This is a genomic window from Nocardioides sp. CF8 (genome assembly GCF_000389985.1).
In the GTDB taxonomy this organism is placed as follows: Bacteria; Actinomycetota; Actinomycetes; order Propionibacteriales; family Nocardioidaceae; genus Nocardioides; species Nocardioides allogilvus.
In genome coordinates, this window is sequence record NZ_CM001852.1 from 1,757,828 (window position 1) to 1,807,665 (window position 49,838).

Genomic DNA, 49,838 nt, shown 5'->3' on the forward strand with positions numbered 1-49,838 from the left:
CCAGCGGGAGTAGGCGTGGCCGTCGGTCGCTCCGTCCGGTTCTCGATCGTGCTGATCGTGGTCCTGGACTTCCTCCTGAGCATGGCGATCTGGGGCTCGACGACGACGGTGAGGTTGGCAGGATGACGAATCGTCCGGTGCTCGGTCGAGCCCATTATCCACTGCTCGGGGTCCTGACCCTCTGCCTTGCGATCGGAGGCGTCGGGTTGACCTTCGCTGTCTACAACAAGGCCTTCACGGACACCACGCCCATGACTGTGATCCTGGAGCGCGCCGAGGAGCAGCTCGACGAGCAGGCGGACGTCAAGGTGCGAGGCGTGCGCGTCGGCGAGGTACGTCGGCTGGTCCTGATCGACGACGGGAAGGTGGCCCTCGAAGTCGCCCTCGACTCCGCCCTCGCCGATCAAGTGCCGGCCGATGTGGCAGCGCGGGTGGTGCCCAAGACACTGTTCGGGGAGAAGTACATCGATCTCGTCGCCTCGTCGTCGGACAGTCCGCCCATCGCGCCCGGTGCCACGGTGCGCCAGGACCTCGCTCCTCGGTCCGTGCAACTCCAGGAGGTCTTCGACAAGCTCGAACCCCTGCTGCGCACCGTGCGGCCCGCTGATCTCAACGCCACGACCTCGAGCCTGGCGACCGCTCTCTCCGGGCGCGGCGAGAAGCTGGGACGCACGATCGATGCTCTCGCAACCTATGCCGAGCAACTGCGCACCGTGCTGCCCGTCCTGCAGGCCGACCTCGCGCTGCTCCCGAAGGTGACCGACTCCTACGCCACGGCAGCACCAGACCTGCTCGCGACGGCACGGAGTGCCAGCGTCACCGCGCGAACCCTGACCGAGTACGCCGAAACGCTCGAGGCGGCCCTGCGCGGCACCACCCGGGTGTCGAACCAGGTTGGCACGCTGTTGGCTCGCAACGAGGAGAGCATCGTTCGGTTGATGTCGACGCTTCGGCCAACGCTCGAGCTGCTGGCGGAGTTCGCGCCCGAGTACGACTGCGTCTTCAACGGCGCGAAGGTTGCCATCAAGCGCATCTACGACGTGTTCGGCGGGGACGACGGCCCCTTCGTGATCAAGGGACGCCTGCGCCTCGGGCAGAGCCGGGGCGTGTACCCACCCAAGTTCTCATCTGGCGGCAAGCTGCAAGAGCGGCTCACCGCGGGCATCCGGGGATACGGCCCGAACTGCCCCGTGATCAACAGGAACCCAGTGGGCGGCACCCCGAATGCGGACATTCCGACGCCGGCTCTGGCACTCATCGGCACCTACCGTGGGCTCCTCGGGCTGCCGATACCGCCTCTTGACACCGGTGATCAGCAGGAGGGGGAAGGCGGCACCACTCAAGGGATTCCCTCGTTGCCCAACCTCCCAGGCAGCTCACTCGTTGACCCACCACGGCCACGCGACGCCCGTCCCTCAGAGGACAGCGGGGGTCCGCTCTTCGATCTGCTGTGGCTCATGGGCGACACATCATGGGGGGAGGCGCCGTGAGTCGCTCAGTTCGCAGGCCGCCCGGGGCGCTGGTGGGCTTGATCGCCTTCCTGGCGCTCACCGTGGGGACGACGTCGGTGCTCTTCTCGACGATCGCGAGCAGCTCCAGCTCCGATCCCGTGACCTATCGCGCGCTGTTCACCGATGCGACTCGGCTCGTGCCAGGCGACGAGGTGAGGGTGGCCGGGGTCCGAGTCGGACGTGTGGAGAGTCTGACCCTCACCGAGGATCAGCTCGCCCTGGTGGAGTTCACGGTGCGTCGGTCACTGAAGCTGCCCGCCGCGACCTCGGCGAGGATCCGGTACCGAGACCTGGTGGGATCTCGCTACGTCAGCCTTTCCGAAGACTCGTCGGGCTCGGCATCGGGCGTGCTGCGGCCGGGGGCGACCATCCCGCTTGCGCGCACCACGCCGGCTCTGGACCTGACTGTTCTCCTCGATGGGTTCCAGCCGCTGTTCGAACTCCTGGATCCCAAGGCGGTCAACCAGCTGGCAGCGCAGGTGGTGCGGACCATGCAGGGTGAGGGCGGCACGCTTGCCTCGCTGCTGTCGAACACCGCCGGTCTGACCGATGCCCTGGCGAGCAAGGACGAGGTGATCGGCAGAGTCGTCGCCAACCTGAACGCGGTGATGAAGACGGTGGGCGAGCGTGACACCCAGCTCAAGGAGCTCATCGACCAGCTCGCCCGACTCTCCTCGGGCCTGGCCGCGGACAGCGAGGCCATCGGCAGCGCAGTGACGGGCATCAATGCACTCAGCACCTCAACGGCAGGGTTGCTGGAGCGGGCCAGACCGCCGTTGACCCGTGACGTGGCCTCACTCAGGGTGGCCGCCGAGGAGTTCGCCAAGACCAGGGGCCAGCTCCAAGAGCTCGTTGACCGGCTCCCGATCAAGCTCAACGCCTTCACCAGAGCAGGCAGCTACGGCTCCTATCTCAACTTCTTCGTGTGTCGGCTGGACGTGGCCCTGACGCTGCCCGGCCTGCCGACGGTGACAGCGCCCGGATTGCGGAACAACGAGGAGTTGTGTCAACAGTGAGAGATCGCAACCTCCCCCTCACCGGGGCGATCGGGCTGGTCGCCCTCGCAAGCATGGTCGCGGCCGGGCTGTCCGCCGGCCGCCTCGCGGACCTGTTCGGGTCGCGCGAGGTCTCGGTCGAGTTCGCCCAGGCGGCAGGCCTCAAGCCTGGGGACCCGGTGCGCGTATCGGGTGTCAAGGTCGGCTCCGTCGGGGACATCTCGCTGGACAAGCGTGTGGTGGTTGTGCGACTCCAGGTCGAGGACGACGTACGACTGGGTGACGAGACCCGTGCCGAACTCAAGATCGAGACCCTGCTCGGCACCGAGTACGTCTCCCTGACCAGTGCCGGCGACGGGGAGCTCTCCGGCGAGGAGCGGATCCCGGTCGAGCGCACCCGGACACCTTTCGACCTCCAAGGTGTGCTGGGCGGCCTCTCCGAGCGCGTCGGGGACATCGACACCGATCAGCTCGCGGACGCCTTTCGGGCACTCTCGGGGACGCTGGACCAGGCCTCGCCGGAGGTTGCCGCTGCGCTCGACGGACTGACCAGGCTCTCCCGAGCGGTCTCGCAGCGCGACGAGGAGTTGCGTGAGCTGCTGGCCCGAGCCAACGATGTCAGCGGGGTGCTCGCCGATCGATCCGAGATGCTGGTGCAGCTGGTGCGCGACGCCGGTACTTTCCTGGCGGTCCTCGAGCAGCGCAAGGCCGCGATCGAGAACCTGCTGGTGCAGAGCAGGCGGCTTGCCAGGGAGCTCGTGGCCACGGCGCGATCCACCCGCGCGGACCTGGCCCCGGCGCTGAGGGCGCTCCAGACAACGATCGGGACCCTGCGCCAGAACAAGGGCGATCTCGAGGAGAGCGTCCAGCTCTATGCCCCACTGCTGCGCTACTACACGACGGTCCTGGGTCAGGGGCGCTGGTTCGATGCAGCCCTGTACGGACTGACGCCGAAGGTGCTCCCCGGTGAGCAGCCCGGGCTGGAGGGTGGACGATGAGAATGAGTCGCACGTCGCTACGACGCGCCGTCATCGCGCTGGCGGCCGGAGCACTCGTGCTGCTGGCCGCCTCGTTCGGGATGCCTGCGGCCGCGAGCAACGAGTACCGAGCACAGTTCCAGCGTACGGTCGGGTTGTATGCCGGCAGCGACGTCACAGTGCTCGGCGTCCGCGTCGGAAAGGTCCTCGAGGTCGAGCCGCAGGGCGAGGTCGTCGAGGTCACCTTCAAAGTGCCATCGGATGTCCGGATCCCGGCCTCGGCGCAGGCCGTGCTCGTCGCGCCAACGCTGGTCAGCGACCGGCGTCTGGAGCTGACGCCCCCGTATTCAGGTGGCCCAGCCCTGGAGCCCGGCAGCCTGGTGCCCCTGCAGCGCACGGTCGTGCCGGTCGAGATCGACCAGGTGCTCGAGTCTGTACGTGAGCTCTCGGCGGCACTGGGGCCCAAGGGTGCCAACAGCGATGGCGCGCTCGACCAGCTCGTACGAGCCGGCGCAGACACGATGCGTGGCAACGGCGCAGACCTGAACACGGCTGTGACAGAGCTCAGTGGAGCGCTGGCGACCGCCGACAAGGGCAGTCAGGATCTGGCGGGGACGCTGACGAACCTGGCCACGCTCACCCGGGCACTGGCCGGAGCGGACAGGCCGGTGCGCCAATTGAGTCGAGTCCTGGCCGCCGTGGCCAGGAGCCTGGCTACGCAGCGGGGAGCGCTGGTGGGGACGGTCGAGGGGCTGGGAGTCGCGATGCGAGAGATCCGCAGGCTGGTGAAGGACAGTGGGCCGGCGCTGACGGGCAACGTCGCCGGGCTTCTCGACGTCACCCGGACCGTGCTGAAGCAGGAGCAGGCCCTGCGGGAGACGCTCAACCTCGCCCCGGTCGCCCTGGAGAACTTCATCGGGACCTTCGATCCGCAGACGTCGGCTCTCAGCGCGCGGGTGGCGGTCAACGGCACCTTGACCTCCGACCCGAGTCTGGTGCTGTGCCAGCTCATCGCGAGCAACGGTCTGGGCTCCTACTGTCCGGCTCTGCACCGGGCACTCGATCCGATCGAGCCGGCGCTGCAGGGTCTGCCGCAGCCCCTCGGCGAGGGGCAAGAGTTCAGTGAGTTCACCCCGGTGATCCCGCGAGGAGGTGGGCGATGAGCACCCCCGGTCGTCTCGGATCGGTGGCGCTGGTGCTGGTGGCCATGCTGCTGACAGGTTGCGGCTCCTCGGTGCCCAAGCTCCAGGACCTCGGCTTGCCGGGGTCGACCGTGGATGGCTACCCGGTCAAGGCGCGCTTCAGCGATGCTCTGGACCTCGTCCCACTGGCCATGGTCAAGCTCGACGGCGTCAGGGTGGGCGTGGTCCGCACCGTAGACCTCGCGGACGACCTGAGCGCCGAGGTGACGATGGACATCAAAGAGGGCGAAGTGTTGCCGGGTGACGTGCGGGCGCGGGTGGGTCAGACCAGTCTGCTCGGGGAGAAGTACGTCGAGCTGATCAGGCCCGTCAGCTCGACGGCTCCGCCGCTCAAGGCGGGTGCGGTGATTCCGCTCGAACGCACCGGAAGCGCCGTCGAGGTCGAAGGACTGCTGGGTGCTGCCTCGGCCCTGCTCAACGGTGGCGGCATCGGACACCTGCAGGAGGTCACGCGGGAGCTGAACGTCGCACTCGAAGGCCGCGGGGGCAAGATCCGGGCCATGCTCGACGACCTCGATGCCCTGCTGGCGGGGATCAACGCGCGTCGGAGGGACATCCTGCGAGCGATCGACAACACCGACCGGCTCGCCGCGACGCTGGCAGCGGAACGAGACAGCATCGAAGTCGCGCTCGATCGGCTGCCATCAGGAGTCGCGGCACTGGCCGACCAGCAGGCGCAGCTGACCCGGGCTCTGCAGGCCCTAGACTCGTTCGGACGGGTGGCGCAACGCGTGATCAGTCGCACGTCGGATGACGCCGTGGCCAATCTGAAACTGCTCGACCCGATCCTTCGCGAGATCTCCAAGGCGGCTCCCTCGTTCTTCAGCACCCTGGACACGCTGCTCACCTACCCCTTCGCCCGCAACATCTACGGCGGCATGGCCGGCGACTACGCTCAGCTCTCAGGTGAACTCGAGATCGACGTCGACAGCTTCCTCAAGGACTCGCTGTTGCCGGGGCCGGCGCTGGGCGACCCCAAGCCACAGATCCGATGTGGTGAGTACGGTTCCAACTGCATACCCGGTGGCCGACAGACCCCACGTCCCGACGGTGCAGCGGTCACGCCTCCACTTATCCGCCGGGGCCCTGAGGTCGGGGGCGCGGAACTGCTCGATGCGCTCGGGGGGATGGGACGATGATCACCCGTGGCACACGTCTGCGTCTTGTGGTGTTCCTGGCGGTGGCGGCGGTGGGAACCACGGTCGTGGGGGTTCAGTACGTCGGTCTGGATCGGACTCTGTGGAACCGTCCTTACACGGTCACGGTGGCCATGGACTCCACCGGGGGGATCTTCGAGAACGCCGAGGTCACCTACCGTGGCGTCGCCGTCGGGCGGGTAGCCGACCTGAGACTCGTCGACGACGGGGTAGCAGTCGACCTGGCCCTCGAGAAGGGAGAACGCGTCCCGGCCGACGTCGTCGCCGTCGTCGCCAACCGCTCGGCCATCGGCGAACAGTTCGTCGACCTGCAACCTCGCAATAACGCTGCCCCGTGGCTCAAGGACGGCTCGATCATCAAGGAAGAGGACACCCGGGTCCCGCCACGGATCGAGAATGTGCTGCTGGAGGTCGACGAGCTGGCCGCGTCGGTGGACCAGGAGTCATTGCGGGTCTTGGTCTCCGAACTGGGCACGGCCTTTGGCGGGCTCGGTCCCGAGCTGCGCTCGACGCTCGACCACACCGACAGCCTGGTGCGGAATCTTTCCGATGCCTCCCCCGAGACGCGCACTCTCCTGGCCGAGGGCCGGACGGTGCTGGCGACCCAGCGCGACACCTCGCAGGAGCTGGCGAAGTGGAGCAAGGACGTGAACCTGCTCTCCCGGTCTGTTGCCCGTGCGGACACCTCGGTGCGCACGCTGCTCGACGAGACGGCGCGAACGGCCCCCGCCCTCTCCCGCCTGGTGGCCGACAACGACCAGCAACTGCCCCTCTTGTTGAGGGACCTGGTCACCGTAGGCGACATCGTGCGGGCTCGACTTCCGGGGATACGCGTGTTCCTGGTGGCGTTCCCTCGACTGATCCAGGACACGTTCAACGTGGTCCAGGGCGACGGCTACGTCCACTTCAACCTGATCCTCGACTATTCGAGCGGGGTCTGCACGTCCAAGGGCTTCTCCGACACCAAGAAAGCCCCCCAGGCCAAGCCGGTCAAGCAGCTCGGGAACCCGGCCAGGCGTGCGAACATCAACGGCTACTGCGCCGAACCGCGAGGAAGCATCACGGCGGTCCGTGGCTCCCAGAACGTCCCCAAGCTGCCGGGGGACACCTACGATCCCGCCACCAAGAAGGTGCCCAACCCGCGGCGCGGCCGCCTCGGCCCGGACGACATCCCCCCCACGTCATACGAACGTGAGGCCGACCCTGCCTCCTCGCGGCGGTCCACCACGTCCCGACAGTCGCAGAGCCAAGCAGCGCCACGCCCGGCTGTCGTTGATCCGCGGACCGGAGTCGTCTCCGACGCGAACGGGCCGTTGCTCGTGCTGGGCGGGGACGGCGGACAGCAGGCGCGGTTTGGCGACGAGGCCTGGAAGTGGCTCCTGATGGCACCGATCCTGCAGGGGCGGACATGAAGCCGACCCGTTCCCGCCTCCTGGGACGATCAGTCCTCACCCGCGGGTTAGCCGCTGTCGTGGCGCTGACCCTACTGGCGGTTGTGATTGTCAGTAGCCTGCAGCTGCGTTCCTCGGCTTCGGAGGAGGCCGAGCGGGACGCGGTGCTCAGCGCTGCGCGCCGCGCCGCAGTGACGTTCGCGACCTATGATCACGCTTCGCTGGACGCCAGCTTCAACCGGCTCAAGTCCTTAGGCACCGAAGACTTCCAGAGGCAGTTCGACACAGCCAGCAAGCGGTTGAAGCCGCTGATCCTGAAGATGAAGGCCAGCGCCCGGGGTGAGGCTCTCGCCGCAGCGCTCGTGGAGTCCACTGATGACGAGGACACCAGGTCCGTGCTCGTCGCAGTGGACGCGACCATCACGAACAGGGACCTCCCGAAGGGCAAGGTCCAGCGCTTCCGGCTGAAGGTGACTCTCCAGCGGGTGGGCGAGAAGTGGTTGCTGGACAAGATCACTACGGTGGTGTGAAGGGCGTGGGGTACCAAGTGGAGCAGGACGACGACGTGACATCGGCGGAAGCAGCCCGGGACGACGCCCCGGACGCGGAAGAGGCATCGCCTCGGGACGAGGGGCGATCGCGCACGTGGGGGCTGGTGGCCGCTTCGATGGTTCTCGCCCTGCTGGTCGTCGGCGCCGGTGTCCTGGGGTGGCGCGCATGGGGCGCCGAGCGCGACGACAGGGCGAGGGCAGAAGCCCTGCGCGTCGCCGAGCGAGCCGTTCCGGACATCTTGGGATACGACCACGCGCGGCTCGATGCCGACATCGAGCGTGCCACGAGTCACCTGACCCCGGCCTTCGCGGCCGACTACAAGACTTTCGCGGATGAAACGATCCGGCCGACGGCCGAGAAGCTCCGCGCCGTGGTCACCGCCGACGTGGTGTCTGCGGGCATCGAGACGGCGGACCGCGATTCCGCGCAAGTCCTCCTGTTCGTCAACCAGACGACGCGCACGGCCAAGTTGCCCGCACCTCGGGTGGACTCGAGCCGGGTGCGGGTTCGACTCGAATACACGGACGGGTTGTGGCGAGTGGCGGCGGTAGAGCCGCTATGACGGTGGTCTAGGCTGCCCCCGTGTCTGGTGGGAGTCAGTTGCTGACGATTGATCAGTTGGCCCAGGTGTCCGGGATGACGGTCCGGACGCTCCGCTCGCATGCGTCCAGGGGGTTGTTGCCGCCGCCGATCATCAAGGGACGGGTGGGGTTCTACGGGGCGGCTCATTTGGCGCGGCTGGGGTTCATTCGGGAGATGCAGGCTGCTGGGTTCAGCTTGTCCAGTATCGAGCGGATCCTGGCCGGGGTGCCCGATGACGCGGGTGAGGCGATGTTGCGGGTGATCCGGGGTCTGTTAGCTCCGTGGCGGGCCGAGCCGGTGGCGGTCTATGACCCCGAGGAGCTCCTGGCGATGTTCGGTGGTGCGGCTGCGCCGGAGCAGTTGGAGGCGTTGGCAGACCTGGTCGGGGCGGAGGTGAATCCCGAGGGGCAGGTGGTTGTGTCGGCGCCGGGGTTGCTGGCGGCCGGTGTGGAGGGGGTGGCTGCTGGGTTGCCGCTGGAGGGGGTGACGCGGGCAGGCAAGCTGGTGGTGGAGTCGGCGCGGGAGGTTGCGGAGGGTTTCGTGGAACTGTTCCGCGACAGCGTGTGGCAGCAGTTCGTCGATGCGGGGATGCCTGAGGGGGAGTGGGACCGGATCGTGGGGGTGCACTCCCGGTTGCAGCCGTTGGCCGTGCAGGCGTTCCTCAGCGCCTTCCAGCGTGCGATGAGTCAGCAGGTCAGCGAGGCGCTGGGTCACGAGCTCGGGGCCGGGGCACAAGAGGTGCTGGACCGGCTGCTGCGGGCAGGACCGGGGGACCGGTCGGCGTGAATCATGTCAACGCCGGTCGGGATCTGACCCCTCCCTTTCGCCGGTCGAGCTCGTCTTGGAGCCGTCCGGTGTGATGGTCGTCCGCCTTCCCCGCGGGGGAAGGGGCAGCGCCGATGAGGGACTCCTCGTCAGTCCAGGACTCGGCCCGGGTGCTTCGCCCAGCCGGGGCACCGCGTCACGCAGCGGTGGGTGCCTTCAGCGCGGGTTCCGCGAGATCTGCCAAGTCCTGGCGATGGTCTTGAGACCCCACCCGTCGGCTTGATGCAGCCGACGGATCTCAGCCCAGTCCCCACAGGCAACAACTCCCTGCGCTCCCCTCGACTCAGTCGAGGGGAGCGCAGGGAGTCAAGATTGGCCGACGCTCTGGGGTCAGTCCTCAGGCGTCGCTGACGAAATCAGGCCTTCAGCCTGCGCACATAGCGCATCTCGAGCTTGCCGACAGCATTGGACAGCCCCGGCGCGAGGCGGACTGCTCGCCACGCGACGCGGGCACTCCGGGGGGCCACGACGAGGCCCCTGTTTCGATCCATGCCACGCAGGATGTCCTTGGCCAGCGCCTCAGGTGAGTACAGACCGCCCTGTGCCTTCGAGGCGAGTTCTCGGCCGTATTCGGCCAGAGCAGGCTTCGACAGGTCTGCCGGGCCAGCCTTGTCCAGGATCGGGGTGTCGGTGAAACCGGGGCACACGGCCGTCACTCTGACCCCGTGCGCGGCTGCTTCGGGTCGAAGGGCCAGCGAGAGCCCAACCACGGCATGCTTCGTCGCGGAGTACGGTGTCAAGAGAGGAGACGGCACTAGCCCGGCCAGCGAGGCGGTGTTCACGATGTGCCCCGATCCCTGACGGCTCATCACGGGGAAAGCGGCGTGAACTCCGTGGACCACGCCACGCAAGTTGATGTCGATGACGCGGTCCCAGTGCGCCAGGGATAGTTCGTGCATCTCGCCACCGACCGCGATGCCGGCGTTGTTCACCATGACATCGAGTCGACCCTCCTCACGTGCCACGCGCTGAACCAGCGCGCCGACGGCATCGGCGTCGCGCACGTCGAGGTCGGTGGCCCAAGCCCTGCCGGTTCCCTGCTCATTGAGAGCCTTGGCCTGGGTCTGGGCCCCCTCACCGTCGATATCGGCAATCACGACGGTGTCGCCGCGTGCCACCATTGCGCGGGATAGTGCGGCACCGATGCCGGACGCACCGCCTGTCACGATCGTGATGCGATTGATGATTCCTCCTAGGGCAGAGCGATCCGACCGAAGTCCGGCAGGAGTGGTTCCAACAGTCTCGGTCGCGAGTCAGGCCGTGGCGGGGAGCGGCGTTCGGCGGCCCACGTCGTAGGAGCCGAGGTCGAACTTTCGAGTGCGCCACCGGAGCTGGAAACTGAAACCAGGCCAGAGCGTGGTGTTCCGACCGCTCTCGTCGAGGTACCACGAACCACACCCACCCGTGGTCCACACGGTGCCGCGCATGCGCCGCTGGACGTCGTCGTTGAAACTGTCCTCGACGTCTCGCCGGACGTCCAGACTGGTCGCGCCCAGTGAGTCCATCGTGCGCAGTGCGTCGAGAACGTAGGCAACCTGGGACTCGATGTAGAAGACGACAGAGGTGTGCCCCGGCCCGGTGTTCGGGCCCACGAGCAGGAACAGGTTGGGAAATCCGCTCACTGACGCCCCCAGATATGCTTGGGGGCTGCCCTTCCAGCGCTCCGCGAGCGTTTCGCCGTGCCGGCCTCGAACGCGGTCCGAGATCGCGCTGTCGGTCACGTGGAAGCCCGTACCGAAGATGAGGGTGTCAATCGGGCGTTCCGTGCCGTCGGCGGTGGTGATGCTGTCCACGCCCACTCTGGCGATCTGGTCGGTTACGACGTCGACGTTGGGCTTCGCGAGCGAAGGATAGTAGCCGTTGGCGATGAGGATGCGCTTGCATCCGATGCGGTAGTCAGGGGTGAGCTTTGCGCGCAGCGCAGGGTCCTTGACGCTCCACTTCATGTGAGCGCGTGCCAGCTTCTCGACGCCCTTGAGGAGTTCGGGCTTGTGGACCAACCCGGGGAGCATTGCCTCCTGGCGCCAGTACACCCCCGCACGCACAGCCTTCTGCATGGCTGGCGCGGCCGCGTAGGCACGTTGCAGTAGCCCGGGGACGGGGCGGTCGGGCCGCGGCAGCACCCAAGGCGGTGTGCGCTGGAAGATGGTCAGGTGACGCGCACGGCTCTGAACATGGGGCACGAACTGGACTGCCGATGCTCCGGTTCCGATCACGGCGACTCGCTCGCCGGTCAGGTCGTGGCCGTGGTCCCAGTCAGCGCTGTGGAAGCGCTTGCCGGCAAAGTCCTCGAGCCCGGGGATGTCTGGGTACGAAGGCTCGCTGAGAGGCCCAGCCCCCGAGACCAGGATGCGAGTCTGAACCGTCCCCGCAGACGTCTCGACGATCCACTCCTGGTCGTCGTCCACCCAGTGGGCGGACTCGACGTCGGCCCCGAAGGCGATGTGCGGCAGGACTCCGAACCGGCGCGCCGTTTCCCGCAGGTACTCGTGGATCTCTGCTTGCGGAGAGAAGGCGCGACTCCAGTATGGGTTCGGCGCGAATGAGAAGGAGTAGAGGTTCGAGGGGACGTCGCAGGCGCATCCCGGGTAGGTGTTGTCGCGCCAGGTTCCGCCGACGTCGTCCGCGCGCTCGAGAACCACGAAATTGTGCTCTCCGGCCTGCTTGAGCCGAATCGCCATGGCCAATCCGGCGAAGCCGCTGCCGATGATGGCTACCCGCGTCCGGTCGGGGAGCAGTGTCGATGATGTCACGCTGACCTCCATGCAGTTTCGTGTCGAGAAATAACGTAGCAGTAAACGACGTCACGTAACAAGGGGTTGCGCTGGTTGGCACGGAGGTGTCGGTGATTCGTCCTGTCCGATCTCGTGTGCCGCATGACTGGACGGCAGCGAGACGAAACCCCGGATGGGTCCAGAATGAAGTCGTTCGGCGCCTGGCAGGTCGGGATCCCAGTCGAAGGTTCGGTCGTTCAGGAGTGCACCCAGAGCAACTCGTGTCTCCATGCGGGCCAGGGAGGCGCCCAGGGCAGAAGTGGATGCCCCGTCCGAACGCGGCCTGTCGCTCCGGGCGACGGTCAATGTCGACGATGTCGGGGTTGGGAAAGGCGTGGTCGTCACGGTTCGCCGAACCGAACAGCAGCAACACGGTCACCGGCGTTCATTCGTTGCCCGTACAGGTCCACCGGTCGGGTCAGGGTACGCGAAAGCCCTTGGACCGGCGAGTCGTAGCGGAGCAGTTCTTCGACCGCGGCCGGCACGAAGTCCGGGTTGTCGGCCAGCCTCTGTCGGCTCTCGGGGTGGTCGGTGAGGATGACAGCACTGTTGGAGAGCAGGTTGGTAGTGGTCTCGTGCCCAGCGACGAGCAGTAGGAGACAGAAGCCGAGAAGCTCCTGCTAGCTCAGGTGCTTTCCGTCCTCCTGGGCGGGGACAGGCGCCGTCATGAGGTCATCTCGGGGGTGCGCGCGCCGCTCGGCGAGGAAGTCGGAGAAGTACTCGTAGAGCGCCGCTGCGGCAGATAAGCCGGAGGGAAACCGGCCGCGGGTCGGGTGGGATTGGATGAGGGAGGTCGACCATGTCCGGAACCGATCGCGGCGTTCGCGCGGCACGCCGAGCATGTCGGCGATGACGATGGCCGGAAGCGGCCGCGCTAACCCGGCGACGAAGTCCCCCCCGGTCACCGGACATGCCCTCGAGTGTCCGGTGACCGGGTGCGTCAATCTGGTGTGCCCGCATCTCAGACCGTCGACCGAGGATCCAGTGTCGGCGGAAACCTGGCACTTCAGCAGCGACTGACCTGGAGGCGGAGCGTGAGCTACAACTTCTTGGCTGTCGAGCGCGATCAGACTTTCTTGATGCTGCCGTCGTTGACCGAGTGGCTCGAGGAGGACCACCTGGCCTGGTTCGTGCTCGATGCGGTCGAGCAGATGGACCTGTCCGCGTTCCACGCCGGCTACCGGGCCGATGGGTGGGGACGCGCAGCGCACGATCCGAAGATGATGGTCGCGCTGACGCTGTACGCCTACTGCACCGGGATCCGTTCTTCTCGTGCGATCGAGCGGGCCTGTCGGGTCGATGTGGCGTTCCGGGTGGTCGCGGCCAACCAGGCACCGGACCACACCACGATCGCCCGGTTCCGGGCCCGCCACGAGCAGGCACTCGCGTCGGTAATCACCGAGTCGCTGCGGCTGTGCGGCCAGGCCGAGATGGTCAAGGTCGGGCTGGTCGCGGTGGACGGCACCAAGATGGGCTGCCCGGCAGCATTGGCCGCCAACCGCAGCAAGGACCACCTCGATGAGCAGGTCGCCACGATGCTCGCCGAGGCTGCCCAGGTCGACGCAGCCGAGGACGCCCGATACGGGACCGGATCGAGAGGCAACGAGCCGCCCGCCCAGCTGCGCGGGGCGATGCCCGCCGGGAGCGGTTCACCGCCGCCAAGGCACAACTGGACGCCGCCGAGGCCGAGGCGCAGGCGGCCGGCCCATGAACAGCATCTGGCTGAACGGGCCGCGAGAGAGCAGGCCAGCGACAAGAAGCTGCGTGGCCGCAAGCCCAAGGCGCCCGTGCCGGCGGGCGAGGCGAAGGCGAACACCTCGGACCCGGAGAGTCAGATCATGAAGACCAAGGACGGCTACGTGCAGGGCTACAACGCCCAGGCGGTCGCGACTGAGGACCAGATCGTGGTGGCCGCCGAGGTCACCGACGTGCACAACGACCACGCCCGGCTGCATCCGATGATCGCGGCCACGAACCGGTCGCTGGCCGAGGCCGGCATCGCCGAGGCGGTCGACCGGTTGCTTGCTGATGCCGGGTACTGCAGTGAGAACAACCTCGCCGCCCTCACCGACCAGGACCCCGACTGCTTCATCGCGACCCGCAACCAACGTCGCAACCCTCAGCCGAGGAACGGTCGCCGTGGCCCACTGCCCGCGGCTGCGACCCTGGTGGACAAGATGGACCGGAAGGTCTCCATCAAGGCCGGCCGAGCGGTCTACCGGAAGCGGCAGCACATCATCGAGCCGGTGTTCGGTCAGATCAAGGACGCCCGAGGAGCCAGACGGTTCATGCGCCGCGGGAAGGCCGCCGCCGCAAGCGAGTGGAAGCTGCTGATGGGCACCCACAACCTGCTCAAGCTCTACCGACAGACCCTCACCGACCCCACCGCGCCCCCGTGGACACCACGAGCCGGCGCCCCAGCCATCTGCTGAGAGCCCCTACCGGGCGTGACCTCCGTCCGCCCCACTGTTCTCCTCGACACGAGGGGATCTACGCGTTCCGTCGCTGACACCGATCGCCTACTCCAGGCGAAGCACGAAGCGCTTTCCGCAACACGCTCCCTATGAGTCGTATTCAGGATGCCATCCATCGGTACGTCGCCTGTCGGGCCATTCTCGACCACGGCGTCTCGGTCTTCGCAGTAGGGGATCCCGCTGGCGCGCAGTTGAACGTGGCGATCCGCCGGGCACTCTTCGTGCTCGGTGAGGATCGCAGCGCGGTCTGGAATGACTTGCTCCAGCCAGCGAATGCCCTCCGCTGGCGGCGAACGACAGCAACCGCAGCCGAACTCCTACCAGCCCTGCGCAGCAACGTGCGCAAGCACGGCCAGCCGCCGTTCCTGGTGCGGATCACCTCCCAGGCACCCAGGTCTCGATCGACGTCGAGGACGACGGCCCGGGAGTGCCTTGGGACTCCATCGCCGACTTTTCCGGGAGTACTCGCGTGCACCGGGCATGTCTGCACAGGCACGGGACTGGGACTCTTCGTGGTGCGGGCGCTGGCCGAGGCTCAGGGTGGCAGCGTGACCTACACGTCCGGGTCACCGCACGGCTCGGTGTTCACCCGCCGGCGCCCCACCGTCCCGGCCTGAATGTCGCTGCACCGGCAGCCCGTGAGCTCCCGATACCGCACGGACTCTCCGCGATCACATCTCCGCGATCACATCTCCTCGGTCACATCTCGGCGGTCACGTGGCCGCTGATCATTCCTCCGGGTTCTGGTGCACGGGGAGGGTGGGCGTCTCCTCGGGATCGACCAGGCATGCCTGGCAGAAGCTGATCCCGAACGGCGTGAGGTGGATGCTGCGGCGTACGACCTTGGGGAAGCGGACCGAGTGCATCGCCTCGAGCACGTCGGGCTGCGCCTCGACGACCTGGTACTCCATCGGGTCCTCGAGCTGCTCCCGGGAGAACCAGATCAGCCCCAGCCGGAACAGGTTGTTGAGGTAGGCCGGCACCTCGTCGAGGTAGCGGCAGCCGGACCGGGCGCCGATCATCGACATGCCGGGCGCCACCAGCGACGAGCTGACCATCCCCACGGGACCGCCGGTGCGTACGTCGACCGAGGGCTGCGGCCCGCCGCGCAGCAGGAGCAGCAGGATCCGGGCCTCGTCCGGCGCCAGCTCCTCCAGGATCCGGGAGTACGCCGGGTGCGACTCGTCGTCGCTCCACACGTCGCGTGAGCGATGCAGCAGATCCTCACCCCGCTCGCGAAGGGACCGCTCCGGCTCGACCTCCTGCGGCGTGCTCTCGGACAACACGACGGAGGACAACGAGACGCTCGCGTCGAGGAGCGCCTTAGGGATGGGCACACCGGCCGAGACGGCTCGCGCCACATCACTGACCGTGCGGCTGGCCTCGGCCACGTCACGAGCCACCTCCTGAACGAGCTCGCCCGCGGTCTGCGGATCCGTGAGCGCGCGCAGGAAGAGCTTGCCGGAGCGGACCCCCGCACCGAGCGTCCAGGACGCCGAACGGATCCCCGTCGTGGCAGTGATCCGCGCCAGGCCGGGCAGCGCGTCTGTCGCCTCGTCCCAGATCGCCGGGGTGGCGCGACGACGGGGAACAGGTCCGTTCCCGATTCCGGACTCGTGCTTGTTCACACCGCTCCTCCCACGCCGAAGATCGCCAGGTGCAACAACCCGCCGCCGAATCCCATGACGGCTCCGTGGGCGTAGAGCATCCACTCGTCCTCCTTGATCGCGGCGCGCATCATCTCCACGAAGTCGCGCGGCGGCAGCTCCTTGGTACGCGTCGCGATCAGGGCGTTGATCTTGTCGGCCTGGCGCCGGCTGAACTCCGGGTCCTTGAACGGCTCGATGGTGCGGTCCACCGCTTCGAGGGCGACGGCGTCCCGGATGCTGTCGAAGCGACGGGAGCCGACCGCGACGCGCACGGCTCCGCGCACGGGGCCAGCAGCGCCGTCGATGGCCGGCCGCATCGCCTCGGCCAGCATCTGCCGGGTGCGGTCGCCGCACGGACCGTCGAGGAGGAAGTCGCCGATATTCTCCAGGGTGATCACGTCGTCGGCAATGATCCGGGCGTAGACCTCCGCCGCCTGGTCCTGGCGACGCAGGAACAACCCGTGCACCTTGATGCCCAGGATCCTGCGTGGCTCCGGAGGCTCGAAGATCAGCCACATGCCCAAGGCGTTGGTGGCCCAGCCGACGACCACCCCCAGCACCGGCAACAGCCACCACTGCCCGAACCAGTGGTCGACCACGGCCACCGGCACCCCGAGGGCGAAGCCGAACACGAAGCCGAACGCCACCATCAGGTTGAGCTCGCGCTGTCCGAAGTCGCGGAAGATGCGCACCACGAGCGCCGGGTTCTTCTGGAAGTGGTTGATCACCATGATCTTGGGGTCGAGCAGCTGGTCGATGTGCTCGCCGATCTCCCCGGTCACCGTGCGGACCACGCCCGGCAGCTGCGACTGCACCCGGGCGATGACCGCCCGCCTCGCCCGCGGCGGGAGGTCACGCCACAGCGAAGGGTGCTCGCGCCGCATGATGTCCTCGATCATCTGCGGCATCTCCGGCTCGAAGACAGAGACGATGTGCTCGGCGATCTGGTCGGGCTCGAGCTGCTGGTAGAACTCCTTCGGCGTGCCCAGCTTGGCGATGGCCTTGTCCACGGCGATGCTGCCCATCTTCGCGGCCCGCGCCGGCACGATGCCCTGCCAGCCGATGCCGCCCTGCAGGATCCCCGGCACCTCCTGGATCTTGCGCGGGAGGACGCGGGAGAACTGCCGCATCCCCGGCACTCTGATCCCGTGGAACCGCACCGGCGAGAACAGCATGATCAGCCCGGTCCAGTTGATCAGCCAGCCGACGACACCGGTGAAGATCGGGACCGAGACCAGGTGCAGCCAGTCGACGTGCTGGAAGAACCAGTCGATCTCCAGCGCCAGGTGCTGTCGGGTCATCGGACGCGGACAGGAAGTGATTGGAGACCCCTGAAGGAGAGCCCGGATCGCCAGGTGGGATCCCCGGCCGGGGACAGGTTCTGGAAGCGCGAGACCAGGCGGGGAAAGAGTTCCTGTCCCTCCATGCGCGCCAGCTGGGCACCCAGGCAGAAGTGGATTCCGGAACCGAATGACATGGGTGCCGGCTTGTGCCGCTTGAGGTCGAGGGCCTCTGGCTCGATGTAGCGGTCGGGATCCCGGTTGGCCGAACCCAGCAGCGTCAGAACGACCTGACCGGGCTCGAGGCTCACCCCCGCGATCACCGTCGGCTGGAGCACGGTGCGACCGTTGGTCTGCACCGGTGCGTCGTACCTGAGGAGTTCCTCGACGGCATTGGCGGCGAGGCCCGGGTGGTCGCGGAGCGTCTCTAGTTGTTGGGGATGCCTCAACAGGGCGGCGAGCCCGTTGCCGATGAGGTTGGTGGTCGTCTCGAAGCCCGCCGCGAACAGGAGTATCGCCGTGCCAATGCACTCATCCTCCTCGAGGATGTCCTGACCTCGAGCAGAGGCCAACCGGCTGAGCAGATCGTCCTTCGGATGGCGGCGCTTCTCATCGAGCAGTTGGCCGAAGTGGTTGGCCAGGAGGTCCTCTGCCTCGGCCGCTCTGGAAATCGCGGCGGCATCGGCGCTCGGTTCGAGTGGGGCCACCAGATCACGAATGAGTGGAGCGGCCGCAGCCCTGTCGCCTGCTGGGAGCCCGAGCAGATCACCGATCACGTTCACGGGGAGCGGGAGCGCCAGAGCCGTGATGATGTCTACGTCGTCGGCCGCGGCCATGTCATCGAGCAGCCTGTCGATCCAGGTGATGACTGAGGACCGCATTTCAGCGACATGCTGTGTGTTGAACGCGTCGGTCACCAGCCTCCTGAGCCTGGTGTGATCCGGCGGGTTCTGGAACAGCATCGTGCGTCGAAACCGGTGCATCGCCCGGCGTTGGAGCTCTTCGGGCACCTGCGAGAGACGGAACCCGAGCGATTCGTCGGCCTTGCCAAGGCAACGGTTCCGCAGAGCGGCGTCACAGTCGGCATACCGGCTCAGGACGAGCACCCCGGAGTCGGTCATCAGGACAGGTTGCTCATCGCGCAGGCGGCGATAGGCCTGGTAGGGACCCGCGGCGCCGTGGTCGCGCAATAGGATCTCCAACAGCAGCGCATCGGCCGAGGTGGCCGCGCTCACGGGTTCCCGCCGACTGATCCGGTGAAGTGGGTGTGTTCCACGGCCACGAACACTGCGCTGGCCTCGGCGACGATGGTGTGTCCGTGTCGCATCGTTGCCTCCATGTACAGCCGGCGTCCCTCGCGTCGGAGGAGATCGGCCCGCAAGGCATATCGCTGGCCGAGGAGCACTGGAGCGCGATAGCCGACCTGCAGGGTTCGGGTCACGGCCAGGGTCCCCACCACGTAGAGCAGGAAGCCGAAGAGGTCGTCCATGACCGTGGCCACGGCGCCTCCGTGCGCGATGCCTGGGGCGCCGACGTGGCGGGTGTCGAAGGTGTGCTCGGCGACCACGCCGTCGGCCTCGCGCCAGGCAACCAGGTGGTGACCGTGGGGGTTCTCCGGACCACAGCCGAGGCACAGCTCGTGGTGCGCTGGGAGCTCCGTGGCCTCGGCAGGCGCCCTGAATGAGGCAGCCCACGTGGCAAGCACGTTGCGGGACTCGTCCGTGAGCCCGTCAGGAGTCGGCGACACGGAGCGCGACGAACCAGGCGCCTCTTGCCGTTCGGTCATGTCGTGACCCTTGTCCTTGGGGAGTGAACTGAGCAGCTGCGTGTGACAGAACAGTCTCAGGTGTCCGAGAAGGAACACAACGTAGCAGCGTGTTCTCCAGCGAGACGATGATCAGAAGCAGGCTCCTGCCGCGAAGCGGACACCAGGGCGCCCGTCGCTAGGCTGCGTCGTGTGACGATCGAACCTCTGCGCGTTTCCTTCCGGCGTCATCTCCGAGAGGAAGCGCTCAAGGCGGCCTATGACCTGGTGGTCGAGGGTGGCTGGGACCAGTTCCGGATGGCGGAGGTGGCCGCGCGGATCGGAGTTTCGCGGCCGATGCTCTACAAGGAGTTCGGTGACAAGCAAGGTCTGGGCGACGCCTTGGTCGTTCGCGAGGCGGAGCGTTTCATGAGGGGGATCCAGGCTGTCCTCGACGCCCATTCCGGACAGGCTGGCGCGGCAATCACCGAAGCGGTCCGATACGCCTTGGATGAGGCGGCCTCGAGCCCGCTGTTGAAGGCGGTCCTTACGGCCTCACGAAACGACCGCGATGTTCCTGTCGGCACGGGCGTGCTCCCGCTGCTGTCCACCTCGACATCCCTGCACGACTTTGTCTCTGAGCAAATCGAGGCATGGTTGCTGGAGCACTTCCCCGAGCTGGATCGAGCTGACGTCGTGGATGCGGTGGATGCGACGGTCAGACTGACCGTCAGCCACCTGGTGCTCCCGGCCGCCGACAGTGTCGAGACCGGTAGGCGAATCTCCATGGTGGCGTTGAGGTACCTCGCGCTCGACCCGTGACGAATTACTTTCTAGTGTCACATTGTTGACAACAACAGCCATGGTGTAAACGATGGGTCAACCCTCCCGACCCCTTCGGAGTAACCCATGACATCGAGTGGCCCGCCGATCACCTTCGACCCGATCGCTATCTCGGACGTGCCACGCCGGCTCGGGGACCTCAAGGCAAGCGGCGGCCCGTTGGTAGTGCGCAGCCCCGCCTCGGGGGAGGTCATAGGGCAGGTGACGGCGTCCACGGCCGCCGACGTCGTGGGTGTGGTTCGTGGCCTGCGCCAGTCGCAAACCACGTGGGAGTCAGATGGTCTCGAGGCCCGCATCGGCCACGTGCTGAGGCTTCGAGACTGGCTCCTGGCGAATGCGCACACGCTCACTAAGCTGGTGCAGGACGAGACCGGCAAGCCCTGGCAGGAAGCCTCCATCGAGGTTCCTCTGTCTTGTGACTTCATCAACTACTACTGCCGCAACGCGAAGTCCTTCCTGGCGGGCAGCCACCCCAGGCCGCACAGTCTGCTCACGGCGTCCAAGCGACTGTCGATCGTGCATCGGCCCTACCCGGTCGTGGGTGTCATCAGCGCCTGGAACTTTCCGTTCGTGCTGCCGCTCATGGACTGCCTCCCAGCGCTGCTCGCCGGCGCCTCGGTGGTGGTCAAGCCCTCCGAGGTGACCCCCCTCGCCCTTGGCGAGGTCGTGCGCGCCTGGACCCAGGAGATCAAGGCGCCTCCGGTCTTTGCCTGCGCCCAGGGCGCAGGCGAAGTAGGCGCTGCGGTCGTCGACCACGTCGACTACGTGCAGTTCACGGGCTCGACTCGCTCCGGCCGGGCCGTCGCGATCAGGGCCGCCGAGCGACTCATTCCCTGCAGCCTCGAACTCGGCGGGAAGGACGCTGCGATCGTGCTCGCCGACGCTGATCTCGACCGGGCGGTGAACGGTGTGATGTGGGGTGCCTTTGCGAACGCGGGCCAGGTGTGTCTCTCGATCGAGCGTGTCTATGTCGAGGCGCCGATCTACGAGGCGTTCGTGGACAAGCTGGCCGAGCGGGTGCGCTCGTTGCGGGTCGGACCCGACGACCAGCGCTACCAGGCAGACGTCGGCGCCCTCGCCACCCAGGCGCAGATGGAGATCGTGCGCCGTCAGGTCGACGAGGCAGTGGCCCAAGGGGCTCGTGCGGTCACCGGCGGGCACCCGGTCGGCGCGGGCACGTTCTTCGAGCCGACCGTCCTGGTCGACGTGGACCAGTCGATGGCCTGCATGCGGGAGGAGACCTTCGGCCCGACCCTGCCCGTCATGAAGGTGCGCGACGTCGACGAGGCCGTCACGCTGGCCAACGACTCGCCGTACGGACTCTCCGCGACCGTGTGGACCACGAGCCGCAAGCGTGCCGAAGAGGTTGCCCACCGGCTCGAGGTGGGCGCCGTCAATGTCAACGATGCCTTCTCGAACTTCCTGTGTTTCCCGCTGCCCCACGCGGGATGGAAGTCCTCGGGGATCGGTTCCCGGATGGGTGGAGCGCAGGGCATCTTGAAGTACTGCCGGCCCCAGGTGATGACGACACCGCGTCTGAGCCTGCGCCGCGAGCTCACCTGGTACCCCTACTCGGCCCGAGTCGGACGCCCGCTCCTGGCCGCCATGCGCCTACTCGCCTCACGGGGCCCACGGGCGCCACGTCCTTGACCAGCGCATTCACTCCGGGAAAAGAGGAACCCCCATGACAGCTCACTCACTCCGCGACCGCGTCGTGATCATTACCGGCGGCGCCCGAGGCATCGGCTTCGCCACCGCACGGCGGCTCATCGGGCTTGGCGCCAAGGTCGCCATCGGTGACATCGACGAGACACGCCTGCTCGCAGCGGCCGACGAGCTCGGGATCGAGGTCGCTGGCCGGCTGGATGTGACGGACGCGGAGTCGTTCCGCGCGTTCTACGCGATGGTGACCGACCGGCTGGGGGCACCGTATGCGCTGATCAACAACGCCGGCATCATGCCGATCGGGCCGACGCTCGAGGAGCCAGAGGATGTGGCGCGGCGCATGGTCGACATCAACCTCCACGGCGTCATCACCGGGACGAAGATCGCCCTGGACTCGATGCTTCCTCGCAGAAGCGGACACATCATCAACATCGCGTCCATGGCGGGCGAGGCGTTCGTCCCAGGAGCTGCCACCTACTGCGCGACCAAAGCGGCAGTGATCGGCTTCACCGAAGCGGTTCGCCTCGAGCATCGCACCAGCGGAGTCCGCGTCTCCTTGGTGCTCCCCACGTTCACCAACACCGAACTGGTCACCGGAACCACCGGCCCGCGAGGGTTCCGCAACGCCGAGCCCGAGGAGATCGCCGACGCGATCGCCGAGCTGCTGCACAAGCCACGCGCTCGTGCCTACGTCACGAAGGTGATGGGCCGCGTGCTCGCGGCGCAACGAGTCGTTCCGCGGCCGGTGTCCGAAGGCCTCTCCCGCTTCCTCGGCGGAGAAGAGATGTTCCTCACCGGAGTCGACTCCGCACAGCGCCGTGCCTACGAAGAACGGGCCCGGAAGTCCTGAACACCCCTCACCGACGCCCCAAAGAAAGGTCGCCATGACCTCGCTACTCACCGCCCCTCGCCAGAAGCTTCGCAGTCGCTACTCGTCGGTGTTGTTGCTCCCGGCGCCCCGGGTGGTCGATGAGGCGCTGCTCGGCCTCAGCCGCCGTTGGCCGATCCGGCCCTTGGCCATGCCCCCTGTCGGGAGCAATCTGAAGCCGGTCCTCGGGGATGCCGGGCTGCCGTTCCTGGGCCACACGCTCGACTACATCCGGTTCGGCGCCGACCTGGGTCGTGACCGCTACGAACGACTGGGTCCGGTCTCCTGGATGGGGGCGTTCGGCATGAAGATGGTCGTCATCGCGGGCCCCTCGGCGACGCAGGCCGCCCTGGCCAACACCGCCAAGGCGTTCTCCCAGGATGGCTGGACCTTTCTGATCGACAAGTTCTTCCATCGCGGCCTGATGCTGATGAGTTTCGATGAGCACCTCATGCACCGTCGCATCATGCAGGAGGCCTTCACGCGGGACCGCCTTGCCGGCTATGTGGGCCAGGTGGTGCCAAGAGCAAGGGACGGAATCAACTCCTGGGCAACAGACAGACCGGTGCGGCTCTATCCGTTGTTGAAGGAGCTCACCCTCGACATCGCCACCGAAGTGTTCATGGGGGGCCGTGGCGGTGAGGACACCCACGCCATCAACCGGGCCTTCGTGTCGACAGTGCGCGCGGCCAGTTCCATCGTTCGGGTCCCGATCCCCGGCACCCGCTTCCGGGCGGGCGTTCAGGGCCGCAAGGTGCTCGAGGACTACTTCGTCAAGCATCTGCCGGGGACGCGTGCCAGCGGCGGGAACGACCTCTTCGCCGGCCTGTGCCATGCCACGACGGCAGAGGGGGACAGCTTCTCCGACGAGGACGTCGTCAACCACATGATCTTCTTGATGATGGCCGCCCACGACACCTCGACCATCACCACGGCCGCCGTGGCCTACTACCTGGCCAAGCACCCTGAGTGGCAAGAGCGCGCGCGCACCGAGTCCCTTGCATTGGGGGACGCCCCCGTGGACATCGGGGCCCTGGAGGGCCTGACCGCCCTTGACCTGATCGTCAAGGAAGCCCTGCGGCTCGCTGCGCCGGTCCCCCTGGTGATGCGCAAGGCTGTCAAGGACACCGAGATCGAAGGGCACTACATCCCCCAGGGGTCGCTCGTCGCAGTCGCGCCCGCCTTGAACCACTTCGACCCGGCGTGCTGGTCAGATCCCGACATTTTCGATCCAGACCGGTTCGGGCCCGGGCGCGAGGAGGACAAGTCTCATCGAAATGCGTGGCTCCCCTTCGGCGGCGGCGTCCACAAGTGCATCGGTCTGCACTTCGGGACCCTGGAGGTGAAGGCGATTCTCCACCAGATGCTGCTCACCTACCGTTGGACGGTGCCCGATGACTACGAAGTCAGATGGGACAACACCTCGCTCCCGGTACCCGTGGACGGCCTGCCCATCCAGTTCCACCCGCTCTCGAGGTGACCGGACGCCGGAGTGGGTGAAGACCGGGCGTTCAGCCCAAGTCGTCGAGTGCGGTCTCGGAGGTGATGCTGAGTCCCTCGCGTGCGAGCGTGCAACACAGGACTTGCCAGATGGCGTCGGCCAGAAACTTGCCCAGCTGAGTGCTTGACACCGCCGCGTCCGGGTTGCTCACCCAGCGGTTGACGCTGCCGTCGACAAGACCGATCAGGCCGAAGGCCAGGGGCTCGGCAACGGAGGGGTCGGCCCCGGAATCACGAAGTGTGTCATTCATGAATTCCGCGAGCTGGGCCGCGATGGCGGTCTTGGTGCCGGTGACGACTCGAGAACCGGTCGTGCGTCGGCTGGCCGATCCACTGCCGAGGAACTGGTGCAGGCGAGGGAACTCCATGACCCAGCCCAAGTAGGTCTGCACCGCCCCGTTGACCCACTCCTGCAGTGTGCCCCGAGGGGTCAACGCGGGAGACAGCTCAGTCATCAGTCGCTCGACGATCCGTGCCCGGATCTGTTCGTCGAGGTCCTCGCGATCGCGGAAGATGCGGTAGACCACCGATCGAGGAAGCCCGGCGCGGGCGGCGATGTGCTGCACCCCGACCTGCGCACCCTCATCGCTGACGGCCTCGATCGCGGCATCGAGAATGAGCTCCCGACGCTCGGCCTTGTGCCCATCCCAGCGGGTCGCGCGACCATCCGGCTCGACCACCACGGACACCTCACGTTGACCTGCCACCCCACGACTCTACCGGCCAGAACTCTTGACTGGACAGGTTGTCCCACTTACCTTAGTGCGACAACGTGTCCAATCAATCGTGGACGACCAGTCGGAGGCGTGCAATGAGTGGCAAGGTGTTCGTTGTCGGTGTGGGCATGACCAAGTTCGAGAAGCCGGGCGCCCGCGAGTGGGATTACCCCGACATGGCGCGCGAAGCCGGCACCAAGGCGCTCCAGGACGCGGGAATCGACTACGGCCAGGTGCAACAGGCCTACGTCGGCTATGTGTACGGCGAGTCCACCTCGGGCCAGCGTGCGGTCTACGAGCTCGGCATGAGCGGCATTCCCATCGTCAACGTGAACAACAACTGCTCAACCGGCTCGACGGCTCTCTACCTCGGCGCGCAGGCCATCCGGGGGCGAACAGCGGACTGTGTTCTGGCGCTCGGGTTCGAAAAGATGCTGCCCGGTTCGCTGGGCTCGGTCTACGACGACCGTGAGCAACCGATGATGAGACATCTGCTCGCCCTGGCCGAACTCCACGAGTTCGCCATGCCCCCGGCGCCGTACATGTTCGGCGCGGCCGGTGCCGAGCACATGGAGCGCTACGGAACCACCGCTGAGCAGTTCGCGAAGATCGGTGTGAAGAACCACCGCCACTCGGTGAACAACCCCTACGCCCAGTTCCAGAGCGAGTACTCCCTGGAGGAGGTGATGTCCGCGCGGGCGATCTATGGGCCGCTCACCAAGCTGCAGTGCTCCCCGACCTCCGACGGCGCCGGCGCGGCGATCCTGGCCAGTGAGAGCTTCGTGGACAGGCACGGACTAGCGCATCAGGCCGTGGAACTGGTCGGTCAGACCATGGTCACCGATCTGACCAGCACCTTCGAGGACAAGAGCGCGATCACTCTGGTCGGCTCCGACATGACCCGCACTGCGGCCGCCATCGTCTATGAGCAGGCCGGGATCGGTCCCGACGACGTCGACGTGATCGAGCTGCACGACTGCTTCTCCACCAACGAGCTCCTCACCTACGAAGCGCTTGGGCTGTGTGCCGAGGGTGAAGGCGGCAAGCTCATCGACAACGACGAGACCACCTACGGCGGTCGCTGGGTGGTCAACCCCTCCGGAGGTCTCATTTCCAAGGGCCACCCGCTGGGCGCCACCGGTCTGGCGCAGTGTGCCGAGCTCACCTGGCAGCTGCGGGGCACCGCCGACGAGCGTCAGGTCCACGGAGCGCGGGTCGCGCTCCAGCACAACATCGGTCTCGGCGGAGCGGTGGTCGTCTCGGCCTACCGGCCTGCTGAACGCTGATCCACATCCGCCATTCGAAACCCTTCCAACACAACCCATAGGAGCACCCCTCATGGCATCGGTATCCGTCTCCGCAGAACTCCCCGTCGAGCCCGAAAAGACCTGGGCAGCGCTGTCCGACCTGGCCCGGTGGGAGGACTGGCTGACCATCCACCAGGCATGGAAGAGCGAACTGCCCACCCAGATCGAGGTCGGCACCCAGTTCACCGAGGTCGTCTCCGTGATGGACATGGCCAACAAGATCGAATGGACCGTCACCGCGGTCGACGCACCCAACCACCTGACGATCGCAGGCCAGGGCATGGCCGGGGTCGCCGTCGAGTTCACCCTTTCGGTCCAACCCGAAGGCACCGGCTCGAAGGGCACCTTCGATGCCTCCTTCACCGGCGCGATGATCGTCGGCCCCATCGGCAAGGCCGTGGCCAAGAGGGCCCAGGCCGACCTCGAAGCGTCCTTGGTGAAGTTCGCCGAACTCGTCGGCTGAGAGCCGGCGGCAAGGACACCGGCATGGACACAGGCAACGTCGAGTTCGAGACCTCGGGCCTGGGCGTCTGGACCGACGAGCAGAGGTTCGAGGTCACCGCTGAACGGATCGCCGACTTCGCAGCGGCCACCAACGACCCGATCACTCGACACCGCGCGGGCGAGATCGCCCCGCCCGTCTTCGCCGTCGTGCCAGTGTTCATGTCACTCGCGCCAGCGGCACTCTCGGTGGCCCCCGTGGAACTGCTCATGAAGCTCGTCCACGGTGAGCAGGACTTCCACTTCCACCGCCCGATCCGCCCCGGCGACACCCTGGTGGCCCGGGCCAGGCCCACGGGCTTCGCAAGCTTGCCCGGCGGCTCGACGGTCACGGTGTACGCCGAGACCCGGACCGACCAGGGAGAACTCGTGAACGAGCAATGGATGACCGCCTTCTTCCGCGGCGTCGATGCCGGCGCCACGGAGGGCGACCACGCGCCCACGCACAAGCTCGACCCCGCCCTGCGCGCAACGCCACCGGCCACCGAGATCCTCCAGCACATCGACAAGGACCAGACCTTCCGGTACTCACCCGCCTCCGGGGATCCCATGCCGATCCACCTCGATGACGAGATCGCACAGATGGCAGGCCTGCCGGGCATCATCAACCACGGCCTGTGCACCATGGCCTTCACCTCCTGGGCGGTGCTCACCGAGCACGCAGACGGTGAGGTGGAGCGATTGCGGCGACTGGCCGTGCGGTTCTCCAAACCGGTGCTTCCCGACCAGGACATTCGCACCCGCATCTGGACGGTGGGCCCGCAGCCCAGCGAATCAGCCGCCCCGGCGACGTACGCCTTCGAGACCGCGGTGGACGACGACGTCGTCATCCGCGACGGTCTCGCCGTCATCGACCACGGCTGATGCCCACCGGCATCGCTCCCCCACACTGTGCGACGGATCAAGGAGACGAACGTGGGAACCCTGGAAGGACGCGTCGCCGTCATCACCGGCGCCGGACGTGGGATCGGACGCGAGCACGCCCTGCTTTTCGCCCGCGAAGGGGCCAGCCTGGTCGTCAACGACCTGGGTTCGGCCAACGACGGCAGCGGATCCGACGCCACGCCCGCCCAACAGGTCGTTGCCGAGATCTCCGCGGCGGGAGGGAACGCGGTGGCGAACCACGACGACGTCGCCTCCTGGGACGGTGCTGCCGCCCTGGTCGACCAAGCCGTTGACGAATTCGGCCGGCTCGACGTGCTGGTGAACAACGCGGGCATCCTGCGCGACGCCTTTCTCGCCAGCATGGACGAGACCCAGTGGGACGCGGTGATCGCCGTCCACCTCAAGGGACATGCGGCTCCGCTGCGCCACGCCGCGGCGTACTGGAAGGCACGAACAAGGGCAGGGGAGCCCGTCAACGGCTCGGTGATCAACACCTCGTCGGCCTCGGGCACGTTCATGCCCAACGCCGGACAGGCCAACTACGGCGCCGCGAAGGCCGGCATCGCAGCCCTCACCCTCGTGGCCGCCGAAGAGCTCGAACGTTTCGGGGTGCGCGTCAACGCGATCGCCCCGATCGCCCGAACCCGCCTGACCCTGGCCACCCCCGGCATGGGTGCCCTCTTCGCCGCGGAAGTTCCCGAGGGCGACTTCGACGCCTTCGACCCCGCCAACATCTCCCCACTCGTGGCCCACCTCGCCTCAGCAGACTGCCCGATCACCGGAAAAGTCTTCTCGGTGCAGGGAGGCGGCATCTCCGAGCTGGCCGGCTGGCACGACATTCGAACCATCGAGAGCGACGGACCCTGGACCATCGCCGACCTCAGCAACCGACTCGCGTGAGAAGAGGACCCACCATGACCCGACCTTCCTACGAACTCGGCCTCGGGCTGAGCGAGGAGCACACTGCACTGGCCGACTCCGTCCGTGCCTTCGTGGAGCGGACCATCACCTCGCAGGCGATCCGCACGCACCTCGAGGCCGGCTCCGCGGCCACGGACCCCGACTTCTGGTCGGCACTGGTCGACCAGGACCTGCTCGGGCTGCACATTCCCGAGGAGATGGGAGGCTCCGGCGGGGGACTGCTGACGCTGGCTGTCGCACTCGAAGCCTTGGGGCGGTCGGTTGCCCCCGGCCCCTTCGTGTCGACCGTGCTCGCGTCCGCCCTGCTGGCCGCTGATGACTCCAAGATCGGCATCGAGCTGTTGCCGCGCCTGATCGACGGATCGCACACCGCCGCAGTCGCCCTGGGGGACCCGTTGGTCGCCGAGCCGGACGGCACCGGAACCCTCACCGTCACCGGCGTCACGCATGGCGTCCTCGGCGCGCTGCATGCCGACGAGATCCTGGTGCCCATCGAAATGGGCGGCGGCATGCGGTGGGCTGTCATCGAGGCCGCCGACCTGGTCGTCACCAGTCAGGACAGCGTCGACATCCTGCGTGGGTCCGCCCGGATCGAGGCCGCGGGAGTGACCGTGCCGGCCGACCGGGTCCTGGAGCACCTCGACGGGACGCGGGTCCGTTCGATCGCCACGGTCGTCCTGGGGGCGGAGGCGCTCGGGGTGATGTCGTGGTGCGTCTCCACCGCGGCGGAGTACGCCAAACTCCGTGTCCAGTTCGGCCGGCCGATAGGCCAGTTCCAAGGTATCAAGCACAAGTGTGCCCACATGGGCATCGCTCTGGAGCAGTCCCGTGCCGTCTTGTGGGACGCGGCCAGCGCGTTGGACAAGGGCGACGAGACCGCCGACTTCGCCGCCGAGATGGCCGCCGTCATCGTGCCGGACGCCGCCGTCCAGTGTGCCCAGGACTGCATCCAGGTCCATGGCGCCATCGGCTTTACCTGGGAGCACGACGCACACCTCTACTACCGCCGCTCACTCGCGATCCGCGGGTTGTTCGGCACCCGAGACGAGCGAGCAAACCGCGTCGCCGACCAGGCTCTCGCTGGCGTGACGCGGTCCCTCGAGCTTGAACTGCCCCCCGAGGCAGAGGAGATCCGGGCACGCGTGCGCAAAGACCTCGCCCCCATTGCGGGGCTCGAGGAGGACGACCAGCTCATCCGGCTCGGCGACGACGGCTGGGTACAGCCACACCTCCCGCCACCGTTCGGCAGGGGTTCCACACCGCTGGAGCAGATCGTCATCGCCCAGGAGGTCAAGAGCGCCGGGATCGCCCTCCCACAGTTGCTCATGGGCGGCTGGGCGGTCCAGGCGATCGTGGCACACGGAACCGAGGCGCAGAAGCGGGAGCTCGCCGCCCCGACGTTGCGCGGCGAACTGGTGTGGTGTCAGCTGTTCAGCGAGCCGGGTGCAGGCTCCGACCTTGCTTCCATCTCGACGCGGGCAGAGAAAGTGGACGGGGGGTGGAGAGTCAACGGGCAGAAGGTCTGGACCACGGTGGCGCAGTTCGCCGAGTGGGCCATGCTGATCGCGCGCACGAACCCGAGTAAACCCAAGCACGACGGAATCACGTACTTCGTCCTGGACATGACCACGGCCGGCGTGACCACGCGGCCGCTGCGCGAGATCACCGGGATGGCGCTGTTCAACGAGGTGTACCTGGACGACGTGTTCATCCCCGACGAGCACGTCGTCGGAGCCGTCGACGGCGGCTGGGATGTAGCCCGGACGACGCTCGCCGGCGAACGGGTCGCTTTGAGTCAGAAGATGGACGCCTACGCGACCGACAGTGATCTGCTCTCGTTCGCGTCCGGGCGGGAGCTGAGTCCGGTCGCCCGCTACCAGCTCGGGGAACTGATCGCCGAAAGCCGGGCCGTCGATCTGCTCGGCTCGCGTGTCATCCTCAAGCAGTTGTCCGGTGCGGACGTCAGCACCACCTCCAGTGTGTGCAAGTTGCTGGCGATGCGCATGGGCCAGCAGATCTCCGAGTACGTCGTCGCGACCCTCGGCCCGGCCGGCACGGTGAGTATCACCGGCCAGCCCGGTGACAAGGCGATGGACCAACTCCTCGCCGGTCGCGCCACCACGATCTACGGTGGCACCACGGAGGTGCAGTTGAACGTGATCGGCGAGCGCATGCTCGGGCTGCCGCGCGATGCGGCGCCGGCCAGCAGCTCGTGACCGCCGCCGGCCCATTGAGCGGGATTCGGGTCATCGAGATCGCCAGTCTCGCGCCGGCGCCGTTCGCATGCATGGTGCTGGCCGACCTCGGCGCCGACGTGATCCGCGTCGAACGGTGCGGAAGCGATGGAGGCGGGGCACTGGCGGTCCCTTCCGGTGTCCTCGACCGGGGCCAACGCTCCGTGGCCGTCAACCTCAAGGACCCGGCCGGTGTCGAAGCGGTGCTGCGGCTGGTGGAGACTGCCGACGTACTGGTCGAAGGCTTTCGCCCCGGCGTGGCTGAGCGCCTCGGTGTCGGCCCCGCGGAGTGTGCCGAGCGGAATCCGGGGGTGGTCTACGGCCGGATGACCGGTTTTGGCCAGGACGGTCCGCTCGCACACTCCGCGGGGCACGACATCAACTACATCGCGTTGGCCGGGGCGTTGGAGCCCATTGGACGACCGGGTGAGAGACCGATACCCCCACTCAACCTGCTCGGCGACTTCGCTGGCGGCGGATTCCTGTTGGTAATCGGCATCCTGGCCGCCTTGCAGGAGCGCCAGTCTTCAGGCAAGGGCCAGGTCGTCGACGCGGCAATGGTTGATGGCGCGGCGCTGCTGACCTCGTTCGTCCACGCCCTGCACGCGTCAGGCCTGTGGATGGAGGGTCGCGGCACCAACGTGCTTGATGGTGGTGCGGCCTTCTACGACACCTACGAATGCGCCGATGGCCGGTACGTCGCTGTGGGTTGCGTCGAGCCGCAGTTCTACGCCGTGCTCCTGGAGCGTCTCGGGCTCTCAGAGAACGACTTGCCCCAGCAGTACGACCTCGACGCAGCCGCCGAGTTGAAGGCCGCTCTGGGTGCGGTGTTCCAGACCCGGAGCCGCGACGACTGGGCTGACCACTTCAACGGCTCAGATGCCTGCGTCTCCCCGGTGCTGTCGCCCTGGGAAGCCCACCGGAACGCGCACAACGCATCTCGCGGAACCTTCGTCGAGATCGACGGCGTACCGCAGCCCGCCCCGGCCCCTCGCTTTAGCCGGACCCAACCCCCCACTCCCCAGATGGCGCCGAGGGTAGGAGAGCACACGGATGTGCTGTTGGCCGAAGTCGGTTACTCGCCGGAACAGATTACGGCACTGCACGACCGGGGTGCGGTGGACTGATTCAGTCAGGGCGCACCGCGCGTGCGCCCTTCAACTCCAGGCCTTCCAGGCGCTCATCCTGGAGGTGCAGTCCGTCGAGCACCAGCTGCCCGAGCCGGCGGGCGATGACGTGGGCCGGGTCGGTCGGGAGGACGATGTGACTCACCGCGAGGCGGACCACGTTGTCGACCACTGCTGCCACCCGCTCGGGGTCCAGGTGCGGGTAGTGCTCGTCGGCATAACCGCGCAGAGCAGCAGAGGCTGCGTGCAGGACAGGTTCGCTGTGGGTGGTGAGCAGGGGGAGGAGACTGTCGTCCCCGCCCCGTGCACTCGTCAGCACGGTGTGCAGCAGCGGGTCCTCGGCGGCTCGGTGCAGGGTGTACTCCACCGCCACGCTCACTGCCTCACCGAGCTTGCCCGGATTGCGTCGCAGACAGTCGGCGACACCGTTCAGGAACCGCTCGGTCTCCCGCATGATGAGCGCCTGACCGAGGGCGTCCCGGGTGCCGAACTCGGCGTGCAGGGTCTGCCGGCTGACGCCTACCTCTGCGGCGACGACGTTCATCCGGACACGGTGCCAGCCAGAGGTCACCGTGATCTCCTGCGTCGCGTCCAGGAAGGCCTCGCGCAACTGCTGGCGCGCATGAGCGCGGATTTCGGTCGCGGTGGTCACTGACTCAGTCTCGCACAATTTCGCGCCCCGGTCGACAAAACGAGCGGAGTGTCATTGCGGCATGACATAACAGGCCAATTGACTTTCGGCTTGACACAAGACAGTCTTGCGTCAAGACAGTTGGTGCTGGGTCTCTCGGAACTCCGTTGTGCAGGTCCATCGCCGTCACCCGCCTCCGGGAGGAAAGCCATGACCGCAGTTGCTCACTCACGAGAGTCGCGTCCCTACGATCCCGCGGATCTGTCTTCGCGTGCGTTCTGGTCGCAGACCGCTGTCGAGCGCGAGGAGACGTTCGCCGTGCTCCGGGCGGAGCGTCCGGTGAGCTGGCATCAGCCGGTCGAGGAGATGCTGATCGAGGACCCGAACGACCAGGGCTTCTGGGCGGTCGTGCGCCACGCCGATCTGGTCGAGGTGACCAAGCGCCACGAGGACTTCCTCTCCGGTGAGGGCATCGTCATGGAGTCCATCCCCCAAGAGCTGCTCGACGCCGCGCAGGGGTTCATCGCGATGGACCCACCACGGCACACCAAGGTCCGGCGGCTGTTGAGTTCGGCCTTCACCCCGAAGCAGATCTCTCGGATCAACGACCAGATCGTGGCCAACGCCAGGCGCATCGTCGACGACATCGCCGACAAGGGTGAGGTCGATTTCGTGACCGAGGTCGCTGCGTTGGTGCCGATGCACAACATCTGCGACATGCTCGGGATCGACGAGGCAGACCGCCGCAAGATGGCCCACGAGTCGCAGTTCGCCGGCGGCTGGAACGACCCCGAGCTGATGGGCGACCAGGAGCCGCTCCCTCGCCTGTTCGAGGCGATGGGCTACCTCGGGGAACTGGCGGGCAAGTACATCGAGGAACGTCGCGCGAACCCGGGCAGCGACCTCCTGAGCAGCCTCGTGCAGGCCGAAGTGGAGGGGGAACGGCTCAGCGACGAGGAGATCATCTCGTTCTTCGGCCTGCTCACGGTCGCGGGCAACGACACCACCCGACAGAGCACCAGCCACGCGATGAAGGCGCTCACCGACTTCCCGGACCAGCGCGGCTGGTTGATGGAGGACCTGGACGGGCGGCTCCCGTCGGCGGTCGAGGAGATGGTCCGGTGGGCCACCCCGATCATGACGTTCCGTCGTACGGCGGCTCGTGACTGTGAGCTGAACGGGCAGCAGATCACCGAGGGCGACAAGGTGGTGATGTTCTACGCCTCGGCCAACTGGGACACCGAGGTGTTCGAGCATCCTGAGCAGTTCGACCTGTCACGCGACCCCAACCCCCACGTCAGCTTCGGCGGCGGTGGTATCCACCACTGCCTGGGCAACCAGCTCGCCCGCCAACAGTTGCGCGCGATCTGGCGCGAGCTGCTCACCCGCCTGCCCGACATCGAGGCCTGCGGCGAGCCGAGCTACACCGTCGGCACCTTCTTCCACGGTGTCAACCACCTGCCCGTGCGCTTCACTCCCGAGCGTTGACCCCGACCAGCGAAAGGACCCAGCCATGAAGATCGTGCTGGACGAAACCAAGTGCTCCTCACTGGGCATGTGCGAGTCCGTTGCTCCCGACTTCTTCGAGGTCGGTGACGACGGGGAGCTCAACCTGCTCGATGTCAACCCCCCGGCCGATCAACGAGAGCTGATCGAAGAAGCGGTCGCGGCGTGTCCCACCGGTGCGCTGAGCATCGAAGACTGACCCCCGGGCATCCGACTCACCCGCCGAGCTCCAAACGCCTGACGACAGGAACAGAGCAGATGACTGCCGCCCATACGACGCCGCTCGCCGTGACCAGCCCGGATGAGGAGCGCTGCGACTCCGATGTGCTCGTGATCGGCAGCGGCTTCGGCGGCAGCGTCGCTGCCCTGCGACTCTCCGAGAAGGGCTACCGCGTCACGGTGCTTGAGGCTGGCATGCGGTTCACCGACGACACGCTGCCCAGGACGTCCTGGGACGTCCGGAAGTTCCTGTGGGCGCCGCGGCTGGGCCTGAAGGGGATCCAGCGGATCAGCAAGGTCGGCAATGTGGTCGTGCTCGCCGGAGCGGGGGTGGGTGGCGGGTCGCTGAACTACGCCAACACGCTGTACCAGCCGCCCGAGCCGTTCTTCCGGGACTCCCAATGGGGCCACATCACCGACTGGAAGGACGAGCTCGAGCCCTGGTACGAGCAGGCCCGCCGGATGCTCGGCGTCGTGCAGAACCCCACCGTCACCGCCGCCGACGAGGTGATGCGCTCGGTGGCCGAGGACATGGGGGTGGGACAGACCTTCTCCCTCACCCCGGTGGGTGTCTTCTTCGGTCGCGACGACAGCCCAGAGCCCGGCCTGACCGTGCCCGACCCGTACTTCGGCGGAGCCGGCCCGGAAAGGACTGGCTGTACCCAGTGCGGCTCCTGCATGACCGGCTGCCGGGTCGGTGCGAAGAACACGCTGGTGAAGAACTACCTCCACCTCGCCGAGCAGGCGGGCACCCGGGTCCTCCCCGAGACCACCGTCGTCGCGGTCCGTCCACTGCCGGACGGCGGCTACGCCGTCGACACCGTCCGCACCGGCTCCTGGTCGAAACGGCCAACCCGAACCTTCACCGCCGAGCAGGTCGTCCTGGCGGCCGGCACCCTCGGCACCCAGCGACTGCTGCACCGGATGCGCGACAGACGCCTCTTGCCGAACATCTCCCCGCGCCTTGGCGTGCTCACCCGCACCAACTCGGAATCGCTGCTGGGTGCGCAGACCCGCACCGTGAAGCGCGACTACTCCCGCGGCGTCGCGATCACCTCGTCGTTCTACCCCGACGCAGAGACCCACGTCGAACCCGTCCGCTACGGCAAGGGCAGCAACCTGATGGGCCTACTGCAGACCGTGATGACCGACGGTGGTGGCCGCGTCCCGCGCTGGGTGAAGGCGCTGGCCGCCATCGTGCGGCGGCCTGACATCTTCTTGCGCATCAGCTTCCCGCACCGTTGGTCCGAACGCACGATCATCACCTTGGTGATGCAGACCAAGGACAACTCGATCACCACGTTCACCCGCCACGGTCGGCTCACCGCCAGGCAGGGACACGGGGAGCCGAACCCGACCTGGATCCCGGTGGGCAACGAGGCCACCCGGCGCGTGGCCGAGAAGATCCACGGCTACCCCGGTGGCACCATCGGGGAGCTCGCGAACATCCCGATGACCGCCCACTTCCTCGGCGGGTGCGTGATCGGGGACTCGCCCGAGACCGGCGTGATCGACCCCTACCACAGGCTCTACGGCCACCCCGGGCTCCACGTCGTCGACGGCTCGGCCATCTCCGCCAACCTGGGCGTCAATCCGTCGCTGACGATCACCGCGCAAGCCGAACGCGCCTTTTCCCTGTGGCCCAACGCTGGGGATCCAGACCCCCGGCCGCAGGTTGGCGCCCCCTACGAACGCGTTGTCCCTGTCACACCCCGCAACCCAGCGGTGCCCAAAGTCGCTTCAGGTGCGCTGTGCACTACCAGGAGGAACTGATGAAGAACGCTCCGATTGTCGTCGTGGGTGCGTCCCTAGCTGGGCTCCGGGCCGTGGAGGGCTTCCGCAAGGGGGGCTACACCGGCCCGCTGACTCTGGTCGGAGCCGAGGAGCACCTGCCCTATGACCGGCCACCATTGTCCAAGGCTTTCCTGGATGCTGGACACGACCAGCCCACCGAAACAACCTTCCGCGCCGAGGACGAGATCCGCGAGCTGGACGTCGACTTGCGGCTCGGTCAGCCGGCCACCCGCCTGGACACCGAAGCGTGCGAGATCGTCGTCGGTGAGGAGCACCTGCCCTACAGGAGTCTCGTGATCTCGACGGGATCACATGCGCGGAAGCTGCCTGGCGAGGCGCTGCCTGGTGTGCACACATTGAGAACCGTGGATGACGCACGACAGATCCGGGAGGCCCTGGCCGCCGGTGCGCGCACGGTCGTCGTCGGCGGTGGCTTCATCGGCTCCGAGATCGCCTCCGCCGCTCGCAAACGAGACGTCGACGTCACGATCGTAGAGGCCGCCGAAACCCCCCTGGTCCACGCAGTCGGAACCGAGATGGCGGAGGTGTGCGCTCGCCTCCACTCACGGAATGACACGCGACTGCTCTGCGGCGTGGGCGTGAGCTCCATTGAGGGTGACGGTCGGGTCGAGCGGGTGGTGCTCTCCGACAAGACGTCTCTCGAGGCCGACCTCGTAGTGGTCGGCATCGGAGCCGAACCCGCCACCGGCTGGCTGAAGGACTCCGGGCTCACCCTCGATGACGGCATCGTCTGCGATGAGGCCTTGCGCACGAGTGCTCCAAACATCTACGCCGCCGGCGATGTCGCCCGCTGGTACAACCCCCTGTTCGAACGGCACATGCGACTCGAGCACTGGACCTCAGCCGCCGAGCAGGGCACCGTCGCCGCCCGTAACGCCCTCGAGCCTGACTCGGCGAGGCCGTTCGAGACGGTCCCGTACTTCTGGTCGGACTGGTACTCCGAGAAGCTGCAGATGGTCGGCATCGGCGATGCCGACGAGGTCCGGCTCCTCGGCGACCCGCACGCGGACAGTTGGATCGCCCTCTACCGTCTCAACGACCGGCTCGTCGGTGCGCTGTCGCTCAACCGCCCGGGAAAGATCATGAAGTACCGAGCGCTCATCAGCAAGCGGACCACGTGGGATGAGGCCCTCGAATTCGCCGAATCCGGAAGCGGCAAGGGGCTGTCCTCAGGCTCGACGACGCACTCGTGAGCCGGGTGCGGCTGGACTACCCACACCGCCGGGCCGGGCACTGCGGCTCGGGTGCGCTGCGCGACCTGTTCGAGTGGGCCGGGCTCGGGTGGAACGGCCCGCCCGAGGAGGGACTGGTCTTCGCCCTCGGGGGTGCGCTGGGCTTCGCGTACCTGCGGGTGCCGGGAATGGTGCCGCCCATCTACCTCGTGGGCCGGGGAGGAGACCTGGAGCTGGATCTGCTTCGCCGGCTGGGCGCTGCCGTCGAGTTCAAGCAGTCCGATGACCCGAACCTCGGGTGGCAGTGGGTGGTCGACGAGCTGGACGCCGGGAGACCCGTCATGGTGTGGGCGGACATCGCCAAGCTGCCCTACCTGCGCGTCCGACTCCAGATGAGCCGGCACGACATCGTCGTGGTCGGCTACGACGACGACACCGGCACCGCCTTCGTCGCCGACAACGACCGCGACGACATCCAGGAAGTGCCCTACGAAGCGCTGGCCGAGGCCCGCAGCTCGACCGCATTCCCGGTCCCGACCAGGCACGCCACCTTCGCCGCCGGCTGGCCAGACAGCCTTCCGGACCTGGCGGGAATCGCTGCGGAAGCGTTCGCTGCGTCCGCCAGCTCCATGCTCGCCGGAGGCGACGACCTGGTGGACCTGTCCATCCTGCCACCCGAAGCATGCGCCGGCTCGGGGCTGGTCGGCGTCCAGGCCTTCGCGGACGATGTCGCAGCATGGCCGGACGAGCTGGACGCCGTTGACCTGGAGGCAGCGCTACGGGTGCTGCCTGTCTTCGTCGACAAAGCGGGAACCGGCGGGGGGCTCTTCCGGCTGTTGCAGTCCCAGGGCTGCGCGCAGGTCGCGGAACTCCTCGGCTCGCCCCAGCCCCGGGAAGCAGCTGCGGCGGCGGCAAAGTGCGCGGCGGCGTGGCAAACGCTGGCACGCGAGGCCGTCGCAGAGGAGTCCCTGGGCGTCCGGGCCATCCGGGCTGCGCGGGCCGCCGCCGAGCTGCCCACGCTGGAGCAGGACTTGAGCGCAGCCCTGCAGCGGGCAGCCGACTCGATGTGAGATCTCGAGCACGCAGGTGTCGCTTGACCGAAGCGTCGCTGGACGGGGAGGCGGCACGCCGATGACCATCAATCGAAGAGGACCATCACGATGATTGCTCAAGCCTTCCCGATCTGGGCCCTGCGCACGTTGGGCGCCCTCCTGGCGTTGCTGCTCGTCGTCATGACCGTCGGCGTGGCGCTGCTGGTTCCGCACATCCCCGAGCTGGCCGACGCAGCGTCACGGCTCCCGGATGCGACGACTGTCGTGGAACGAGCGCCGAGCACGTTGGACCAGGTGGAACGGATCGACCGCAACGTTCAGGATCTGACCCCACAGGTACTCGACGCCACCGGGGACCTGTCGCTCGTGGCGCCCAAGATTGCGAAGCTGAGCCGGCAGGTGGACATCTTGTTGCGTGATCTCACGACCCTGCAGGGCAGTGCAGATGCGGTGGGACGAGCCGCTCCGAACATCGCGCGGCTCTCCGGTCAGCTTGTTGGGCTGCAAGCGTCCCTCCGTGGTCTGGACGCCCGGCTCGCTGGCCTGGGCAGAGTTGGTGAACCGCTCCGTGAGCTCGCCAAGACGACCGGGCCGCTACCGACGAGTCTGGACAGGCTGAACCAGAGCACCGCCGTCCTCGATGAGCTCCCGGGCCGATTCGATGCGCTCCAGCGCATCCTGATCCAGGTGGCACGTCACGTGAGGAACCTCGACCGCAAGACCGGCCCCACACTTCGATGAACACCACGTCGACTGCCACAAGTGATTCGGGCGCTCGAGACGCCACCTGCGCCACGCCTCCCCCCCAAGGGGAGTCCCTATGCTTCGCGGTCCCGCCCGTGATCCGCGGTGAGGGCCTTTGCGGTGAGCGCCGCAAGGATGTGGGCCGTGTCTTCGGGTGTTCCCGAGGGCAGCACGATGTGGCTCAGCAGCAGCCGCACGAGTGACTCGATCACGGCCCGCGGCGGGGGGTCGGAGTCGTCATGCAGCTGATCGGGCCAGCGCTCACGCGCGTAGCTCTCGAAGGTGTCGGCCGCAGGGATGACGACCGCATCGGCCCGGGTCGTGAGCAGCGGCAGGAAGGTGTTGCTCACGCCTTCGCGTGCCTCGGACAGGATGCGCTGCAGCGCCGCATGTCCGGCTGTCTCGCGCATGGCCCAGCCAAGAGCATGCGTGACCGCGGCCTGGATGTCCTGGTGATCATCGAGCCGGCTACGGATGCCGTCCAGGATCGACCCGAGTTCCTGGGCGAGCAGCGCTTGCGCGAGCGCGTCCTTGGAACCGAACTCGTTGTACAGCGTCTGTCTGCTCACACCCACATCAGCGGCCACATCGGCCATCCTGACCCGCTCCCATGACTGGGTGGCGGCCCGCTCGAGGGCTGCCTGAACGACGCGTCTCCGGAGCAGATCGCGCACCTGTTCGCGGTAGGACCCGGCTGTCATGTCAAGAAACTGTACAGAAGTGCCAAAGATGTCTGTGCTTGCCGCGCGGGGCTCACTGGGCTGACCAAGGTTTACACACAGACACCTCTTGCCAAGTGCGGTTTACATTAAGTAGGATTGTGTAAACCCACCATGAGGAGGCAGCCATGGCTCACGTCATGAGCAACGACGGCACGATCCCGGAAGGGTCGACCACCCGCTGGAAGGACACGAAGCGCTACCTGTGGCTGATTGGCCTCGTGGTTCCGACCCTGGCTTTCCTCGGCTATGGACTGTGGGCCGCCACCGGGATCGGCGCCTTCTTCTGGATTGGCCCCGTCGTGATCCTCGTGATCGTGCCCGCCATCGACCTGATCGCCGGTCTCGATCGCTCCAACCCGCCCGACGACGTGATCGAGGCGCTGGAGAAGGATCGCTACTACCGCTGGATCACCTACCTCTTCCTGCCGATCCAATACGTCGGCTTCGTCGGCGCCTTCTGGCTGATCGTCCATGGGGACCCGCTGGGCTTCCAGGGCGACCTCAGCACGATCGACAAGATCGGGCTCGCGATCTCGATCGGCTGCATCGGGGGGATCGGGATCAACACGGCCCATGAGCTGGGTCACAAGAAGGAGAGCCACGAACGCTGGCTGTCCAAGATTGCCCTGGCGCAGAGCTTCTATGGCCACTTTTACATCGAGCACAACCGGGGCCACCACGTCCGCGTCGCCACGCCGGAGGACCCCGCCAGCAGCAGGTACGGCGAGAACTTCTACCAGTTCTGGCCGCGTACCGTCGGCGGCTCCGTCAAGAGTGCGTGGAACATCGAGAAGAAGCGCTACGCGCGCAAGAAGCAGCACCCCTTCCGGATCGGCAACGACGTGCTCAACGCGTGGCTGATGTCGGCGGTGCTCTGGGGCGCGATGGTCGCCTGGCTCGGTGTCGGCATCGTTCCCTTCCTCCTCATCCAGGCTGTCGTGGGCTTCTCGCTGCTCGAGGTCGTCAACTACATGGAGCACTACGGGATGCTTCGCCAGAAGGTTGGCGCGCCCGGCAAGGAACGCTACGAGCGGGTCGACCCCAGCCACAGCTGGAACTCCAACAACATCGCGACCAACGTGCTCCTGTACCACCTGCAGCGACACTCCGACCATCACGCCAACCCGACCCGCCGCTACCAGACGCTGCGTGACTACGCGGAGTCCCCGGTGCTGCCGACCGGCTACGCCGGCATGATCGTGCTCGCCCTGTTCCCACCGATCTGGCGCCGGGTGATGGACCCGCGCGTCATCAACCACTTCGACGGCGACCTCAGCCGCGCCAACCTCCACCCGCGCAAGCGGGACAAGATCCTCGCGAAGCACGGCAGATCCACGCCTTCCACAGTCGACCCCCGCGAGGACCCCGTTCACACGTTCGACGACGAAGTCCTCGCCGCCCGGTGCCCGGGCTGCGGCTACGTCTACGAGGTCGCCTCCGGCGACGAGCGCGAGGGCTTCGCCGCCGGCACAGCCTGGGCCGACATACCCGACAGCTGGTTCTGCCCGGACTGCGGCGTCCGCGACAAGGTCGACTTCGTACCGTTCGATCCCACCGCTGCCGGGGCGGTGGCCTGATGAAGATCGTGGCCGACTACGACAAGTGCGAGGGCCTCGGCATGTGCGAGGCGATGGCGCCGGAGTTCTTCGAGGTCCAGGACGAGGGCCAGGTGGGAGTTCTCGATGAGCATCCCGACGAGGAACATCGCACAGGGCTGAAGGCCGCGGTGGACGCCTGTCCAGTACTTGCGCTGAGCCTAAAGGATTGAATGCAGGATCGATCATGTGCCGCTCCTCGACGGCTCAAACTGTGGTGCTTCCCGCACAGGGGCTGGCCGTCGGTGCTTTCGCAACCCTGCTTGTCACTCCCGGTTGCGGTCGAGGGCGGTTGTAGACCGACTGCTGCATTTGTGGAGCTGCGGTCTGGTCGCCGGGCAGCATCGGATACAGGCCGATATGGATGTCCCCGGTCAGGTGTGCGGCCAGCACTTCGGGCGTCAGCGGAAGATAGGCGTGCTCACCTGACCTGCTGCCCTTGCGCCAGCCGCCCTCGACCGCCGGCATCCACCCCGACTTCCCCGAACGTCCGTTCTCCCATCGAATCGCATACACGTCTTTGCGCGCGCCGAACAGCGCGGTGAAGAAGTGCACCTTCGACTGCGGCGACGAGCTCGCGTTGACCGGACCGGGCGATCTGTCGAACCAAGCGGCCTGGGCGCCGTGCGCTGGCGCGGCTTCGGCGTCGGTCAACTTCAGTAGCTTGCGCAGACGTCCGTTCTCGTGCCGCAGGCTCTCAAGTTCGTCGTTGTCCTCGGACATGGGTGCAATTCTGTCGAGTCAGGACGAGCACCCGTGCACAGCGGTCGTCATCGACCGGCCTCGTGCTCGCCGACATCGACGTCAGGCCGGGTGTCGGGCACCTCCCGTAGGCTCCTCGGGAAAGGCGAAACCCCGGCGATGTGGCCGAGGCCAGTGATCGTTCCGGGGTCTTCGAACACCACTCTACAGGAGAACATGGGCATGGCCAACGCGAACGGAGCCGCCGGCGAGCAGCAGCCCGTGCGTGACTACCTCTCGCTGAGCCAACTGCTCACCGCGGAGCGACTTGGCTCCTACCTGCATTGGAGCGGCGGCGACCTTCAGGCGGCATTCGCACTCTACGAGTGGAACATGTCGGCCTCGGCTGCGGTGATGCACACGACCGGGATGGTCGAGGTCGTCGTACGCAACGCCATGGACCGTGCGCTGCAAGACATGGCGAAAGCCCGCGGTTGGTCGTCGTGGTTCGACCGCGCACCGCTGGACCAACGCGGGCGAGACGACATCCGGAAGGCCCGCGAGCGCGCCACCCGGTTCGGCAGTCAACCCGAGGTCCACGGCAAAGTCGTCGCCGAGCTGTCACTGGGCTTCTGGCGATACCTGGCCGCCTCCCGCTACCTCACGGCCTTGTGGACACCGGCACTCTTTCGGGCGTTCCCGGACGGACCATCGGACAAGTTGCAGGAGCAGCGTCAAGTCGATCATCACCTGAAGAACCTGCTGCTCGTACGCAACCGTGCAGCACACCACGAGCCGATCCACCGTCGTAACCTACTCAGGGACCTCGATGCCGCGGTCGCAGTGACATCGTGGGTGGATCCCAGCGCTGGGGAATGGGTCGCGGACCTCTCCACGCTCAGGACGGTCATCAACGCCAAGCCGACACAACCCGCGCCAGCGAAGTGAACAGTAGCCAGAACCAGGCTGGGGGAGACGTCCCCGTTCCGTTCGGGCGTCGACAATCAGAGCACCTGAGCCCGAAAGGGCAGGTCAGCGTGCAGTGGTTTTTGTCACTGCGGTCAACATCCGCAAGTTCGTCGTCCGGGCCCGCCGCCTCGACGACCTCGTGGAGCTCGGCAGCATGTCGGCGCAGGCCGCGGCCTTCCTCGACGCGGCGATCCGCGCCGGTCTCAACGTCCTGGTCGCCGGCGGCACGCAGGCCGGCAAGACGACCTTCCTCAACTGTCTCGCCGCCTCGATCCCCGGTGGGGACCGGGTCGTGTCCGCGGAGGAGGTCTTCGAGCTCCAGTTCAACCACCCCGACTGGGTGCCCATGCAGACCCGGCAGGCAGGCCTCGAGGGCACCGGCGAGATCCGGCTGCGCGACCTGGTCAAGGAGGCGCTGCGGATGCGGCCCAGCCGGGTGATCGTCGGCGAGGTCCGCGCCGAGGAGTGCCTGGACCTCCTCCTCGCGCTCAACGCCGGCCTGCCCGGCATGTGCACGCTGCACGCCAACAGCGCCCGCGAGGCGCTGGTCAAGATGTGCACGCTGCCGCTGCTGGCGGGCGAGGTCTACCAAGGCGCTTTGAGCGTGGCGGTGCACATTGCCGTTGTTGGCGGCAGCACCGCCCCAGATGCTCAAGATGACACCGATCCGTGCAGCAGACCCTAGAGGTCAGCGTGGACGACCTTCAAGACCCCCGCCTGGTGCCCGCCTTCGAGCAACTCGGCGCCACGACCACCAGCATTACAAGGGACCACCAACCGCCAGGCGATCAGAGCGAGTCCGAGGCCTGGGAGAAGCGGTACTTCCGCCCTCCAGCGTCGTGGCGGCCTACACATCTTCATGTCCGCGAAGTGGGTCGACCCAACCAACGCTACGCACTGTTGTTTCGCGACTACCTGCGTCACTCGGCCCCGGCTGCGGACGCCTACGCCGAAGTCAAGCGGGCTCTTGCCCGACTGCATCCTGATGATGTCGACGCCTACTACGACGTCAAAGATCCGGTCTGCGACCTCGTAATGGACGCTGCCGAGCGGTGGGCAGCCGACGTCTCTTGGTCCACATAGACCACGGACCACTGCCCTCGCCTCAGCGATCTGGCAGAGTGCGAAGCGCTGAAACTCCTTCGTCCGACGAAGCGCGACGTCCAGACTCAGGGAACGCGACAGGCGCCCCGCCGTTGCCATGGTCAAGCAGGGTGTCAGCCCTAGGCTGGCAAAGTGCTTCCCGCATCGACGACCCGCCTGACCTTCCGCGAAATGACCACCGACGACCTCGACCAGGTCACCGCGGTACTGAGCGCCCCTGAGCCTGGGCGCTCCGAGCCACGCGACGCCGAGCGAGCGCCGAGTTCGCGAACCCGCGCCGTGACCAGCGGTAGTTGCAACCCAAGGGACGTCAGTTCCCATCGACAGACCCTTCAGTATTCGTGAACTCGCGGGAGGGGGCCGTCAGTCTCTCGACGGGCATGGACGCCACTTGCCGGACGACGGGTGACCAGCCTGGGATCACGCTCAACGAGTGCCCCTGGACGACGACGGTCACCGACGTCGCGGTGCGGTCGGCCGTGGTGGTGTCCGGCCAGAGCCCTTCAGGTGCAGGTCGCGCTGCCGGCCCTCGGCGTCGGTGACCTCGCCGAGGAGGACGGCGCGGCCGTCACCGAGGCGCGGGACGTAGCCGCCGAACTGGTGGCCGGCATAGGCCTGCGCCACCGGAGTAGCGCCGCCGGGCACGGCGTTGCCGACCAGGAGCCGGACGCCCTCGGGCTGGCGCAGCCACGCCGGGTCGAGCCTGAGGTCAACGGCGAGGAGCTCGTTGAGCACCAGCAGGCGCGGGTCGGGAACCTTCTCGGCCTGCCAGCCGACGGCCATGTCCGGCAGCTCGCCTGCGAAGCTGTTGTCGAGGGTGATGTTCGAGGTCAGTGCGACGCTCATACCCCCACGGTACGGTCTCTCGCCACGCCAGCCTTCCGTGGTATGGGGGAGGGGTGGAGGTCAGATGACCCATCCCAGCTGCCTCCGCTCCGCCAATACTGCGGGACCGCATGCCGAACGCGGTGCTGTTCAGCAGCGCCGGGAAAGCGTTCATCCAAGGGGTGAGATCGAGGTCACCCCTGGTCGCCCGCTCGTGGCGGCGGGGGACAGATGCCGGGTCAGGTCCGGATGACGAACCCGTCACTGGCGGGGATGTGGTCCAGTTCGTCGAGCCGCTCGAGCATCGAGGGGCCCATGTGGGTCAGGACGAGTCGGCCGGTGTCCAGTTCGTCAGCGTGGGTGCGCACGGTGGCGTAGTCGAGGTGATAGCGGACGGCCTTGTCCCAGGTGTAGGCCTCGCAAGCGAATACGTCGGATCCAGCGGCGGCGTCGAGCAGCACAGGGGTCCAGGCGGTGTCACCGGAGTAGGCGAACCGCGTTCCGTCTAGGGCGGTATGGACGGCTAGTGCTGGCGCACCGCTGGCGTGGTCGACCTCCCAGCTCGCCACTTCCAGGGGCCCGGCGGTCTGAGTGCCGCCGCCGCCGTCGAGCTCGGTGACCTCCAGTGTGAAGCGGCGTTGAACCGTCGCCGATCCGGGATAGAGGGTTTCCATGGCCAGATGCAGCCGCTGCCGTGTGCCGACCGGCCCGAACACGGTAAGTGGTTTGGTGCGGCGGGTGAACTGGCCGTCGAGGACCAGGAAGGGCAGGCCCCCGAAATGGTCGCCGTGCAGGTGACTGATCACGACCGCATCGACCTCGCCGGGGTCGAGATGCTGACTCTTCATTGCGGTGAGGCTGGTGGCACCGCAGTCGACGAGCGCTGTGTAGCCCTGTGTTTGCAGCCGAATGCAGGTCTGGAAACGGCCACCAGTGCCGAAGGCGTCCCCACTGCCGATGAACCTGATCTCCATGCGGCCATAGTGACAGCGTCTGGAGCGTCCGCGCAAAGACACCCGGCGAAGTTCCGCTGTGAGTCGGGCAACTCGAAGGGACCGATGATCCGATTCCCGTATTGCGCCGCCAGCCTCGGAAAGGGGCGCGTCGCGGCGGAGTGACTGTGAGGATCGCCAACGCAGCCTGATGGTGCTGGGCTGTGGGTTGGTGACCGCGGGTGTGACCCCCGGAATGACTGGCTTCGTGCCTTGCTGCGACCTGTCCGCTCGCGGTTGCCGGCCCCGGCCCGGTTGGAGGAGCTGGCCTGATCAGGAGCTTGACCACCTGGCGTTAGTGGCGCCGGATGTGTCTCATCACAGTCCTGCCGAGCCTCCGTCCCGGACCGGAACCACGTCCCGTCCGGCGAAGGAGAGAACGCATGAACAGTCTGACCGATCTACGCGACGTGGTCGATGTCGACACCCACGTCCATACCCACTCCGTGGCCGTGGTCGATGCTGCGACTGGTGGTGTCCTGGACGAGATCACCGTCGATGCAACTGCCCAGGGCTATGCCGAGCTGGTGGAGTTCGCCAACAACCACGCGATGTTGCGGGCTTGGGCGATCGAGGGGACGGGTGGTCACGGCGCCGGTCTGAGTCGTCACCTGCTGGAGATGTCGGAGATCGTCATCGAGCTGGACCGCCCGAAGCGGGCCGCGCGCCGTAACGGCGCGAAGTCCGATCCGCTCGATGCGATCCGCGCTGCGCGTGAAGCGATGGCTCGACCGCGGTTGGGAACTCCACGCAGCGGTGGCGAACGCCAAGCACTGTCGGTGCTCTTGGCTGCTCGCCGCTCAGCGATCAATGCCTCCACCGAGGCCCAGCAGCAGGTCTTCAGCCTGGTCATCGCCGCACCCGAACCCATCCGAGGCAGGTTCCGCGGCCAGAAGCTTGCCGCGATGCTCAACACCGCCGCGAATCTGCGCGTGCACGCCTCCTGGGACATCGAGACGACCAGCACCGTGGTGGCGCTGCGGACCTTGGCTCGTCGCGCGCACGCGATGCTGAAGGAGGCACGCGAGCTGCAGAAGGCGATCGTGGCCATCATCCGTAGCTGGCGTCCTGACCTGCTCGAGGAGTTCGGCGTCGGACCGATCGTGGCCGCGACGGTGTTGTGCGCCTGGTCCCACCCCGGCCGTATCCACTCCGAAGCGGCGTTCGCGATGCTCGCCGGCGTGGCACCGATCCCTGCGAACAGTGGCCAAGTCACCACCCGTTATCGCCTCAACCGTTACGGCGACCGCCAGCTCAACAACGCACTGCACACCGTGGTCCAGAGCCGGATCCAGTACCAGCCAGCCACCCGCGACTACGTCGCCCGCCGCACGGCCGAAGGCAAGACCGGCCGAGAGATCAAACGCTGCCTTGCCCGCTATGTCGCGCGCGACCTCTATCGCCTACTGGAAAACACGGCCACAGCTGCTTGACGAAGCATAGGAGCGGCCTGCCTCTACTGTCGCTTGCCAGCGTGATAGGACCACCTCGTTGCCATGAGGATGGGACCACCTGGAGGTGTGAGTGTGCATCACTTGGCCCGCACTCGCCGTCAACGTCGACACGCGGTTGGTGGCCGCGCCGTCGGTAGGAGACTGCACATCTCAGCTGGCCCAGCCGCGCAGACGGTGGAGGGAGGGTCGCGGTCTTGGGGTAGGTGCCGACCGGTGGTCCGATCTCACAGAGGTCGAGCATCAAGAAGAGCGGGTAGTCGAGGGACTGCTGGATGTGTCGGAGGGTGACGCCTTTGCAGCCGACGACGGTCTCGCCCTCCCCCAGATCGCGGTCCAGGTGTGCGGGCGGGATGCGTCGAAGAGGATCTCGACCTCGGCCATGTCGGTGAGGAGCCGCGGGTCACCGTGAGCCTTGATGCCTGCACGAGCCCTCGATGTCGGCCCGATGGCTGCGGCGTCAATCTCGAACACACAGATCTCCCCGGCGTGCTCGGCGTTCAGGTGCTCGGTACCCACGAGCCAGGCAGCATGCATGCATCCCTCCCCTCGGGAGGCGCTGACCGTGATCTCCACACGCCCCGCAGCTCAGTGCCCCTGATCGGCATGACCGCGTCTGCACTGTCCGCGACATGGTGACTCACAGCGGGTTCGGGGCCGGCGGCGGTGAAGTCTCGGCCCACCAGGTCTGGGTGCCGCGGCACGTCCGGGTCGGGCTTGGTGGTGCGGACCCGCTTGGTGCGGCGCACACCCTCGATGCCGGCGGTGCGCATCAACCGGGCGACCTGGTTGGGCCGACGTCGTGGCCAGCACGCCGCGAGCGGCCTTCCAGACCTTCCATGCGCTGTAGACCCGGTAGTTGTCCTCCCACAACTGCCGCACGACCGGGCGTATCACCTGATCGCGCTGGGCCGCGCCGACGGTTGCCGGTTCTTGATCCCGTAGTAGCTGCTCGGGGCCACCTGCAGCACGCTGCAGACGAGCTCGACCCCCAGACGTCGGCACGCGACGACCTCGTCGCGGTTGGCGTCGATGAACGCGGCTACTTCTGGTGCTGGCGGTCGAGCTCCGCCCCGAAGAAACTGGCCCGCTTCAAGATCTCGTTGGCCCGCTTGAGCTCACGGTTCTCCTGCTCCAGCTCCATGATGCGCCTGGCTTCCGCGGGCTCACCCCGGGCGCGTGACCCTGGTCGATGTCCGCCTGCTTGACCCAGGTCCGCACCGACTCGGTGCCATACCCCAACTGCGCCGCGCCGCGCTGCACCGTGCCCTGCGTGGTCCCCAGCTCCGCCCGCAGGGTGCGCACCATCCGCACCGCGGCGTCCTTCTCCTCCTGGATGTAGCGCCGCGTCTGCGGCTTCCCAGGCACCTCTTCCTTCGGCATGACTCCGTCCTCGTTTCCAAGGTCAGGAGCCTCCAAGCAACCCAGGGCGGTTCAGTCCCAGCGCCGAACGCAGTTTGCGATCTCGTGCCGCACGTAGTAGTCCCGCGGCTCCCGCGGCTCCCGCGGCACCGCAAGGCGATAGCACGATGGCGTCGTCTTCCAACTGGGTCGCAGCCGCGGCGGCGTGTTCATCGGGCACGGTGAGGAAGGCGTAGGCGAGCCGTGACAAGAGTTCCCAGGTGATGAGTGAAGGTTCCCCCGTACGCCAGCCGGCCAAGCGACGTGCGGCCTTCGACGACGCGCACCATCCGCCATGCGCGGGCGTTCTCAAGAAGGCAAGCAGACAGCGAGAGGACCCCGACGCAAACACCGGATACAGCGGCGCACTGACCGAGCGTGTCCTTGCCGATACTGACCCGCCAACGGCTGAGCCCTGCTCGTCAGCCGCCGGAGCGTGACTGACCATCCGGTTTTGGCCAATCACCTCGCGATCAGGTGTACGACCGGCCAGGGGCGATCGAGGTCCGCAAGCACCAGGTCGGCGACGGCACCCTCGCGTATCGCGCCGCGGTCGGGCAGTCCGACGCAGGCGGCCGGTCCAGACGTGAGGAGGCCGACGGCCTGTGGGAGGGACAGGGCGCCGTCCCGGGCCAGCCGCATCGCGGCGGGCAGCATCGCGCCGGGTAGGTAGTCGCTGGCGAGGGCGTCCACGAGGCCCTCGGCGACGAGCTCGCTGGCCGAGACGTTGCCGGTGTGGGAGCCGCCGCGCACCACGTTGGGCGCCCCGGCCACGACGAGCAGGCCAAGCTCGCGGGCACGGCGAGCGGAGTCGAGGGTAGTCGGAAACTCGGCCACAGCTCCGCCCCTTTCGGCGAGGGCGTCAACCTCCCCGGCCGTGGCCAGGTCGTGGCCGAAGAGTCGGATGTGGCCGGCGTGGGCGAGGTCGCCGAGCCACGTGAGCGTCTGCTCGTGGATGTCGAGGCGCTGGTTTCGATGCTCGCGCCACCACGCGACGTGCTCGACTGCCTGGGCCTCGGTCATGCCCTCGCCGGTGACGAGCCAGCGGACCATAGCTTGCAGATCGCTGAACTGACCTTGGCCCGGGGTGTGATCCTCGTGCGAAACGACCGGCGGCCCGGCACCCTTCGGCACCTGCGGGAGCTGCTTCTCCAACAGCTCCCGCCCGTACGGACAGCGGATGTCGAGGCGGTACAGCACTCGATGGTCGACCTCACCGTCGTCGGGCTCGACCAGCGCCGCGGCTAGGTGTACCCGGCCATCAGGTTGGTAGCAGCCG

At 67.2% G+C, this 49,838-nt stretch carries 47 protein-coding genes and 2 pseudogenes; 33 read left to right on the forward strand and 16 right to left on the reverse strand.

Annotation, left to right across the window (positions count from 1 at the left end):
• The 10 genes and pseudogenes from CF8_RS23060 to CF8_RS08615 all read left to right on the forward strand — a co-directional run.
• Positions 1-126 (forward strand): annotated as a pseudogene (locus CF8_RS23060) (ABC transporter permease); the annotation flags it as partial.
• Positions 123-1,490 carry an MCE family protein gene (locus CF8_RS20875; RefSeq protein ID WP_051204162.1) on the forward strand — a complete coding sequence of 456 codons (1,368 nt, stop codon included), beginning with the start codon at positions 123-125 and terminating at the stop codon, positions 1,488-1,490. The pseudogene CF8_RS23060 and the gene CF8_RS20875, both read left to right, overlap by 4 nt.
• 38 nt (positions 1,491-1,528) lie before the next feature.
• Complete coding sequence (locus CF8_RS08580; protein ID WP_198016978.1) at positions 1,529-2,527, forward strand: MCE family protein; 999 nt, start codon at positions 1,529-1,531, stop codon at positions 2,525-2,527.
• On the forward strand, positions 2,524-3,504 hold the full coding sequence (locus CF8_RS08585) for an MCE family protein (protein WP_051204163.1): 981 nt from the start codon (positions 2,524-2,526) through the stop codon (positions 3,502-3,504). Before CF8_RS08580 ends, CF8_RS08585 begins: the two co-directional genes overlap by 4 nt.
• Before the next feature lie 2 nt (positions 3,505-3,506).
• On the forward strand, positions 3,507-4,646 hold the full coding sequence (locus CF8_RS08590; protein WP_010832733.1) for an MCE family protein: 1,140 nt from the start codon (positions 3,507-3,509) through the stop codon (positions 4,644-4,646).
• The gene (locus CF8_RS08595) at positions 4,643-5,824 is read left to right on the forward strand and encodes an MCE family protein (protein WP_010832734.1); all 1,182 of its coding nucleotides are present in this window, start codon (positions 4,643-4,645) and stop codon (positions 5,822-5,824) included. Before CF8_RS08590 ends, CF8_RS08595 begins: the two co-directional genes overlap by 4 nt.
• Positions 5,821-7,254: an MCE family protein gene (locus CF8_RS08600; RefSeq protein ID WP_010832735.1), complete on the forward strand. Its 1,434-nt coding sequence runs from the start codon at positions 5,821-5,823 to the stop codon at positions 7,252-7,254. The genes CF8_RS08595 and CF8_RS08600 overlap by 4 nt, the downstream gene beginning before the upstream one ends.
• On the forward strand, positions 7,251-7,763 hold the full coding sequence (locus CF8_RS08605) for a hypothetical protein (protein WP_156887189.1): 513 nt from the start codon (positions 7,251-7,253) through the stop codon (positions 7,761-7,763). The genes CF8_RS08600 and CF8_RS08605 overlap by 4 nt, the downstream gene beginning before the upstream one ends.
• A gap of 17 nt (positions 7,764-7,780) precedes the next feature.
• Positions 7,781-8,347, forward strand: a complete 567-nt coding sequence (locus tag CF8_RS08610) for a h domain protein (RefSeq protein WP_156887190.1) — start codon at positions 7,781-7,783, stop codon at positions 8,345-8,347.
• Between the two features lie 20 nt (positions 8,348-8,367).
• Positions 8,368-9,153: a MerR family transcriptional regulator gene (locus CF8_RS08615; RefSeq protein WP_051204166.1), complete on the forward strand. Its 786-nt coding sequence runs from the start codon at positions 8,368-8,370 to the stop codon at positions 9,151-9,153.
• A gap of 395 nt (positions 9,154-9,548) precedes the next feature.
• On the opposite strand, the gene CF8_RS08620 is transcribed toward CF8_RS08615, so the two are convergent.
• The 4 genes from CF8_RS08620 to CF8_RS23070 all read right to left on the reverse strand — a co-directional run bounded on the left by CF8_RS08620 (position 9,549) and on the right by CF8_RS23070 (position 12,871).
• Positions 9,549-10,358 (reverse strand): SDR family NAD(P)-dependent oxidoreductase, encoded by an 810-nt coding sequence (locus CF8_RS08620; RefSeq protein WP_198016980.1) that lies wholly within the window; start codon positions 10,356-10,358, stop codon positions 9,549-9,551.
• 87 nt (positions 10,359-10,445) lie between these two features.
• Entirely contained in the window at positions 10,446-11,957 is a 1,512-nt protein-coding gene (locus CF8_RS08625; protein ID WP_010832740.1) for a flavin-containing monooxygenase, read from the reverse strand.
• Positions 11,958-12,307: 350 nt separating this feature from the next.
• Positions 12,308-12,559 carry a hypothetical protein gene (locus tag CF8_RS23065; protein ID WP_332248910.1) on the reverse strand — a complete coding sequence of 84 codons (252 nt, stop codon included), beginning with the start codon at positions 12,557-12,559 and terminating at the stop codon, positions 12,308-12,310.
• Positions 12,560-12,586: 27 nt separating this feature from the next.
• On the reverse strand, positions 12,587-12,871 hold the full coding sequence (locus tag CF8_RS23070; RefSeq protein ID WP_084622830.1) for a hypothetical protein: 285 nt from the start codon (positions 12,869-12,871) through the stop codon (positions 12,587-12,589).
• Positions 12,872-13,045: 174 nt separating this feature from the next.
• Between CF8_RS23070 and CF8_RS08635 the strand changes: the two genes are divergently transcribed.
• The gene (locus tag CF8_RS08635) at positions 13,046-14,398 is read left to right on the forward strand and encodes a transposase (RefSeq protein ID WP_198016981.1); all 1,353 of its coding nucleotides are present in this window, start codon (positions 13,046-13,048) and stop codon (positions 14,396-14,398) included.
• A gap of 770 nt (positions 14,399-15,168) precedes the next feature.
• Here CF8_RS08635 and CF8_RS08640 read toward each other — a convergent pair.
• Genes CF8_RS08640 through CF8_RS08655 form a run of 4 tightly spaced genes read right to left on the reverse strand, consistent with a single transcriptional unit; the run spans position 15,169 to position 19,155 of the window.
• Positions 15,169-16,068, reverse strand: coding sequence for an Abi-alpha family protein (locus CF8_RS08640; protein WP_010832743.1), 900 nt, complete (start codon positions 16,066-16,068; stop codon positions 15,169-15,171).
• The gene (locus CF8_RS08645; protein ID WP_010832744.1) at positions 16,065-17,390 is read right to left on the reverse strand and encodes a hypothetical protein; all 1,326 of its coding nucleotides are present in this window, start codon (positions 17,388-17,390) and stop codon (positions 16,065-16,067) included. The genes CF8_RS08640 and CF8_RS08645 overlap by 4 nt, the downstream gene beginning before the upstream one ends.
• Positions 17,387-18,604: a cytochrome P450 gene (locus CF8_RS08650; protein WP_010832745.1), complete on the reverse strand. Its 1,218-nt coding sequence runs from the start codon at positions 18,602-18,604 to the stop codon at positions 17,387-17,389. The genes CF8_RS08645 and CF8_RS08650 overlap by 4 nt, the downstream gene beginning before the upstream one ends.
• Positions 18,601-19,155: a PaaI family thioesterase gene (locus CF8_RS08655; protein WP_084622831.1), complete on the reverse strand. Its 555-nt coding sequence runs from the start codon at positions 19,153-19,155 to the stop codon at positions 18,601-18,603. The genes CF8_RS08650 and CF8_RS08655 overlap by 4 nt, the downstream gene beginning before the upstream one ends.
• 171 nt (positions 19,156-19,326) lie before the next feature.
• On the opposite strand from CF8_RS08655, the gene CF8_RS08660 reads away from it, so the two are divergent.
• The 4 genes from CF8_RS08660 to CF8_RS08675 all read left to right on the forward strand — a co-directional run bounded on the left by CF8_RS08660 (position 19,327) and on the right by CF8_RS08675 (position 23,969).
• Positions 19,327-19,935, forward strand: a complete 609-nt coding sequence (locus CF8_RS08660; RefSeq protein WP_010832747.1) for a TetR/AcrR family transcriptional regulator — start codon at positions 19,327-19,329, stop codon at positions 19,933-19,935.
• 87 nt (positions 19,936-20,022) lie between these two features.
• On the forward strand, positions 20,023-21,606 hold the full coding sequence (locus CF8_RS08665; protein ID WP_084622832.1) for an aldehyde dehydrogenase family protein: 1,584 nt from the start codon (positions 20,023-20,025) through the stop codon (positions 21,604-21,606).
• Between the two features lie 34 nt (positions 21,607-21,640).
• Positions 21,641-22,471: an SDR family oxidoreductase gene (locus CF8_RS08670; protein ID WP_010832749.1), complete on the forward strand. Its 831-nt coding sequence runs from the start codon at positions 21,641-21,643 to the stop codon at positions 22,469-22,471.
• A 34-nt stretch (positions 22,472-22,505) separates the two neighbouring features.
• Positions 22,506-23,969, forward strand: a complete 1,464-nt coding sequence (locus tag CF8_RS08675; RefSeq protein WP_036490599.1) for a cytochrome P450 — start codon at positions 22,506-22,508, stop codon at positions 23,967-23,969.
• Between the two features lie 31 nt (positions 23,970-24,000).
• Here CF8_RS08675 and CF8_RS08680 read toward each other — a convergent pair whose 3' ends face one another.
• Positions 24,001-24,672: a TetR/AcrR family transcriptional regulator gene (locus CF8_RS08680; protein ID WP_198016982.1), complete on the reverse strand. Its 672-nt coding sequence runs from the start codon at positions 24,670-24,672 to the stop codon at positions 24,001-24,003.
• Positions 24,673-24,800: 128 nt separating this feature from the next.
• Between CF8_RS08680 and CF8_RS08685 the strand changes: the two genes are divergently transcribed.
• The 6 genes from CF8_RS08685 to CF8_RS08710 are packed head-to-tail and all read left to right on the forward strand — an operon-like array spanning position 24,801 to position 31,680.
• Complete coding sequence (locus tag CF8_RS08685; RefSeq protein WP_010832752.1) at positions 24,801-25,991, forward strand: lipid-transfer protein; 1,191 nt, start codon at positions 24,801-24,803, stop codon at positions 25,989-25,991.
• A gap of 52 nt (positions 25,992-26,043) precedes the next feature.
• Entirely contained in the window at positions 26,044-26,475 is a 432-nt protein-coding gene (locus CF8_RS08690; RefSeq protein WP_010832753.1) for a type II toxin-antitoxin system Rv0910 family toxin, read from the forward strand.
• 23 nt (positions 26,476-26,498) lie between these two features.
• A complete protein-coding gene (locus tag CF8_RS08695) occupies positions 26,499-27,377 on the forward strand; it encodes a MaoC/PaaZ C-terminal domain-containing protein (protein WP_010832754.1) in 879 nt (292 codons plus the stop codon).
• 51 nt (positions 27,378-27,428) lie between these two features.
• Positions 27,429-28,298 carry an SDR family oxidoreductase gene (locus CF8_RS08700; protein WP_036490601.1) on the forward strand — a complete coding sequence of 290 codons (870 nt, stop codon included), beginning with the start codon at positions 27,429-27,431 and terminating at the stop codon, positions 28,296-28,298.
• Positions 28,299-28,312: 14 nt separating this feature from the next.
• Positions 28,313-30,535, forward strand: a complete 2,223-nt coding sequence (locus CF8_RS08705) for an acyl-CoA dehydrogenase (RefSeq protein ID WP_010832756.1) — start codon at positions 28,313-28,315, stop codon at positions 30,533-30,535.
• Positions 30,532-31,680 (forward strand): CaiB/BaiF CoA transferase family protein, encoded by a 1,149-nt coding sequence (locus CF8_RS08710; protein WP_036490603.1) that lies wholly within the window; start codon positions 30,532-30,534, stop codon positions 31,678-31,680. Before CF8_RS08705 ends, CF8_RS08710 begins: the two co-directional genes overlap by 4 nt.
• A 1-nt stretch (position 31,681) precedes the next feature.
• On the opposite strand, the gene CF8_RS08715 is transcribed toward CF8_RS08710, so the two are convergent.
• Positions 31,682-32,332, reverse strand: a complete 651-nt coding sequence (locus CF8_RS08715; RefSeq protein ID WP_010832758.1) for a TetR/AcrR family transcriptional regulator — start codon at positions 32,330-32,332, stop codon at positions 31,682-31,684.
• A 189-nt stretch (positions 32,333-32,521) separates the two neighbouring features.
• On the opposite strand from CF8_RS08715, the gene CF8_RS08720 reads away from it, so the two are divergent.
• From CF8_RS08720 to CF8_RS08745, 6 genes are all read left to right on the forward strand, one after another.
• The gene (locus CF8_RS08720; RefSeq protein ID WP_010832759.1) at positions 32,522-33,799 is read left to right on the forward strand and encodes a cytochrome P450; all 1,278 of its coding nucleotides are present in this window, start codon (positions 32,522-32,524) and stop codon (positions 33,797-33,799) included.
• 25 nt (positions 33,800-33,824) lie between these two features.
• Positions 33,825-34,016 carry a ferredoxin gene (locus CF8_RS08725; RefSeq protein ID WP_036490605.1) on the forward strand — a complete coding sequence of 64 codons (192 nt, stop codon included), beginning with the start codon at positions 33,825-33,827 and terminating at the stop codon, positions 34,014-34,016.
• Positions 34,017-34,075: 59 nt separating this feature from the next.
• Complete coding sequence (locus tag CF8_RS08730) at positions 34,076-35,809, forward strand: GMC oxidoreductase (RefSeq protein ID WP_010832760.1); 1,734 nt, start codon at positions 34,076-34,078, stop codon at positions 35,807-35,809.
• Entirely contained in the window at positions 35,809-37,044 is a 1,236-nt protein-coding gene (locus CF8_RS08735; RefSeq protein ID WP_051204167.1) for an NAD(P)/FAD-dependent oxidoreductase, read from the forward strand. Before CF8_RS08730 ends, CF8_RS08735 begins: the two co-directional genes overlap by 1 nt.
• A complete protein-coding gene (locus CF8_RS08740) occupies positions 37,041-38,093 on the forward strand; it encodes a BtrH N-terminal domain-containing protein (RefSeq protein WP_010832762.1) in 1,053 nt (350 codons plus the stop codon). The genes CF8_RS08735 and CF8_RS08740 overlap by 4 nt, the downstream gene beginning before the upstream one ends.
• A 90-nt stretch (positions 38,094-38,183) precedes the next feature.
• On the forward strand, positions 38,184-38,816 hold the full coding sequence (locus CF8_RS08745; RefSeq protein WP_010832763.1) for a hypothetical protein: 633 nt from the start codon (positions 38,184-38,186) through the stop codon (positions 38,814-38,816).
• A 77-nt stretch (positions 38,817-38,893) separates the two neighbouring features.
• Here the strand turns inward: CF8_RS08745 and CF8_RS08750 are convergent, their stop codons facing one another.
• Entirely contained in the window at positions 38,894-39,520 is a 627-nt protein-coding gene (locus CF8_RS08750; protein WP_051204168.1) for a TetR family transcriptional regulator, read from the reverse strand.
• A 146-nt stretch (positions 39,521-39,666) separates the two neighbouring features.
• Here CF8_RS08750 and CF8_RS08755 point away from each other — a divergent pair, with 146 nt between their 5' ends.
• On the forward strand, positions 39,667-41,118 hold the full coding sequence (locus CF8_RS08755; protein ID WP_010832765.1) for a fatty acid desaturase: 1,452 nt from the start codon (positions 39,667-39,669) through the stop codon (positions 41,116-41,118).
• Entirely contained in the window at positions 41,118-41,309 is a 192-nt protein-coding gene (locus CF8_RS08760; protein WP_036490611.1) for a ferredoxin, read from the forward strand. Before CF8_RS08755 ends, CF8_RS08760 begins: the two co-directional genes overlap by 1 nt.
• A 34-nt stretch (positions 41,310-41,343) precedes the next feature.
• Here the strand turns inward: CF8_RS08760 and CF8_RS22485 are convergent, their stop codons facing one another.
• The gene (locus tag CF8_RS22485; RefSeq protein WP_010832766.1) at positions 41,344-41,859 is read right to left on the reverse strand and encodes a TOTE conflict system archaeo-eukaryotic primase domain-containing protein; all 516 of its coding nucleotides are present in this window, start codon (positions 41,857-41,859) and stop codon (positions 41,344-41,346) included.
• A 201-nt stretch (positions 41,860-42,060) separates the two neighbouring features.
• Here CF8_RS22485 and CF8_RS08765 point away from each other — a divergent pair, with 201 nt between their 5' ends.
• From CF8_RS08765 to CF8_RS23680, 3 genes are all read left to right on the forward strand, one after another.
• Positions 42,061-42,765, forward strand: coding sequence for a hypothetical protein (locus CF8_RS08765; RefSeq protein ID WP_051204169.1), 705 nt, complete (start codon positions 42,061-42,063; stop codon positions 42,763-42,765).
• Between the two features lie 94 nt (positions 42,766-42,859).
• Positions 42,860-43,471 (forward strand): ATPase, T2SS/T4P/T4SS family, encoded by a 612-nt coding sequence (locus CF8_RS08770; protein ID WP_010832768.1) that lies wholly within the window; start codon positions 42,860-42,862, stop codon positions 43,469-43,471.
• Between the two features lie 8 nt (positions 43,472-43,479).
• Entirely contained in the window at positions 43,480-43,869 is a 390-nt protein-coding gene (locus CF8_RS23680; RefSeq protein ID WP_198016983.1) for a GrpB family protein, read from the forward strand.
• Positions 43,870-44,343: 474 nt separating this feature from the next.
• Here CF8_RS23680 and CF8_RS08780 read toward each other — a convergent pair whose 3' ends face one another.
• Both CF8_RS08780 and CF8_RS08785 read right to left on the reverse strand, forming a co-directional pair.
• Positions 44,344-44,736, reverse strand: coding sequence for a protein adenylyltransferase SelO family protein (locus tag CF8_RS08780; RefSeq protein WP_010832769.1), 393 nt, complete (start codon positions 44,734-44,736; stop codon positions 44,344-44,346).
• A gap of 218 nt (positions 44,737-44,954) precedes the next feature.
• Positions 44,955-45,689 carry an MBL fold metallo-hydrolase gene (locus CF8_RS08785; protein ID WP_036490613.1) on the reverse strand — a complete coding sequence of 245 codons (735 nt, stop codon included), beginning with the start codon at positions 45,687-45,689 and terminating at the stop codon, positions 44,955-44,957.
• A gap of 401 nt (positions 45,690-46,090) precedes the next feature.
• On the opposite strand from CF8_RS08785, the gene CF8_RS08790 reads away from it, so the two are divergent.
• Positions 46,091-47,140, forward strand: a complete 1,050-nt coding sequence (locus CF8_RS08790) for an IS110 family transposase (protein ID WP_010832771.1) — start codon at positions 46,091-46,093, stop codon at positions 47,138-47,140.
• Positions 47,141-47,811: 671 nt separating this feature from the next.
• Here the strand turns inward: CF8_RS08790 and CF8_RS21510 are convergent.
• Positions 47,812-48,541, reverse strand: a pseudogene (locus CF8_RS21510) (IS3 family transposase); the annotation flags it as partial.
• Between the two features lie 480 nt (positions 48,542-49,021).
• On the reverse strand, positions 49,022-49,838 hold an 817-nt coding region (locus CF8_RS08805; protein WP_156887318.1), incomplete at its 5' end, for an amidohydrolase family protein.

Excerpts from the sequence above, each read along its gene's own strand:
- CF8_RS08785 (WP_036490613.1), bottom strand. The coding sequence starts at position 45,689 with ATGGAGATCAGGTTCATCGGCAGTGGGGACGCCTTCGGCACTGGTGGC.
- CF8_RS08665 (WP_084622832.1), top strand. The coding sequence starts at position 20,023 with ATGACATCGAGTGGCCCGCCGATCACCTTCGACCCGATCGCTATCTCG.
- CF8_RS08605 (WP_156887189.1), top strand. The coding sequence starts at position 7,251 with ATGAAGCCGACCCGTTCCCGCCTCCTGGGACGATCAGTCCTCACCCGC.
- CF8_RS08590 (WP_010832733.1), top strand. The coding sequence starts at position 3,507 with ATGAGTCGCACGTCGCTACGACGCGCCGTCATCGCGCTGGCGGCCGGA.
- CF8_RS08685 (WP_010832752.1), top strand. The coding sequence starts at position 24,801 with ATGAGTGGCAAGGTGTTCGTTGTCGGTGTGGGCATGACCAAGTTCGAG.
- CF8_RS08600 (WP_010832735.1), top strand. The coding sequence starts at position 5,821 with ATGATCACCCGTGGCACACGTCTGCGTCTTGTGGTGTTCCTGGCGGTG.
- CF8_RS08780 (WP_010832769.1), bottom strand. The coding sequence starts at position 44,736 with ATGAGCGTCGCACTGACCTCGAACATCACCCTCGACAACAGCTTCGCA.
- CF8_RS08720 (WP_010832759.1), top strand. The coding sequence starts at position 32,522 with ATGACCGCAGTTGCTCACTCACGAGAGTCGCGTCCCTACGATCCCGCG.
- CF8_RS08690 (WP_010832753.1), top strand. The coding sequence starts at position 26,044 with ATGGCATCGGTATCCGTCTCCGCAGAACTCCCCGTCGAGCCCGAAAAG.
- CF8_RS08755 (WP_010832765.1), top strand. The coding sequence starts at position 39,667 with ATGGCTCACGTCATGAGCAACGACGGCACGATCCCGGAAGGGTCGACC.
- CF8_RS08745 (WP_010832763.1), top strand. The coding sequence starts at position 38,184 with ATGATTGCTCAAGCCTTCCCGATCTGGGCCCTGCGCACGTTGGGCGCC.
- CF8_RS08725 (WP_036490605.1), top strand. The coding sequence starts at position 33,825 with ATGAAGATCGTGCTGGACGAAACCAAGTGCTCCTCACTGGGCATGTGC.
- CF8_RS08760 (WP_036490611.1), top strand. The coding sequence starts at position 41,118 with ATGAAGATCGTGGCCGACTACGACAAGTGCGAGGGCCTCGGCATGTGC.
- CF8_RS08675 (WP_036490599.1), top strand. The coding sequence starts at position 22,506 with ATGACCTCGCTACTCACCGCCCCTCGCCAGAAGCTTCGCAGTCGCTAC.
- CF8_RS08645 (WP_010832744.1), bottom strand. The coding sequence starts at position 17,390 with ATGACCCGACAGCACCTGGCGCTGGAGATCGACTGGTTCTTCCAGCAC.
- CF8_RS08595 (WP_010832734.1), top strand. The coding sequence starts at position 4,643 with ATGAGCACCCCCGGTCGTCTCGGATCGGTGGCGCTGGTGCTGGTGGCC.
- CF8_RS22485 (WP_010832766.1), bottom strand. The coding sequence starts at position 41,859 with ATGTCCGAGGACAACGACGAACTTGAGAGCCTGCGGCACGAGAACGGA.
- CF8_RS08735 (WP_051204167.1), top strand. The coding sequence starts at position 35,809 with ATGAAGAACGCTCCGATTGTCGTCGTGGGTGCGTCCCTAGCTGGGCTC.
- CF8_RS08790 (WP_010832771.1), top strand. The coding sequence starts at position 46,091 with ATGAACAGTCTGACCGATCTACGCGACGTGGTCGATGTCGACACCCAC.
- CF8_RS08655 (WP_084622831.1), bottom strand. The coding sequence starts at position 19,155 with ATGACCGAACGGCAAGAGGCGCCTGGTTCGTCGCGCTCCGTGTCGCCG.
- CF8_RS08730 (WP_010832760.1), top strand. The coding sequence starts at position 34,076 with ATGACTGCCGCCCATACGACGCCGCTCGCCGTGACCAGCCCGGATGAG.
- CF8_RS08670 (WP_010832749.1), top strand. The coding sequence starts at position 21,641 with ATGACAGCTCACTCACTCCGCGACCGCGTCGTGATCATTACCGGCGGC.
- CF8_RS08750 (WP_051204168.1), bottom strand. The coding sequence starts at position 39,520 with ATGACAGCCGGGTCCTACCGCGAACAGGTGCGCGATCTGCTCCGGAGA.
- CF8_RS08765 (WP_051204169.1), top strand. The coding sequence starts at position 42,061 with ATGGCCAACGCGAACGGAGCCGCCGGCGAGCAGCAGCCCGTGCGTGAC.
- CF8_RS08695 (WP_010832754.1), top strand. The coding sequence starts at position 26,499 with ATGGACACAGGCAACGTCGAGTTCGAGACCTCGGGCCTGGGCGTCTGG.
- CF8_RS20875 (WP_051204162.1), top strand. The coding sequence starts at position 123 with ATGACGAATCGTCCGGTGCTCGGTCGAGCCCATTATCCACTGCTCGGG.
- CF8_RS08705 (WP_010832756.1), top strand. The coding sequence starts at position 28,313 with ATGACCCGACCTTCCTACGAACTCGGCCTCGGGCTGAGCGAGGAGCAC.
- CF8_RS08625 (WP_010832740.1), bottom strand. The coding sequence starts at position 11,957 with ATGGAGGTCAGCGTGACATCATCGACACTGCTCCCCGACCGGACGCGG.
- CF8_RS08635 (WP_198016981.1), top strand. The coding sequence starts at position 13,046 with ATGCTGCCGTCGTTGACCGAGTGGCTCGAGGAGGACCACCTGGCCTGG.